Raw genomic sequence first — 57,362 nt, 5'->3', positions numbered from 1 at the left:
ACGGGTCCGGTCATCGCGCGCTTCTCCAACGCAGCGATTGGTTGATGTACGAAACCAGCGTTCTGCACGTAGCCGTTCTCTCCCACATAGACCGCGACCGAGAGCTCGGCACGTCGGGTGTTGCTGCTGTCGGAGGTCGATGAACTGCCGACTTCAGTGAACTTTCTCAACTTGGCGTTCATGGCCCTTCCTCCTCCAGTTCGATTCTCAACCTCTCGCAACATTCGGAGATAGCCAACCGGGTCGTGCCCTGCGGGTCGGTGGTTCCTTCCTCACAGCGACCGTCCTCATGGAAAATCCGGTAGCGCCGATTCGCCAACGGCTTGCCGGTCAACTCCGATTTGAGGATGAAAGCCTCGTCGAATGCCATGGGCGCGGCAGACACGCCTGCCGCCAGCGGGGTTGCCGCAGCGGGAATCGAGAATGTTGCTGCGATGGCCCCTGCATCCAGAAATACATGTGACTGACGTACCGCGAGCACTTTGCAGCCGCACGCCAGCGTACTGCCGTGCAAGGCAACAGGCTGGCCGTCGATGATGGTGGTCGGGTCTCCATCGGCGATCGGAAACGCGCCCTTGTGGGTGGGGCAGGTCGCCTGGTCTCCAATCCTTGCGACTGGGAATCCGTCGATATCCGTAAATGGCGAGCCGCCTACCACGGTGCCGCCGCTGCTGGTGGCGTCGCCTTGCACGATCCAGGTCCGCGCCATCTCCCATCTCCTTTGGGTAAAGCGCTTCGATGCTAGCGCCGCTGTGCGCGTGCCACCATCGCAAAACAACCCAGTTCCGTGTCAGGCTTTGATGAATTAGCGGGATCGCATATCGTTTGGTTGGACTTTGGGCGTCATGACTCCGGCCCACGCGCCGCTTCCGGAACAGGCGGTACGAACGGGCTTTCACGCCACAGCCCCACCCCGGCACGTCGCATGGGTCCGCGAGGGCGAGCAGGGCGAAATCTTCGTGGGTGCCGCCACAGGCGTGGGTCGCGGCGTAGCGGGCGAAGTCGAAACGCGCGCGCGCCGCACCTTTTCGTCGGCGACGCATTGCGCGCCGGCGTAATGCCCGGTCAGCCGGCCCTCGCGATCGGCCAGCGACGAGCACAGCCAGTCGCTACCCTGCGCCGCGCACCACGGCTCCACGGCTCCACGTAGACAGATCGTCCCACCCAACCCTCCCCCGCGTATGCGGGGAGGGCTTCAAGCCTCAACGCGCCGGCTCTGCCCGCGCCGCATCACTCGTCACCCGTCGCGCGCTGAACTCGCTGTCGGCGTCCCACGCTGGCCAACCCTTGCCATTGGCCAGCGCTTCGGCGAGTCGGTAGACGGTGCGGGTGTCGGCGGTCGGGCCGGCCATGTCCCAGCTGTCGTCGAAGGCGTCGCCCGGTTGGTGGTAGCGGTTGGCGAAATAATCGGCGCGTGCGGCCTTGCCGCCGACGATGCCGCCGTCGAGCTGGTCCATGCCGGGGCCGATCGTGATCGCCGGCACGCCGGCCTGCGCAAAGGCGAAATGGTCGGCGCGGTAGAACAGGCCGGCTTCGAGATTCGGATCCGGCGACCAGCCGCGGCCCTCGACCGCGGCGGCCGTGGCGAGATCGCGTTCCAGCGACACGCGGCCCTTGCCCCAGGACGAGATGTCATGCGTTTCGCCGTCCGGACTCCACATTTCCATGTTGAGCACCGCGGCCGTCGTCTCCAGCGGACGCAGCGGATTGGCCGCGTAGTAGGTCGCGCCGAGCAGGCCGTTTTCCTCCGCCGTCAGCGCGATGAACTGCAGCGTTCGCGCCGGACGCGGGCCGGCAGCGAAGACGCGCGCGAGTTCGATCATCGAGGCGATCGCGGTGGCGTTGTCGACCGCGCCGTTGATGATCGCGTCGCCGTTGTCGTCGGGCTCGCCGACGCCGAAGCTGTCCCAGTGGCCGGACAGGATCACCGTCTCGTCGGGTTGCGATGCGCCCGGCAGCACGCCGACCACGTTGTGGCTGGTCACGCGGTCGCGCTTGACCTTGAACGCGAGATCGAGCGTGGCATCGCCGAGCGCGCCGCCGCGAAAGCCGGCCTGCTGCGCGCGACGTTTCTCGGCATCGAAATCGAGTCCGGCGTCCTGGAACAGCTGCTCGGCGACGCTGCGCTGGATCCAGCCGCGCATCGGCAGGTGGTGCGTGTCGGCGTCCGCGCGGACGATGTCGTATTGCGGTCCGGCACGGCCGTTGCGCACCGTCGCCCAGGGATACGAGGCCGGCTCGGTCTCGTGCACGATCAGCACGCCGGCGGCGCCGCGCTTCGCCGCTTCCTCGTACTTGTAGGTCCAGCGGCCATACCAGGTCAGCGCGCGTCCGCCGAAGCGGCCGGGCTCGGCGGCTTCGAAATCCGGGTCGTTGATCAGCACGACGACGACCTTGCCGGCGACATCGAGCCCGGCGTAATCGTCCCAGTCGAGTTCGGGTGCGGTGATGCCATAGCCGGCGAACACCAGCGGCGTGTCCGACAGATCGACGCCCGTACCCGGACGCAGGGTTTCCACCGCGATATCGTCGCCGTTGGCCAGCGCCCGCGTCGCCCCGCCCACATGCAGTTGCGCGGTCACCGGGCCCTCGATGACGCTGCGTTCCAGCGTGACCGCCTGTGTCCAGCCGCCGTCGTCACCGCCGGGCTCGAGGCCCGCTTGCGCAAATTGCGCGCTGATGTAGTCGACCGTCAGGCGCTCGCCTTCGGTGGTCGGCGCGCGACCTTCGAACTCGTCGGACGCCAGCACTGAAAGATGTCGGGCGAGGTTGTCGGCCTGGATGCCACCTCCGGGAATGGCGGCCGTCGCGGGCGCGGTGGCGGAAGCCGCGCCATCAGGCACAACAGGCGTCGACGGTGTGCAGGCGGCGAGCAGCAGCGTGCAGGCGATGGCGGTCAGGCAGCGCGGTCGGGACATCGGCGAATCCGTGAACGGGTTGCCGGCCATGATGCCGCAAGTGGCCCGGGCCGCCGCCGATTGGCTACAGTGGCGACCGGTTCCCCCCTCCAGGAGCATTCGATGATCCGTCGCCTCCGCGTTGCGCCGTGCCTGCTGGCCGCCGCCCTCGTCCCGCTGCTGGCCCTGTCGGCCTGTACGCCCGCGCCTGAAGAAGGCTTCGAAGAAGAACAGCCCGCCGCAACCGGCGCCGATGCCGACACCGGCGCCGGCAGCGCGATCGAAACCGAGACCGCGCAGGCCGAGATCGGCAACGCGCCCGAGGCCGCGGCACCGCCGGCCGATGTACCGGGCGAGACGCCCTGCGATACCGAAGCGGTGCAGAGTCTGATCGGCACCCAGGGCAGTGAGACGGTCTACGCCAAGGCCGTGCAGGATTCCGGCGCCAAGTCGCACCGCGCGTTGGGCCCGACCGACATGGCGACGATGGATTTCCGTCCCGACCGTCTGAATATCGATCTCGACGAGAGCGGCAAGATCACCGGCTTCCGCTGCGGCTGATCCATTCCGTCAGGTCCGACACCAGAACGCCCGGCTTCGTGCCGGGCGTTCTGCGTTGCGGGCCTGTGCACCCTTGGAGGACCGCGATCAGCGATCGTCGCGGGTGCGCTTGAAGTCCACCGGCTGGCCGTCGCGCTCGCTGCTCCAGCGGCCGCTGGCCTCGCGTTCGCAATCGCGCGACACAGGTTCGCCCGGTCGGTCCGGGCGGCTCATGCACAGCGGGTTGGCATCGACCGCGGCGGTGTTGTCGCGGTACTCGTAGGAACCGCAGCCTGCGAGCAATAGTGCCGCTCCGGCAATGAGCGCACTGCGCATGTGTCGTCTCCGCTGTGTGGGAGATTCGACGATCGCAGATCACGCCAGCCGCCGCAAACCCCGGTCAGCGGCGGCTGGCCACCAGGCGGGTGACATCCACGGCAAGCTGCTCGACGGCGTTGCCGAAGTCGCCGTGCCCGCCATTGGCGTAGGCGGTGCGGCCGCTCGACAAGGTGTCGGCGATACCGCCGGCGATATCCCGTGCCTGCGCCAGCTGGCCGCCGAGCGCGCGGTCAAGGGTCGAGGCCGCATCGGCGGCGGTCGAGAAATTCCCACTGGTGACGCCATCGAATACCCCACGCGCAGCCGACTGCACGTCGGTCAGCGAGCGGGCGATCGCGCCGATATCGCCGATGTCCGGCGCACGGCCGTTGGTCAGTGCGCCGCTGGCGAGACCGGCGAGCGCGTCCTGCACCGACACGCTCGCGCCTGGAATGCGGCCGGCGAACTGGTCCAGCGCCAGGTTGGCCAGCGGCTGCATGCCGGCCGGCAGGTTGTCGGCGATGGCGCCGCGCGCCGCTTCGGTCACGCTGCCACCGACCAGACCGTTGACCACCCCCATGACCGCGCCCGGCAGGCCGCCGGTGAGCATGCCCACGACCGCCGCGCCGACGATGCCCTGCAGATCCCGGGCATCAATGCCCAGCGCGTTGGCCAGGCCGTCGAGCGCGTTGTCGAGTCCGAGCGCATCGGTCGCGGTGCCGAGCGCGTTGCTGATCGCTGCGCCCAGCGCATCGACCGCGGTATCGACGGCGCCGCCGAGGGCGTCCGCCGCTGCACCAAGCGCATCACTGGCCGAGGATGCGGCACCTGCGCTGTTGCCGCCGCTATTGCCGACGCCGCCTGCGCCGTCGCTTCCATCGCTCATGGGGTGCTCCGTCGATCGGTTCGAGTCACCCCGACTCTAGGCATCCACGGCCGCTCTGGCATCTGGTGGGAACCCGAGGTTTGGCGGCGAAAACACGGAGCCGGTCACGGTTCGCGCCCTGCGGGCGGCATCGCGCCAACCGCTGGCCCGCATGCGGTCGCGATGGCGCCTTGCGCGTTTCGCTCGGGCCGGCCGCGTCCACGCCCTCCATTCCGTCCGTCGCGGGCATCGGGCTGGCGACGCCCGCGTTCGCGATGTCCGTCAGCGGTTCGCCTTCAACGCATCGAGAATGCGCACGCCGGCGCGGCCGTCGTCGGGCGCCAAACCGATGCGCCGTTGCTCGGCCTGGATCGCGCGACGCGTGGCGGTGCCGATCATGCCGTCGACCTCGCCGATCGCATGGCCGCGCGCGAGCAGCAACGTCTGCAGTTCGCGGCGCTGCGCGCGCGACAGGCCCGGATCGTCGGTCGGCCACGGCGTCTGCAGGCCGCGGCCACCGTGCAGCCGGTCGGCAAGCGTCGCGATCGCCAGCGCGTAGCTCTCGGCAGCGTTGTAGGAAAAGATCGCGTCGTAGTTGCTGAAGACGATGAAGGCCGGACCCTTGACGCCGGTCGGCACGAGGATCGCCGCCTGCGTGTTGCCGGCCGGCAACGTGCCGCCGTCGACGCGTGTGATGCCGCGCGCTGTCCAATCGGCGACAGTCCGGCGGTTGGTGCGGCCGGCCTGCGCGGCGTTGAATCCCGCCGGCAGCCTGATCTCGTAGCCCCAGGGCTGGCCCGTCTTCCAACCGCCGCGCGAACGCTTGAGGTAGTTGGCCGTCGACGCCAGGGCGTCGGGAATGCTGTCGACCAGATCGCGACGCCCGTCGCCGTCGAAATCGACCGCGATGCGCGCGTACGTGCTCGGCATGAACTGCGTATGCCCGAACGCGCCAGCCCACGAACCGGTCGTGTCGCGGTTCTGCAGGTCGCCGTCATGCATCAGCTTGAGCAATGCGACGAACTCGCTGCGGAAGAACGGCTGGCGACGGCCGTGGCAGGCCAGCGTCGCCAGCGACACGCGCAAAGGGCGTTTGCCGGAGACGCGGCCGTAATCGCTCTCCACGCCCCAGATCGCGACCACGGTTTCGGCATCGACGCCGTACTGCGCGGCCACGCGATCGAGCAGCGCGCGGTGTTCGACCAGACGCGCGCGCCCATCGGCGACGCGTTCGTCGTCGACGAGACCGGCGAGATAATCCCACAACGGCGTGGTGAATTCGGGCTGCGAGTCGAGCAGCGGCAGCACGGTCATGTCCGGCGTGACATCGGCGAGCGCGTCGAACGCCGCGGATGGAATTCCCGCCTTGGCCGCGTCGCCGCGGATGCCGGCGATGCAGCGGGCGAACGCGGCAGCGTCGTAGGCGGGTGCGGTGGTCGGCGCGGGGGACGCGGGCGCCTGCGCGGCGGCACCGCCTGCGCACAGCAGCAGGCCCGACAACGCGAGGCGCGCCGGTGTCGAAAAACGATGCATCGGGAGACGGGACATGCGGGCGACCTGCGCGTGCGGGGCGACCACTGTGCACGAGCCGGCAGGGCGGACGCATCCCCAGGCCTCGCCCGGTTTCACCGGGCGCTCAGCCGATGTCACCGTCCACGTAGAACCAGCGACCGGCCTCGCGCACGAAGCGGCTGCGCTCGCGCATCCGCACCACACTGCCGCCGCCGATGCGGTACTTCGCCACGAACGCGACTTCGGCGCGCTCGGCATCGATGACGTCATGCGCCTTGACGTCCAGGCCCAGCCAGACCGGCTGCGGATCGTCGAAGCCGAGATCGTCCGGACGCGTAGAGGCGTGCCAGCTCGCGCGCAGATAGTCCGCGTCGCGGCGCACATAGGCGACGTAGCGCGAGCGCATCAGCGCCTCGGCGTCGGGCGCGGCGTCGCCGTCGTGCAGTGGCTTGCAGCAGTCGGTGTACGCACAAGCGCGGCCGCAGGGGCAGGGCGCGCTGGCGTCGAGGTGTGGTGTCGGCATCGCGCCAGTGTGCGGCGACGACCGAACGTCGCCAAGTTCTGCGCGGTGTGCAATGCCGCGCGCATCACATGCGGACGCGCCGCGGCACCGCGGCATCCGGCACGGACTGTCCGCGCGTGCCGGTCGATGCCTGCAGGCATCGCTCACACCCAGCCACGCGCCGCCAGCGACACCGCGGCGCCATCACCGACGACGAAATGATCGAGCAGCCGCACATCCACCAGCGACAGCGCCTGCTTGAGCTGCGCGGTGACCGCGCGATCAGCGGCACTCGGCTCGCGGCTGCCGCTGGGATGGTTGTGGCCCACGATCACCGCGGCCGCGTTGAGCGCCAGCGCGCGGCGCACGACTTCGCGCGGATGCACCTCGGCGCCGTCGATCGTGCCGCGGAACAGTTCCTCGAACGCGAGCGCGCGATGGCGGGTGTCGAGGAACAGCACCGCGAACACCTCGTGGGCAAATCCGCGCAGACGCTGCGAGAAGTAGCGGCCGGCGGCAGTCGGATCGGCCATCGCCTCGCCACGCGCGAGATCGGCCGCGAGCACGCGGTTGCCGAGTTCGAGCGCGGCCGTCAGCGCGCAGGCGCGTGCGGGACCGAGGCCGGGCAACGCGGCGAGTCCGGCCGCGCCGCGTTCGATCAGCGTGCGCAGTGGGCCGTGCGCGGCCAGCAGTTGCCGCGCGGTCGACACTGCGTCCTGCCCGCGCAGGCCCGAGCCGAGGAAGATCGCCAGCAGTTCCGCATCCGACAACGCTGCCGCGCCCTGGCCCAGCAGTTTCTCGCGCGGCCGTTCGCCAGCCGGCCATTCGTGGATGTGCATGCGCGCTCCAGACAGAACGCCGGTGGGCCGCGTCGCGTCCCAGGGGAAGGATGCGCGCCGCGTCCGCACCGGCGAGGGCTCCATTGCAGCGCGCGCAGCGCCGCACAGGCAGCGGCCGCGTGCATGGCTTCGGGTAAGCTGTCGGCCGGTTTTCCGGTAGGACTTCGCCGACGATGGGCGCCGTATCGACCCCGCTGCACGAGCAGCGCATCCTGCTGTGCGTCTGCGGCGGCATCGCCGCCTACAAGGCCGCGGACCTGGTCCGTCGGCTGCGCGACGCAGGCGCGGAAGTCCGCGTGGCGATGACCGAGAGCGCGCAGCACTTCGTGTCCGCGACGACCTTCCAGGCCGTCTCGCACAATGCCGTGCGCACCACGTTGTGGGACCCGGGCGCGGAAGCGGCGATGGGCCACATCGAACTCGCGCGCTGGGCGACCCGCGTGGTCGTGGCACCCGCGACGGCCAACACCCTGGCCAAGCTCGCGAATGGGTTTGCCGACAACCTCGTGACCACGCTGTGCCTGGCGACGACGGCGCCGCTGACCGTGTGCCCGGCGATGAACCACCGCATGTGGCTGCATCCGGCCACGCAGGCGAACATGGCGCTGTTGCGCGAGCGCGGCGTGCAGGTGATCGGGCCCGACGACGGGCCGCTGGCCGAGGGCGAATCCGGCCCCGGTCGTCTCGCCGAGCCGCAGGCGATCGTCGCCGCGCTGCCGGTATGAGCGCTTCGCTGACCGGGCGCCGCGTGCTGGTCACCGCCGGTCCGACCTTCGAGGATCTCGACCCGGTGCGGTTTCTCGGTAACCGCAGCAGCGGCAAGATGGGCTTCGCGATCGCTGCAGCCGCGCAGCGCGCCGGCGCCGACGTGGTGCTGGTCGCCGGTCCCGTGCATCTGCCGACGCCCGCAGGCGTGCGGCGCGTCGACGTGCGCTCGGCGGCGCAGATGCATGCCGCCGTGTTCGATGCGCTGCCGGCAGATATCTACATCGGCGCCGCCGCGGTCGCGGACTTCACCCCAGCGCAGATCGCGCCGTCGAAGATCAAGAAACGCCCCGGCGAAGACGGTCTGGATCTGCATCTGGTGCGCACCCGCGACATCCTTGCCGACGTCGCCGTCGCCAACCCGCGCCCGCAACTGGTCGTGGGATTCGCGGCCGAGACCGATGATGTCGATGCCAATGCACGCGGCAAGCTCGCCGCCAAGCGCGTCGATCTGGTCGCCGCCAATCGCGTCGGGCTCAAGGGCAGCGGTTTCGAAAGCGACGACAACACGCTGCTGGTGCACGACGCTGCGGGCCATGTGCAGCTCGGCCCCGCCTCCAAGGCCGAGATCGCCGACCGTCTGGTCGCGCTGGTCGCGGCCCGCCTCTCACAGGAATCCCGATGAGCACGACCGCCGCCCACCACGTCCTCGATATCCGGATCCTCGACGCGCGCTTCGGCCAGCAGTGGCCGCTGCCGGCCTATGCCACCGACGGCAGCGCCGGTCTCGACCTGCGCGCCGCGCTCGACGAGCCGCTGACCCTGCTACCGGGCGACGTGTCGCTGGTGCCGTCGGGGCTGTCGATCCATATCGGCGATCCCGGCCTGTGCGCGATGGTCCTGCCGCGCTCGGGCCTGGGCCACAAGCACGGCATCGTGCTCGGCAACGGCACCGGTCTGATCGATGCCGACTACCAGGGCCCGCTGATGATCAGCGTCTGGCACAGGGGCAAGGACGCCTTCACGATCGAGCCGGGCGACCGGATTGCGCAGCTGGTCCTGCTGCCCGTCGTGCGGGCGACACTGAATGTGGTGGATACTTTCGTCGAGACCACGCGCGGGGCCGGGGGGTTCGGCCATTCCGGCGTGTGCTGACGGGGAAAGCAGATGAGCGAGAAGGAACCGCGACAGGCAGGTGCGATGCTGGCGCAACTGCGCCAGGCCGCGCCATTGCTGGCCGTGCTGTTGGGGGTGCTGGCGCTCTGGTTCGCCTGGAGCGGCTGGCAACAGCTGCGCGGTGAACAGCGCACTGCCGCCGCCGAACAGGGACGTGATGCCGCGGTCGCAGCGGCGCAGCAGTCGCTGGGCGCGGAACTGAAGCGCATCGACGCGCGCCTGGCCGACACGGCCGTGCAGCGCGCACTCATCGCAGGAGATCTGGAGACCGCCGCAACCGCGCTCGCGGCCGACTGGCCGCGGCTCGAAGCCGCAGACATCGTGCCTGCCGACCTGCGGGCCGACTACGCGGGCCTGGACGCTGGCGGCTTCGGTCGTCTGGCGGCCCTTGAAGCAGCCCGGGTCGAGGACCGCGCGGTCCTCACCGTGGCGCAGGTCGACGGTACGCCGCGGGTGCTGATCACCGCCCCGGCGCGCGCCGGCGAGCGCCTGGTCGGTATCGCCCTGGCGCAATTGCCGCTGGCACTGGCGACTGCCGGCCTCGAGGCCGCGCCGCTCGATGGCGCGACCTACCTCGCGCTGCGCCAGGGCAACCACACCCTGCTGTCGCGCGGTGACGAAGGCCTGTCCAATGTGGCGGCGCGGATGGCCCAGCCGGTGCCGGGCACGCCGCTGCGCATCGCCGCCGCGGTACCGCGCGTCGATGCACCGCTGCTTGGCCTCGGGCCGATTCCGCTGCTCGCCGGCGCGGGTCTGTTCCTGCTGCTGGCGGTCGTGGCGCTGCGTCTGCCGCGCGGCGCCGCATCGGCCGCGAAGGCCGAGGACACAACGCCGACGTTCGCCGAATCCCTGCGCGCGCCGCCCGAAGGCGTCGAAGGCGAGGACGGTCTCGGGCCGCCGCCGGTGCCGGTGCGCAGCGAGTCGCCGAAGAAGAAGGCGACGCCGTCTTCGGTGGTGCTGGACCCGTCGATCTTCCGCGCCTACGACATCCGCGGCGTGGTCGGTACGACGCTCGATGCCGGCGTCGCCGAGCTGGTCGGCCAGGCGGTCGGTTCGTTGATGCGCGAGCAGGATCTGACCGACATCGTCGTCGGTCGTGATGGCCGTCTGTCGGGTCCGGATCTCGTCGCCGGGCTCATCGCCGGTCTGCGCAAGGCCGGCCGCAACGTCATCGACATCGGCATGGCGCCGACGCCGCTGATCTACTTCGGTGCGTATCACCTGCGCACCGGCTGCTGCATCTCGGTGACCGGCAGCCACAACCCGCCCGACTACAACGGCTTCAAGATCGTCGTCGGCGGCGAGACGCTGTCGGGTGATGCGATCACCGATCTGCACACGCGCGTCGCCGACGACCGCCTGCACACCGCGCCACAACCGGGCGCGGTGTCGGAGCGCGACATCAGCGACGACTACGTGCGGCGCATTGCCGACGACATCCAGATCGCACGGCCGCTGAAGATCGTCATCGATGCCGGCAATGGCGTCGCCGGCGAACTCGGTCCGCGCGTGCTGGAAGCGATCGGCGCCGAGGTCGTGCCGCTGTATTGCGACATCGACGGCACGTTCCCCAACCACCATCCCGACCCGAGCGAGCCGCAGAATCTCGAAGATCTGGTGCGCACGGTGCAGCGCTTCGACGCGGACCTGGGTATTGCCTTCGACGGCGACGGCGACAGGCTTGGCGTGGTCACGAAGGACGGCGAGAACATCTTCGCCGACCGCCTGCTGATGTTGTTCGCGGCCGACGTGCTGGAGCGCAACCCGGGCGCGATGATCGTGTTCGACGTGAAGTGCACCGGTCGCCTGCCGGGCCACGTGCTGCGCCATGGCGGCAGCCCGCTGATGTGGAAGACCGGGCATTCGCTGATCAAGGCCAAAATGCGCGAAACCGGCGCCGAACTGGCCGGCGAGATGAGCGGCCACTTCTTCTTCGCCGAGCGCTGGTACGGCTTCGACGACGGCATCTACGCCGCCGCGCGCCTGCTCGAGATCCTCGCGCTCGACGACGATCCGTCTGCGGTGCTCAAGGCGCTGCCCAACGGCATCTCGACGCCCGAGATCAAGGTGCCCGCGCCCAACGACGATCCGCACAGCTTCGTCGCCCGCGTGCAGGCCGAGTCCGCATTCGACGGTGCGCGCCTGTCCACGATCGACGGCGTGCGCGCCGACTGGTCGGACGGCTGGGGTCTGGTGCGCGCATCGAACACCACGCCGGTGCTGGTGCTGCGCTTCGACGCCGACAGCCGTGACGCGCTGGTGCGCATCCAGCAAACCTTCCGGGCGCAATTGCTGGCGATCGATCCGGAACTGGCGTTGCCCTTCTAAAAGCCGTCTTCCGCCGACGGCGGAAGACACCTTGGCCCCTCTACCTTTAACGGGAGAGGGGGGACCATCGGCGGCGGCCGAGGTGGGGTGAGGGCAGGCCCCTCGCGGACGACTGCTTTCAAGCACGTGCGGGCAACGACGTCTGTCGCTCAAGCGCATTGCCTAGAGCCACACGCACACCCGACGCGCTACGCGCATCGACCCCGGATCAGGTCCGGGGCAGGCTCTCTGCCACGGTGGGTGTGTCAGGTCGTTGCGAATCGGCCAACCCTGTCCTGCGTCCCCGTCCAAGCTTCCGACATTCCATTGGCCGCCCCGCCGACGGTCCATCGCGCGCTTCCGCAATCCTGCTAATTCCTTCTGCATTGCACTCTGGCCGCCCTCCCTCACCGGAGCCCGCCGATGCCGATCCACAACACACCCCGCAGCCCGATCACCGCCCTGCTGCTCCTGCTGCTGTGCGTGGTCTCCGTCCCGTTGCAGGCCGCCACCCCCGCGCCGCCCGCCCTGATGCTCGCCCGCGATCTCGGCACCACGCCGATCGACGTGCCGGCGTACTTCGTCAGCGAGAAACTCGACGGCGTGCGTGCGCGCTGGGACGGCCGCGCGCTGTGGACGCGCGGCGGCCATCGCATCACGACGCCGCCCGACTTCGTGCAGGGCTGGCCATCCACCCCGATGGACGGCGAACTGTGGATCGCGCGCAACCGCTTCGATGTCGTCAGCGGCATTGCGCGCAGTACCCGGCCCGATCCTGCAGCGTGGGATGCGGTGCGCTTCATGGTGTTCGACCTGCCCGCGCATCCCGGCACGTTCGCCGAGCGCGTCGCCGCGATGCGCACGCTCGTGGACCGTGCCGCGCATCCGCAGCTGCGCATGATCGAACAGACGCGCGTCGCGTCGCGCGCGGCACTCGATGCGCGCCTGGCCCAGGTCGTCGCGGCCGGCGCCGAAGGCCTGATGCTGCATCACGCCAAAGCGCGCTATGGCGTCGGCCGCAGCAACTCCCTGCTCAAGCTCAAACCGCATGACGATGCCGAGGCGCGAGTCGTCGCGCATGCGCCCGGCAAGGGCAAGTACACCGGCATGCTCGGCGCGCTGGTCGTCGAGCATCACGACGGCCGCCAGTTCCGTATCGGCACCGGCTTCACCGACGCGCAACGCGCCGATCCGCCGCCGCCCGGCAGCTGGGTCACGTATCGCTACAACGGCCTGACCTCGACCGGCTTGCCGCGCTTCGCCCGCTTCCTACGCATTCGCGACGAGATGCCCCCTTGAGAAAACGTCATCCGCATAGCGGATGACGCCTAGGCCCCTCTCCCTCGTGGGGTGAGGCGTCACGGCTGCGAGCCACTGGCTCGCGTGACGGCGAACGCCCTCGCGGCTCGCGAGGGCAGGGGGCGCGGAGCGCGGGGAGGACCATTTGCAGCGCAAATGGTGGGGTGAGGGCCGGCCCCTCGCGGAAATGTCTGCTTCCGGTATTGCTGGGTTACTGCAACGCGATCAGGAAGTCGCTGTGCGCACCGCGACGGACAAGTTCGATCGGGAGGCATCCGAACTCCGACATCCTTCCCCGGACACACTTCGGCAGAACGCCGGCAACACTGCGGCAGCGAGGTAAGCCGCGAGCGTCAGCCCTCATCCCAACCCCTCTCCCAGAGGGAGAGGGGCTCTAAAGGCGCAATCGGTTGCACTTCGTCGCGCGAAAAGACGCGTGCGCAAACGCGAAGGACAGAGCCACCAGCTACCGACCTCTAGTCACTCAGCAAGCCCGTTCCTTCGCGAACGGATTGAGACGCCGCACCCAGCTGTCGCCGCAGTCGATGTCAACCGGCTCGGGTTCCACCGGCTTGACCGGCGTGCGCGCGGCGACGCGGGCGCGTTCCAGTTCAGCGATCTTCGCGCGGATCTGCGGCATCGCCGCGAGCGCGGCGCGTTCGCCCTGCAGGATCGCCGCATTGCGCTGCTCGAAACTCGCCGGGCCGATGTCGTTGACCTGGGGCCGGATCACGACATCCGCGCGCGCCAGCTCCTGGCGGCCGAGGTTCTGGCCCATGATCGCGATCGACTGGTTGACGATGCCGAGCATGCTGCCGGGCATCGTGCCGCTGGCCTTGCTGGAAATGTCGACCGCGATCACGAGGTCCGCGCCGAGCTGCTTGGCCGCATCCACCGGTACCGGACTCACGACGCCACCATCGACGTAGTGCCGGTCGCCAATCTTCACCGGTTCGAACACCCCCGGCACGCTGCTCGAGGCGCGCACCGCCTGACCGGTATTGCCACGCACGAACACGATGCGATCGCCGGTTTCCAGGCGTGTGGCGACGGCCGCGAACGGAATGCGCATGCGGTCCAGCGTGCGGTTGCCGACTTCCTGGTTGACGTAGTTCTGCAGCGCGACGCCCTGCACCAGGCCGCCCGAGAACAGACGCACGTCGCGGATGCTGGATTCGTCGAGCGCGACCGCGCGCTCCTGCATCTGGAAGGGATCCATGCCGCTGGCATAGAGCGCACCGACCACGCTGCCGGCGCTGGTGCCGGCGACGACATCGGCCTGGATGCCGTTGGCCTCGAGCATCTTGATCACGCCGATGTGGGCGAAGCCCTTGGCAGCACCGCCGCCGAGGGCGAGCCCGATACGTACCGGCTGCGGACGCGGTGCGACCGGCGTGGCCGGCGTCGGCTGCACGGCGACCGGCGGGTTCGGACGCACGTCGTCACGGCCGCAGGCAGCGAGCACGAGCAGGCCGGCGACGAGCAGCGCGGTACGCGCATGGCGGAATGGAGTGCGGAGACGCATGCGATAGACGCCGGTTCTGGACTGGCGCCGAGGATACCCGCGCCTCGCCTGTCGGCGGCTGAAGCATCCGGGTTTACGTCACAGCTGATCTCCCGGTGCTGCCGATCCTCCACAGATCAGCCAGACAGGAACCGCGGGCCGCGCAGACTCAGCGAGTGGAACGACCGCCGAAACGGGAGCCGAAGAAGTCGCCGTCATTCCAGCGCGGCGGCGCCTCGGCGTCGCCGACGATGCGCGTCAGCGCGACCACCACCTGCGCCATGCGCGCGGCATCCCCGTACTGGATCGGCAGATCCACCTGGTCGCAGGGCTGGTGGTAACAGTTGCGCAGGAACCAGGTCGCCGCGATCTTCGGGTCTTGGTTGTCGTTGGCGGGCGCGACGCCGGCATCGAGATACAGCGCAGGAATGCCGGCGCGCACGAAGGCGTACTGGTCGCTGCGCACGAACGCGACTTCTTCCGGGAACGGATCCGGCGACACCTCGACGCCGACTTCGCCCGCTGCCTGCGTGATCGCCGCCGCGAGCGTCGAATGCTCACTGCCGATCGCGACGATATCGCGCGTCGGCGCGGTCAGGATCGGCATGTCGATGTTGAGGTTGGCGACGAACCGGCCGGCCGCGGCCGGCGGATGCCGCGCCAGCCATTCGGCGCCGAGCAGACCCTGTTCCTCGGCGGTGAGGGCCGCAAACAGCGTGCTGCGCGCCGGTGCGGGATCGCCTTCGGCCATCGTGCGCGCGGCCTCGATCAGGATCGCCACGCCCAGCGCATTGTCCAGCGCCCCGTTGTAGATCGCATCGCCGTCCACCGGCGCACCAGTGCCGATGTGATCGAGATGCGCGGTATGCACGATCGACTCGCTGTCGCGCGGCGCGGCGCTGCCCGGCAGCACGCCGAGCACATTGCGCGATTCGAGCGTGTCGATGCGGGTGCGCGTGCGCAGCGTCAACGTGCCCGGCAGCGCGAAGGCTTTGAGCGTGCCGGCGCGCGCGGCGTCGAAGAGCTGCGCAGCCGTCTGCGGGCCATCTGCAAAGACGAGGTCGGCCGCGGTCGCGGCGACGCGTGCGCTCACGCGCAGCTGCGCGGGCGCATCGATCGGTCGGTTGTCGGCGTCGCGCAGGCGCATGGACGGCCGTCCCGCCTGCGCGACGCTGCGCGTCCACGGCATGCCGGCTTCGTCGTCGACGGTGTTGACCAGCACCAGACCGACCGCGCCCCGCGCGACCACGGCTTCGATCTTGGTGCGCAGGCTGGCGTAATGGGCCTGCGGATTGGCCTCGAAGCCGCGCGGCGCGCCGCCGAACACGATCGCGATGCGCCCCTGCAATTCGACACCTGCAAAGTCATCGTGTCCGAGTTCCGGCGCGTGGATCGCTTGGCCGACGAACACAGCCGGCGCGGTGATCTCGGCTTCGGCTGCGTTGAAATCCGGCAGCGGCAGGAACTGGTCGCTGGGCCGCAGCGCGATCGTGCGCCCGTTGCGCGAGACCGACAGCGTCGCCGCGGCCGGATCGGCCACCGCGCGCACCAGCGGCACGCGCTGGAACCAGCCATCGTCGTCGCCGGCCGGCTGCAGTCCGCTCTCGGCGAAGCGGCGCGCGACGTGTTCGGCGGCGAGATCGAAGCCCGGCGTGCCGGTTTCGCGCCCGGCCATCGCATCGTCGGCCAGCACGCGCACGTCGGTTTCGATCCGTTGTCCGGCCGGCGTCCCGTTGACGACCTCGGCCGCGGGCGGCATCGGCGCCCCCGGCGCGGTCTGCGCCTGTACCGCAGCATCACTGTCGCGACCGCTGCAGGCGACCAGCAACAACGCGCAAGCGATGGTCAGAACGGGACGGGACATGGGTGGCTCCGGTGCGGGAGGGCGACGGTAGCACGCAGTTCTCAAGACCTCATGCCGGCATGAAGATCCCGATCACCACCAATGCCCAGACGAGAAGACCCAGCGCGATCCAGCACACGTTGGCCCAGGTGAAACGACGATTGCTGCTGCCGTCGGGATCGCCGCAGGCGTGATTGGCGGCCGCCTGGATCTGCAGCAGTGCCAGGGTGATCGGCGCGATGGCCGCGATCGCGAGGATGCCCGTCGTTGGCGAGCCGATCCCCCGGCCGTCGAGGCGGCTGAGAATGTTGCTGGCGATTTCGAACACCACGTAGGTCGTGGCGAGCAGGCCTGGCGACCATCGCACGTCGGTGCGCCCCGGTCCGAGCACGGCTTCGATACGCGCGACCAAGGCGTGGGCGAAGAAGATCGAGAAGAATGCGCGCGGCACTGGCCAGATCGACTCGTGCTGGCCGTGGCCGCGGCGGTAGCGCTGCCAGTGCATGTAGAACCAGTACAGACCGTAGATGCCGAACGTGGCGACATAAAGCACGCAGAACTTCGGAACGGACACGACGTAGAAGATGCGCGCCTGCAGGGCGTCTGCCCGCACTTCGCGGATCTCGCTGGCGGGCGGCGCGTAGAGATTGGGGTCGGGGCGGCTGTCCTGCATTGTTGCGTCCTTGCAATATGAAGTCCGCATCCTAGTTCCTGTCGAACGCGGCCGACAGTCGTCCGATCGCGACATGTCGCCGTCGCCGGCTGCGCTAATGTCGCCGAATGTTCGACCTCCACCAGGTACATCGCCGCTACGGCGCGACCGTCGGTCTCGACGGCATCGATCTGCGCATCGCGCCGGGCGAGACGACGGCGTTGATCGGGCCGAGCGGGGCCGGCAAGTCGACGCTGCTGCGGTTGCTGATCGGCCTCGAGTGGCCGGATGCCGGCGAGGTGCGGTTCGAAGGCGAGCGGCTCCGCCGCGATGCGCTGCTCGCACACCGTCGGCGCATCGGCTACGTGATCCAGGAAGGCGGGCTGTTTCCGCATCTCGATGCGATTGGCAATGTCGGTCTGCTGCCGCGCACGCTGGGCTGGTCATCGGCACGCATCGAAGCGCGTGCGGCGGAACTGGCAGCGCTCTGTCGTCTGCCGGCCGATGCGTTGCGACGGTATCCGGCCGAGCTGTCAGGTGGCCAGCGCCAGCGTGTGGGCTTGATCCGCGCGCTGATGCTCGACCCGGACGTGCTGTTGCTCGACGAACCGCTGGGCGCGCTGGACCCGATCGTCCGCTTCGACCTGCAGGCCGAGATGCGCGCGCTGTTCGAACGCCTCGGCAAGACCGTCGTGCTGGTGACCCACGATGTCGCCGAGGCCGCGTGGTTCGCCGACACCATCGTGTTGCTGCGCGACGGGCGCATCGTCCAGCAGGGTGCGCCGCGGACCCTGCTCGATGCGCCGGCCGAGCCGTTCGTGCGCGCCTTCATGACCGCCCAGCGCAGCGTCGAGGACGCTGCATGAGTCTGGGCGTGCGCAGCGCCGTCGCGTGGCTGCTGATGCTCGTCTGCGGCAGTGCTGTCGCCGCGCCGGTCGTCGTCGGCTCGAAGAACTTCACGGAAGGCGTGCTGCTCGGCGAGATCGCGACGCAGGCCGGGCGCGAGGCCGGCGCCGACGTGCGCCACCAGCGCCAGCTCGGCGGCACCCGCATCCTATGGCGCGCGCTGCAGGACGGCAGTATCGACGCCTACGCCGAGTACACCGGCACGCTGGCCGACGAACTGCTGCAGATGCCGGGCGCCGACATCGCGGCGATGCAGGCGGCGCTCGCGCGCGACGGCCTGGCGATGACCGCGCCGCTCGGCTTCGACAACAGCTACGCGCTGGGCATGCGCCGCGCGCATGCGTCGGAACTCGGTATCCGCACGCTGTCGGACCTGCGCGCGCATCCGACGCTGCGGCTCGGCCTGAGCAATGAATTCATGTCGCGCGCCGACGGCTGGCCCGGGCTGCGGAACGCGTATGCGCTGCCGCAGTCGCCAGACGGTCTCGACCATGACCTGGCATACCGCGCACTCGCAAATGGTGCGATCGACGCGACCGATCTCTATGGCACCGATGCCGAGATCCCGTATCACGACCTCGTCGTGCTGCGCGACGACCGCGCGTACTTCCCGTCCTACGCGGCGGTCTATCTCTACCGCCGCGATCTGGCGCAGCGCGCGACGGCGCTGCGCGACGCCTTGCATGGCCTGGAAGGCCGTATCGACGCGGCAACCATGCAGCGGCTCAACGCACGCGTGAAGCTGTACCGCGAAACGGAATCCGCAGTGGCCGCCGACTGGCTGGGGCTGGAAGCGCCCGACAGCGACGGCCGCGCCGCACGCATCTGGCAACGCACACGCGAACATCTCGCGCTGGTCGGCATCTCGCTCGGCGCAGCGCTGCTGGTCGCGCTGCCGCTGGGCATCCTCGCCGCGCGCCGGCCGCGGCTCGGCCAGGGCGTGCTCGCGCTGACCGGCGTGCTGCAGACCCTGCCGTCGCTGGCGGTGTTCGTCTTCATGATTCCGCTGTTCGGCATCGGCGCCGGCCCGGCGATCGCCGCGCTGTTCCTCTACAGCCTGTTGCCGATCGTGCGCAATACGCATGCGGGCCTCACCGGCATTCCGCGCGAGTTGCGCGAGACCGCCGCGGCGATCGGCTTGCCGGCCGGCACGCGCCTGCTGCGCGTCGAACTGCCGCTGGCGCTGCGCACGATTCTGGCCGGCATCAAGACCGCGGCGGTGATCAATGTCGGCACTGCGACGCTCGGCGCGCTGATCGGCGCTGGCGGTTACGGCCAGCCGATCCTGACCGGCATCCGTCTCGACGACATCGGCCTGATCCTCGAAGGCGCGGTGCCGGCGGCGCTGCTCGCGCTAGCGGTGCAGGGCGTGTTCGAGATCGCCGAGCGCGCGCTCACGCCCCGAGGCTTGCGGCTCGCGGCGCGTCATTGAGCCCGATCAGAGCGTACCGGTACGCAAGCCGTACCAGATCGTCCAGGCAGTCGCGCTGACACCCACCAGGATCCAGGCCAGGTTGTAAATCGTGAAGCGGCGATTGCTGCGCCCATCGGGATCGCCGCACGCGGCGTTCGCCGCCAGCTGTATGCGCAGCAGGCACACGCAGTTGACCGGAATCACGATCACCCCGAGCCACTCCAGCCACAGCCATGCATTCGACAGGTGGAACACCAGCCATGGCCACGCGATTGCGCTGCCGTAGTTGAGCAACTCCATCACGACGAACACGGTGGCCAGCGTCATCGGCCACCAGCGCCGTGCGACCTTGCGTTCGCCCAGCGTGCGTTCGATGCGGCGCGCCAGTGCGTGCGTATAGAACAGGGCGAACAGCGCGCGCGGCACCGGCCAGATCGTCTCGCCGCGCCCCGTGCGCCAGCGCGACCAGTGGGTGTAGAACCAGAACAGCTGATAGAAACCCAGCGTCGCGATGTACAGCACGATGAACTTGGCCGATGCGACCACGTAGAACGGCGCCGCGCGCGCGTCATCCGGCAGCGTGTCGCGCACTTCGGTGGCCGGGGGCGTGTAGGGGTTGTGGTCGGTGCGCATGGTGGATCCGGAGGCGAGCGTCCGTGGCATACACCACGGGCGATCAGCGAGCGAAGCGCGCCATGCTACCTGCCTGCAACCGCGCCTTCAGTCGACGATGCCGTCGAGCGATTGCCGCAGCGCTGCGAAATCGCCCCAGGGATGCGCCTTGAGGCGCTTGAGCCGGGCCGGCGCATTGCGCAGCGTCCAGGCGTCGCCGGACTTCACCTTGCCCAGATCCTCCCAGCGCAGCGGCATCGACACCGGTGCGCCGGCGCGCGCGCGCAGCGAGAACGACGCGACCGCGGTCGCGCCGCGGCCGTTGCGCAGATAGTCGACGAAGATCTTCTGCTTGCGGAATTTCTTGGTCGCAGTCGCCACGTACTTGAGCGGATCGAGTTCGGTCATGCCCTGCGCGAAGGCGTGCGCGAACGGCTTGACCACGTCCCAGCCGGTGCCCGGATTCAACGGCACCACGACATGCAGGCCCTTGCCGCCGGTGGTGCGCACGAACGACTCCAAACCCAGTTGCCGCAGCAGACCACGCACCTGGCGCGCGGCGGCGACGATCTCCTGCCAGCTGACGCCTTCGCCCGGATCGAGATCGAACACGATGCAGTCGGCCGTGTCGGGCGCCTCGGCATGCGCGCCCCAGGGATGGAATTCCAGTGCGTTGAACTGCACCAGCTCCATGACCGCCGGCGCATCGTTGGCGACCAGATAGTCGCTGGCGCCCGCTTCGTCTTTCAGTCGAACGGTTTCGACCAGCAACATGCCGGCGGTGTGGTGTTTCTGGAAGAAGCAGGGGCCGTCGATGCCGCCCGGGCAGCGGATCACCGACAGCGGTCGCCCGGCGATTTCGGGCAGTAGCCATGGCATCGCGGCGGCGTAGTAGTCGGCGACATCGCGCTTGGTCAGCGCGTCGCCGGGGAACAGCACCTTGTCCGGGCTCGACAAGATGGGCGATACGCGTTCGCTGTCGGGATCGCGCTTCGCACGCTTCTTCGCAGGTGTTTTCGCGGCGGCTTTGGAGACCGCCTGCGTAGACCGTTTTGCCGCCTTCTTCGGCGCCGCGGCGCTTGCGGAGGGTTTGCTTCGCGTGACCATGTCGTTCGCTCCATCGCGATCGCTGTCGTGCAGATCGTCCACCGTCTTGTCGGGCCGCACCGCCTTCAATGACGGCTGACGCAGCAGCCCATGTCCGCCGGTGCCACGCGAGAACACCTCGACGACGAAGCGCGGCGCGAACCATTTCGCGGCGCGCAGATCGGTGTCGTTGGGCGGCACGTACACGCTGGGGTCGCTGCGGCCGGCACGGCCGATGTGCGATGTGAGTTCATCGAGCAGTGCATCGCTGAAACCCGACCCCACGCGCCCGGCATAGCGCCAGCCATGCTCGGCATCGGGGCGGGCGAGCAGCAGCGCACCGAAGCCGCTGCGGCTGCCCTTGGGCGGTGTGTAGCCGACGACCGCGTATTCGTCGCTGGCCAGTTCCTTGGTCTTGCGCCAGTCGTCGCCGCGCCCGGGCCGGTAGCCGCGATCGCCGCGCTTGGAAATGATGCCTTCGAAACCCGACTCCGATGCGAGCTCGATCGCAGTATCCGCAGCGCCTTCGATGTGCGTGCTGAAAGCCAGATGCGCCGGCGGCGCGTCGCCGAGGATGCGCTGCAACAGCGCCTTGCGCGCGAACAGCGGCGCCTCGCTGATGTCGACGCCGTCCACGTGCAGCAGATCGAACAGCGCCAGCGCCAGCGCGCCCTGGCGCTCGCCCGACAGCGTGCCCTGCAGCAGGTTGAAATCCTCACGGCTGCCGCGGCCGGCAATCAGTTCGCCGTCGAGCGCAGCCGACTTCAGCCCGAGCCGCGAGACCGCTTCGGTGATCTCCGGCACCTTGCCGCTCCACTCGAGTGCATTGCGCGACCACAGCTGCACCTTGCCGCGCGCCACCGTCGCCAGCAGCCGATAGCCATCCCATTTGAGTTCGTGCAGCCAGGCCTCGCCGCCGGGCGCGGTGTCGCCGAGCTTCGCAAGCTGTGGCAGGAACGCGCCGGTCGGCGCGGGGCCGCGTTGTGCGCCGGGCAGCTTGCGCGCTTCGGCTGCCCAGTTGCGGGCGGGCTTGGTCGGAAGGTCGACTTCGGTCTTCTTGCGTTTGCGCGCCTTGCCGGTGCCGGCGCGCTTGGCGTCCTCGGCCGGCGGCGCGGATACGTCGGCGAGCAGGTCGTCGGCTTCCAGGCTGCCGGCGTAGTCGTCGCGGTCCTTGAACAGCAGCCACTGCGGCTGGCGCGCCGGCTTGCCGGAGCGCACCAGATGCCAGCGGCCCTTGAGCTTGCGGCCGAACAGCTCGAAGCGCAGGTGGCCCTTGGCCAGACCGGTTTCGGGGTCCCCATCGGCGGCCCACACACCGGTATCGAACTGCGCGACGTGACCGCCGCCGTACTGGCCTTTCGGAATCTCGCCTTCGAAGCTGGCGTAATCGAGCGGATGGTCCTCGACCTCGACCGCCATGCGCTTCACGTCCGGGTCGTAGCTCGGGCCCTTGGGCACCGCCCAGCTCTTGAGCGCATCACCGACCTGCAGGCGGAAGTCGTAATGCCGCCTGCTGGCGTGGTGCAGTTGCACGACGAAGATCGCGCGGCGTCCACGCGGCGCGGGCTTGCCGGGTTCCGGCTCGCGGGTCGCATCGAACTTCCGCTTGCGTCGGTACTCGGTCAGCGACACATCACGAGGCCTTGCGCGCGGTCTTCTTGGCGGTCTTGGTCGTGCGCGACTTGGCCGTTTTCTTCGTCGTCTTCTTCGCCGCCTTCTTGGTGGTGCTCTTCTTCACCGGCACCTTGTCGCTGCTGCCGGCGGGGGTGCGCTTGTTGTCCTTGAGGCTCTTCTGCAGCAGGGCGACGAAATCGACGACATTGGTCGACGCGTCCTCGCGATGTGGCGTGTCGTCGACGACCTTGGTCTTCGCGCCCTTGGCCTTGATGCGCTTCTTGATGATGTCCGACAGGCGTTCGCGGAATTCATCGTGGTAGGCATCCGGCGCCCAGTCGGCCGACATCGAATCGATCAGCTGTGTCGCCATCTGGAATTCCTTGTCGGCGATGCGGTAACTGGACGCCTTGCCGGTCGGCAGCTTGTAATCGGCCGGATCGACCAATTCCTGCGGATAGCGCAATAGCATCAGCACCAGCGCGTCGTCCTCGGGCATCACCGCGCACAGATATTCGCGGGTGCGGATCACGACGCGGGCAATGCCGATCTTGCCGGTCTTCTTCAGCGTCTCGCGCAGCAGCACATAGCCCTTCTCGGCCTTCTTGCCCGGCACCAGGATGTAGGGCTTTTCATAGAAGCGCGTGCCGATGCTGCCTGCATCGATGAAGGCCTCCACGTCGACGGACTCGTGCGATTCCGGCGCGGCCGAGGCGATGTCTTCCTTCTCGATGACGACGTAGCTGCCCTTGTCGTATTCGAAGGCCTTGACGATGTCCTTCCACGGCACTTCCTCGCCGGTGTCGGCGTTGACGCGTTCGAAGCGGATCGGCTTCTTGTCGCGCGAGTCGAGCATGCGAAAGCTCAGATCGGTCCGGCGCTCGCCCGACATCAGCGAGACCGGAATGTTGAGCAGGCCGAAGGACAGCGAGCCGGACCAGATGGGACGTGCCATGGACGATCTCCGATGCGCTGGCGCGGGGCGGCCGGCCGCATGAGCTTCGGAGGCTTGCACCGGTGCCGTGCAACGCGCGTCAAACGCACACTGCGACTGATGCACTGCAAGTCGGTTCTCGGGATTCACGCGCACGCGCGCGCCGCTGGGCGAGGGTGGAGGCATGCACACGACCTCTCCGACGCCCGCCGCCCGCGCCCCAAGTGGACGAGCTCGGCTGAGCAGGCGGCGGCTGTTCCTGCGCGCCGCACGCGGCGATACTGGACCCGCCTCCCGGCGTGCGCCCTATAATCGCCGGCTGTAATCGTTTACACGGGACCACTTGATGCGCCTGGATGACCGGCTCGAAGCGCTGCTCGCACGGATGACCCTCGAGGAGAAGATCGGCCAGCTCGGCATTTTCGCCGACATGCTGCGGCCGTTCGCGGCCGACGTGAATCCCGAGATGAACGAGTTGAACGCCGGCGAGTTGCGCGAGCAGATTCGCGCCGGACGCGTGGGCGCGGTGTTCAACGGCGTGGGCGCGGTGCAGGGCCGCGAATCGCAGCGCATCGCGGTGGAGGAGAGCCGTCTCGGCATTCCACTGCTGATGGGCGCCGACGTGATCCACGGCATGCGCACGGTGTTTCCGATCCCGCTGGGCGAAGCCGCGAGCTTCGAACCCGAACTCGCGCAGCGCACCGCGCGCGCCGCGGCGATCGAAGCAACCGCCTGCGGCCTGCACTGGACGTTCGCGCCGACACTCGACATCGCCCGCGACCAACGCTGGGGCCGCGTGGCCGAAGCCGCAGGCGAAGACGTGGTGCTCGGCAATGCATTCTCGGCCGCGCGCGTGCGCGGCTTCCAGGGCGACGACCTGACGGCGAACGATTCGATGCTCGCCACCCCCAAGCACTTCGTCGGCTACGGCGCGGTCATGGGCGGCCTGGACTACAACAGCGTCGAGATGTCCGAAGGCACCCTACGCGACGTGCATCTGCCGCCGTTCAAGGCCGCGCTGGATGCCGGCGCGCTGACGGTCATGAGCGCCTTCAATGACATCAATGGCGTGCCGGCCTCGGCGCACGACGGACTGCTGACCGACCTGCTGCGCGGCGAATGGGGCTTCAAGGGCTTCGTGGTCTCCGACTACACCGCGGACTTCGAACTCGTCGCGCATGGCTTTGCCGGCGACGACCGCGAGGCGACGAAGCTCTCGTTCACCGCCGGCGTCGACATGAGCATGCAGAGCGGTCTCTACGCCGCGCATCTGCCCGATCTCGTCGCCAGCGGCGAGGTGCCGATGGACGCGATCGACCAGGGCGTGCGCCGCGTGTTGGCGGTCAAGCAGGCGATCGGCCTGTTCGACAATCCGTACCGCTCGCTCGATCCCGAGGTCGAAGCCGCGCTCGATCCGGAGGCGCTGCACGGCGCGCTCGCGCTCGACGCCGCGCGCCGCTCGATCGTGCTGCTGAAGAACGACGACGACCTGCTGCCACTGCGCAAATCCGGGCAGAAGCTCGCACTGATCGGGCCATATGCCCGCGACCGCGACAACATCGAAGGCTGCTGGACGTTGTTCGGCGACAAGCACCTGCACGTCAACCTCGAAGACGGCCTGCGCGCCGCGCTCGAGGACGCCGCTGCGCTCGACGTCGTCGACGGCTGTGGCATGGAGGATGCGATTGACGGCGGCATCGAGGCCGCGGTCGAGGCCGCGCGCGCTGCGGATGTCGTGCTGCTCGCGATCGGCGAGCCGCAGGGCTACAGCGGCGAAGCGCAGTCGCGCACACAGATCGTCGTGCCGCCCGCGCAGCAGGCGCTGGCCGAGGCTGTGGCCGCGACCGGTACGCCGGTGGTCGTATTGCTGCGTCACGGTCGCGCGCTCGCGCTGCACGGCGCGGTGCGCGACGCGCAGGCGATCCTCGCGACCTGGTTCCTCGGCACCGCGACCGGCCCGGCTGTGGCCGAGGTGCTGTTCGGCGACTACAACCCGTCCGCGCGCCTGCCGGTGAGCTTCCCGCGCGACTCGGGCCAGCAGCCGCTGTATTACAACCGCCAGCGCACCGGCCGCCCCGAACTGCCGACGATGTCGGAGTTCAAGAGCCGCTGGCGCGAGATGCCGCACAGCGCGCTGTATCCCTTCGGCCACGGCCTGTCGTACACGCGTTTCGTCTACGGCGACGTCGAACTGTCGTCCGACACACTGGACTGGGACGGCACGCTGACCGTGTCGGTGACGCTGCGCAACGACGGCACGCGCTTTGGCGAGGAAGTCGTGCAGCTCTATGTCCACGACCGCGTCGCTAGCCGTGTGCGTCCGATTCGCGAACTCAAGGATTTCCGCAAGGTGGCACTGGCGCCGGGTGAACACACCACGGTGGCGTTCACCCTGCAGCGTGAGCAGCTCGCCTTCACGACGCGCAGCGGCGCGTTTGCGGCCGAGCCGGGCCTGTTCGACGTGTGGATCGCGCCGGATTCGGAAGGCGGCACGGCGGCGCAGTTCACGCTGTTGAAGGCTTGAGCCGATTCCACTGACGCCGTGACCGGCAAGACGCCGCTGCTGTTGCTGCCGGGCCTGCTATGCACCGCCCGGTTGTGGCAGGCGCAGATGGACCCGCTCGGCGATGTCGCCGACCCACACGTCGCAGATCTCAGCCAGGACGACAGCGTTGGCGCGATGGCCGAGCGCGCACTCGCCGATGCACCCCCGCACTTCGCCCTCGCCGCGTTGTCGATGGGCGGCTACGTCGCCTTCGAAATCCTGCGCCGCGCGCCTGAGCGCGTCAGCCGTCTCGCGTTGATCGCAACCAGCGCGCGTCCCGATTCCCCGGAACGCGCCGCGCAACGCCGGCGCGGCATCGATGCGATCGGTCGCGGCCGCTTCGTCGGCGTGACCCGGCAGTTGCTGCCGAGTCTCGTGCATCCGTCGCATGTCGACGGACCGGTCGGCGACATCGTGCAATCGATGGCGCGCGAGATCGGCGCCGACGGCTATCTGCGGCAACAGGCGGCGATTCTCGGCCGTCCGGATTCGGAACCCGTGCTCGCGCGCATCGATGTGCCGACGTTGATCGTCGTTGGTGCGCAGGACCGGCTGACTCCGCCGGTAGAGGCGGAGGTGATGCATGCGGGAATCGATCGGTCGACGCTGCGTCGACTTGACGTGTGCGGGCATCTGCCCCCGCTTGAACGGGCGGATGACACATCAGGCTTGATGCGGGCGTGGCTGGAGGCCGTCTGAGTTCGCGCGCGGCACACGTTGGCTCGCAGACACGGGCCACCGACTCAGCCATGGGCACAGCGATGACACCCGCCGCCGCTGATCGTGACGGCGAGACGTCTTTGAAACACGCCATACGACCACCGTGCGGGCCGCACGCGTGCATGGCGCGCCGGAGCGCCGTGCACCGCCGATTCACGTAGCGCAATGCACGGGCAGGCGCACCCTCAGTTCGCCGTCGGCGCGAACCCGATCGTGCGCCGCGTCGTCACTGGCGCCGGCACCGGCTCGAAGCGCCAACGGCGCACCGCTGCCAGGGCTTCGCGGTCGAAGGTGCGCGGTGGATCCGCGCGGACCACACGTGCGTTGCTGACCGAACCGTCGACGCCGACGGTGAACTCGACCATGACTTCGCCACTCGTGCCGGCGCGCAGGGCGTCGGCGGGGTAACGCGGTGCGGGTGTGCTCAGCGGACGCAGCTGCGCGGGCGCGGCGGCAGGTGCGGGCGTTGCAGGTGTGGGCGCAGGAGTGTCCTGGGGCGCGGGGTCCGGCCGGGTCGGCTGCTGACGCGCCGCTTCCTCGCGGGCAGCGGCCTGGCGGGCGGCTTCCTCGCTCGCGGCCTGTTCGCTGGCGGTCTGCTGCTGCGCCAGCTGCTGCGCGGCGGCGGCCTGTTGCTGCTGCTGTTGCGCCGCGCGTTCGCGCTCCAAGGTCTGCGCGCGCTGGGCTTCCTGTTCCGCGGTCAGCGCCTGTTGTTCGACGCGGGCGGCGGCCTGCTCTTCGGCGGTGGCGATGCTCACGCGCAGGCGCTCGAGCGCGGGATGGCTGCCATCGGCGCGTTCGATCAGGCCGAGCAGACGCCGGGCTTCGGCATAGTCGCCGCGGTCGCGGCTCTGTTCGGTGGCGATCACGCTCATCGGCAGCAGATCGATCAGTGCACTCGACGCAGCGGCGTCACCGGGCTGCTTCTCGCGCAGCGCCAGGTAATACTCCATCGCGTTCTCGCCGGCCGGCGCATACAGCCGGCTTTCCTGGTACGCAGCCGCAGCTGCGCTGCGCAGCTCGTCGACCGAAAGCCCGGCGATCGCATCGTCGGCCGCCTGCTGACGCGCGGCGGCCTGCTGGCTGGCCTGCGCGGTGACCGCGCCCGGCTCGGCGGCGGCCGGCGCCGGCGCGTCGTCGCTACGCCCGCAGGCGGCGAGTACACAGGCGAGACCCACGGCGGCGGCCAGCCGCGCGCTGGACGCGCGACGGGTCGTCGGAATCTTCGAGACCATCATCTTTCCCCAAGGATGCATGTCCGCAAGAGTGCGTAGAACGCGTTAATGGAGACGATTTGTCAATCCTTGTGGAGACATCTGCACTGGCCGGCCGGTGCATCGATCATGCATCTTGGCAACCGGTTCGCCGTCAATGGCGCATGTTCGGCGCTGCAGCTGCCGGCTATTTGCCGATGCAGAAGCTCGAGAAAATGTGCCCGAGCAGGTCGTCGGGCAGAACCTGCCCTGTGATCGCGCCGACTGCGTCATGCGCGACGCGCAGCGATTCGGCGGCAAGTTCGAGATGCTGCGCGGCCAGCGTACCGCGCGCGTCGTCCACGGCGTCGGCGGCTTCGCGCAGCGCATCGACATGGCGCTGGCGTGCGGTGAACGCGCCTTCGCCGGCCAGCGTGTCGCCACCGAGCCGTAGCTGCAATGCGTCGCGCAGCGTGTCGAGGCCGGCGCCGGTGCGCGCGGACACGCGCAGCGCGTCGTGCTTACCCGATGCGTCGGCTGCGTGCAGGTCCGTCTTGTTGTGGACGACGATGCGATCGGCGACATCGGCGATCGCGTCTTCCACCGATACCCAACCCGCATCCGGATCGCGTGCGTCGAGCACCACCAGCGCCAGATCCGCGCGCTGCAGTTCGGCGCGTGCGCGGCGCATGCCTTCACGTTCGATCGCGTCGCCCTCGCTGCGCAGGCCCGCGGTATCGACCAGGGTCAGTTCGAGGCCGCCGATGCGCAGCGTCTCGTGTAGCAGGTCGCGCGTGGTACCGGCGATGTCGGTGACGATGGCGCGGTCCACGCCGGCCAGTGCATTAAGCAGCGAACTCTTGCCGGCGTTCGGCGGGCCGACGATCACCGCATGCAGACCGTCGCGCAGGCGCCGGCCCTGTTCGGCCTCGGCCAGCAGCTGCGACAGCGACGCGGCCAGTGCATCGATGCGACGCGCCACCTCGTCGCCGCCGAGCGTGTCGATCGGCTCGTCGGAGAAATCGATCATCGCCTCGACGTAAACGCGCAAATGCAGCAGCTCGGCGGCGAGTGTCTCGCAGCGATCGGAGAACACGCCGTCGAGTGCGCGACGGGCAGCGCGTGCGGCGCGCTCGTCGCCTGCGGCGATCAGGTCGGCGACCGCTTCGGCCTGGGCCAGGTCGAGACGACCGTTGAGAAACGCGCGTTCGCTGAACTCACCGGGCCGCGCGAGGCGCGCGCCGAGCATGCGACAGCGCGACAGCAGCTGCTGCAGCACGACCGGGCTGCCATGCGCCTGCAGCTCGACGACATCTTCGCCGGTGTAGCTGGCCGGCCCGGGGAACGCGAGCGCGAGACCGTCGTCGAGCACGGCGCCATCAGCGTCGCGGAAGCGCACGTGATGCGCATGGCGCGCGCGCAGGGCGCGTCCGCAGAGCGTACGTGCGATCGACAACGACGCCGGTCCGGACAGGCGCACGATGCCGACGCCGCCAGCGCCCGATGCGGTGGCGATCGCGGCGATGGTTTCGGTCGATGTCGTCATCTCGCTCCTCCTCAACGCACGAGCCCGCCATGCGGCGGGCTCGTGGAGACTGCATCAGCGCGGCCGTCAGGCCTTCGCCGGTGCCTCGCTGTAGCGGCGGATCATCCACCACTGCTGCAACAGGCCGAGGCCGCCGTTGGTGACCCAGTACAGCACCAGACCGGACGGGAAGAAGATCATGATCGCGCCGAACACCAGCGGCATGAACTGCATGATCTTCTGCTGCATCGGATCCATGCCGACCATCGGCGTGAGCTTCTGCGTCGCCCACATGATCGCGATGTTGAGCACCGGCAGGATGAAGTACGGATCGCGCGCGGTCAGATCCTGGATCCACAGCATCCACGGCGTGTGGCGCAGTTCCACCGACTCGAGCAGCACCCAGTACAGGGCGAAGAACACCGGCATCTGCAGCAGCACCGGCAGACAACCGCCGATCGGGTTGATCTTCTCTTTCTTGTAGAGCTCCATCATCGCCTGCTGGAACTTCTGCTTGTCGTCGCCGTAGCGCTCCTTGAGCTGGGCGATGCGCGGCTGGAACTTGCGCATCTTCGCCATCGACTTGTACTGCGCGACCGACAACGGATACAGCGCCAGCTTCACCAGCAGCACCAGTCCGATGATCGACCAGCCCCAGTTGCCGATCAGACCGTGCAGTTTGGCGAGCACCCAGAACAGGCCTTCGCCGAGCATCGCGAAGATCGAGAAGCGGCTGTAGTCGACGACGCGGTCGAGACCGCGCACGCCCTGCGCCTGGATCAGGTCGACCTGCTTGGGGCCGACCCACAGGCGCGCGGTGGTCGAAGCCTGCTGGCCAGCGGCCACGGCGATCGGCGCACCGAACTCGCGGATCAGATAGCGCGGCGCGCCGGTGCTGCGGTCGATCTGCATCGAGATCGTGCCGGTATCGTCGGGACGCGGGATCCACGCACTGAAGAAGTGGTGCTGGACCATCGCGATCCAGATCTGGCTGTCCTTCGCGTTGAGCGGACCGTCGCTCTCGAAGTCGCTGAGCTGACGACGGCTGTAGCCGATGTCGCTGCCGAACCAGGTCGCGCCGGTCAGGCTGTAAGACTCGGGATTGGTCATGCCGCGCTTGACCGCAGGCGCGGTGCGGATCAACTGGCGGTACGGGAAGCCCTGCCACGTCGCGTTACCGGCATTCACGATCTCGTCGCGCACTTCGATCGCGTAGTCGCCGCGGGTCAGCACGAAGCTGCGGCGGATCGTCACGCCGTCTGCGCCGGTCCAGAGGAACGGCACGATGACCGTGTTCTCGCCCTGTGCGAGCGTCGCGGAAGTGGTGGTTCCTTCCGGCACGAACTGGCCTTCGTGGCTCGGCGCGGCATTGCTGCTGCTGACCCAACCGGTCTGCGCGGCGTAGTAATGCAGGGGATCGGTATCGAACATCCGCACCGGCGGCGCGCCGTCGTCGCGGGTCTGCGGATACGCCAGCAGATCCGCTTCGATCACGTTGCCGGCGTCGAGCACCACGCGAAGCACATCCGTCTGGGCCACAACTTGGCGCGCGGCAGGCGCCGCGCTGGTGGCGACCGGTGCGGCCCCCGGCGCGGGCGGCACGGGCGCGGCATCGGTGGGCGCAGTCGGTACAGCGGCACTGCCGGTGGCGGCGCCCGGCACCGTCACCGAAGGCGACGCCTGGGCGGCGCTGCTCTGTGGCTGAGTGGCGGCAGCACTCTTTTCCTTGCCCCACTCCATCCACAACAACACGGCCACCATCAGCCAGGCGAGAATGAGGAAAGTACGGATCTGGTTCATCAGGCAGGCAAGCTCATGCGCCGGGCGTCACCGGCGTGGATGGAATCGGGGAGGCGGGCATTGTGCCGGCCGCAGATGACGGCGGCAACGCGCGGGCACGCCGCAACACGGTCAGGAAGGCGGCACGCAGTGCCGGATTGTCGGCCTGCGCCGCAGCCGGACGGGCCACGACGACGTAGCTGCCGGGCGCCAGCTGCGGCTGCATCAGGCGGAAGGCATCGCGCAGTACGCGCTTGATCCGATTGCGACCGACGGCGCGCTTGTCGACCTTGCGCGACACCGCGAGGCCCAGACGCGCCGGGCCTTCTTCGGACAACAGGTGGACGGCCAGCATCGGCGACGCTGTCCGCGTCGCACTGGCGAAGATTCGATCGAAATCCGCACGCGCGCGCACACGCACGTGCCGCGGATAGCGGACACCGGCGGTCATGGTAGCTGCGCTGCAGAACGGGTCGGGAGTGCGGAGAAGCGACTCACCGACCCGGAGGGCTTCAGGCCGAGAGGACCTTGCGGCCCTTCGCGCGGCGACGCGCGAGGATCTTGCGGCCGTCGGCCGTCGCCATGCGGGCACGGAAACCGTGATCGCGCTTGCGCTTGAGGTTGCTGGGCTGATAGGTGCGCTTGGTAGCCATGGTCGAGCCCTTCGGGCAACGTGACGAATAGAACCGGAAATTCTAGCGGCCTACCGCACGGCCGGTCAAGCCGGGCCATACAACGGGTCCGCGGAGGCCGCCCGGGGCCGGGGCGCGGGTGGCGACATGATAGTCTGCGTGCCCTTCCCCGGCGACCTTGCCGCGCACCTGCGTGGCGGCGCCCGCTTTGTCGAATTCCGCCGCATGATGGATGCCTGGCCCCGCTGCCTTCAACGCCTCGAAGCCGAGTTTCCGGCCGAGGATGTCCACACCTGGCTCAAGCCTCTGCAGGCCCAGGCCGACGACCGCTCGACCGTGCTCTACGCGCCCAATGCCTTCGTCCGCGACGAAGTGCAGGCGCGTTACATGCCGCGCATCCGCGAACTGTTGGCGCATTTCGCCGGCGTCGAAGAGGTGAGCCTGCAGGTCGGGTCGATGCCGCGCGCCGCGCCGCCACCGGCTACGACCGGGTTTTCGGGTGGCGATGCGCGGGCTGTGCCTGCCGCGCCGATCGAAGCCTTCGGCGGCAACATGGACAGCCACTACACCTTCGACAATTTCGTCGAGGGCCGCAGTAACCAGATGGGCCGCGCGGCCGCCTGGCAGGCCGCGCTCAAGCCCGGCGACCGCGCCCACAACCCGTTGCTGCTCTACGGTGGCACGGGCCTGGGCAAGACCCATCTGATGTTCGCCGCCGGCAACGCGATGCGCCAGGCCAATCCCCGTGCGCGCGTGCTGTACCTGCGGTCGGAGGAGTTCTACAGCGCGTTCTTCCGCTCGATCCAGGAAAAGACCTCGGACCAGTTCAAGCGCCAGTTCCGCCAGATCGACGCGCTGCTGATCGACGACATCCAGTTCTTCGCCGGCAAGGACCGAACCCAGGAAGAGTTCTTCCACACCTTCAACACGCTGTTCGACAGCAAGCAGCAGATCATCATGACCTGCGACCGCTATCCGCGTGAGGTGGAAGGCCTGGAGCCGCGGCTGAAGTCGCGCCTGGCCTGGGGCCTGTCGGTGGCGATCGACCCGCCCGATTTCGAGACCCGCGCGGCGATCGTGCTGGCCAAGGCGGCCGAGCGCGGCACCCAGGTGCCCGACGACGTGGCGTTCCTGCTGGCCAAGAAGATGCACTCGAACGTGCGCGACCTCGAAGGCGCGCTCAATACGCTGGCCGCACGCGCGAACTTCATGGGCCGCGCGATCACCGTCGAATTCGCCCAGGAAACGCTGCGCGACCTGCTGCGCGCCCAGCAGCAGGCGATCAGCATGTCCAACATCCAGAAGGTCGTGGCCGACTACTACGGCCTGCAGATCAAGGACCTGCTCTCCAAGCGCCGTACGCGCTCGCTGGCGCGTCCGCGTCAGGTGGCGATGGCGCTGTCCAAGGAGCTCACCGAGCACAGCCTGCCGGAGATCGGCGAGGCCTTCGCGGGCCGCGACCACACCACCGTGCTGCATGCCTGCCGGCAGATCCGCACCTTGATCGAAAGCGACGGCAAACTGCGCGAGGACTGGGACAAGCTGATCCGTAAACTCAGCGAGTAAGCTGTGCATCGCCGGACCCTGCACAACACGGGGACCGGAGGTGGAGAGCCTGTGGACAACTTGAGGGGTCGAAAGTTGTCCACAGCTTGATCCACCCCTCCACACCGCACTGTCCACCGGGTTTGGAGGTCCGAAAAACGTAATCGATTCAGCGGCTTGCAGTAGATACCAACCGATTTTGGCCTTACCCAGCACCACCATTTTTAGATTTATATCCTTTTTATAAAAGCACGGGACAAGGGGATAACACCGACATGCGTTTCAGTCTCCAACGCGAAACACTGCTCAAGCCGCTGGCCCAGGTCGTCAACGTCGTCGAGCGCCGCCAGACCCTGCCCGTGCTGGCCAACCTGCTGGTCCAGGTCCAGGACGGTCAGCTGTCGTTGACCGGTACCGATCTCGAAGTCGAGATGGTCTCGCGCCGGGCGGTCGAAGATGCCCAGGACGGCGAGACCACGATTCCGGCGCGCAAGCTGTTCGACATCGTTCGGGCGCTGCCCGACGGCAGCAAGGTCGTGATCTCCCAGGCTGGCGAGAAGATCACCGTGCAGGCCGGCCGCAGCCGCTTCACGCTGTCGAGCCTGCCGGCCGGGGATTTCCCGTCCGTGGACGAGGTCGAGGCCACCGACCGGATCGCGGTGCCGGAGGCCGCGCTCAAGGAACTCATCGAACGCACTGCATTCGCGATGGCGCAGCAGGACGTGCGGTATTACCTCAACGGCCTGTTGTTCGATCTCGGCGACACGCGCCTGCGCTGCGTGGCCACTGACGGCCACCGCCTCGCGCTGTGCGAGACGACGCTGGAAACGGCCGTGCAGACCAAGCGCCAGATCATCCTGCCGCGCAAGGGCGTGACCGAGTTGCAGCGCCTGCTTGAAGGCGGCGACAAGATTCTTGAGCTGGAACTCGGCCGCAACCACCTGCGGGTCAAACGCGACGATGTCACCTTCACCAGCAAGCTGATCGACGGCCGCTTCCCGGATTACGAGGCGGTGATCCCGATCGGCGCGGACCGTGAGGTCACGATCGACCGCGAGCTGCTACGCGCCGCGCTGCAGCGAGTCGCGATCCTGTCGAACGAGAAGTACCGCGGCGTGCGGCTGGAAGTCTCGCCGGGCACGGTGCGCATCAATGCGCACAACCCGGAGCAGGAAGAGGCGCACGAGGAAGTCGAAGCCGATACCAAGGTCGACGACCTGGCGGTTGGCTTCAACGTCAACTACCTGCTGGATGCGCTGACCGCCCTGCGCGGCGAGCAGGTGATCCTGAAACTGCGTGATGCCAACTCGTCGGCGCTGGTACGGGAGGCAACTGACGAGCGCAGCCGTCACGTCGTGATGCCGCTGCGTCTCTGACGCGCTCGGTAGACTGGGCGCCCGTCGCCCACACATGTTTCACGTGGAACACGACGCCCGGCTTGCCGGGCGTCTTCCGTTCCGGCCTGTCAGGATTTCCGTGCAGATCACCCGCTTCGACCTCCATAACGTGCGTAATCTGCAGCCCACTTCGCTGCGGCCCGGTTCCGGCTTGAATCTGCTGCTGGGTGACAACGGCGCCGGCAAGACCAGCGTGCTGGAAGGACTGCACCTGATGGCCTACGGCCGAAGCTTCCGCGGCCGGGTCCGAGATGGACTGGTGCAGCGTGGCCGCGAAGCGGTCGAGCTGTACGCGGAGTGGCGCGAGGATCCGACCCATCCGGAGCGCATCCGTCGCGCTGGCTTGAGGCACACAGGCCAGGACTGGAGCGGACGCCTGGATGGCGAAGACGTCGCCCAGCTCGGAGATCTGTGCGCGGCGTTGATGGTCGTCACCTTCGAACCCGGCAGCCATGCGCTGATCTCCGGCAGCAGCGAGGTCCGCCGCCGCTTCCTCGATTGGGGACTGTTCCACGTGGAACAGGACTTTTTGCAGCAATGGCGCCGTTATGCCCGCGCCTTGCGGCAGCGCAATGCCTTACTCAAGTCAGGCGCGGGCGGCTCACAGCTCGATGCCTGGGATCATGAGCTTGCCGATGCGGCCGTTCCGCTGGATACGAGACGTGAGGCCTATCTGCAGCGTTTGCAGATTGCCGTACAGGCGGTGGCCGAACAGGTGGCGCCGGCACTCGGCGCCCCGGAGCTGGTCTTTCTACCAGGTTGGCGTCGCCACGAGCTTTCACTGTCGGATGCGCTGATGGTGGCCCGGGATCGCGACCGCGCCGCCGGGCATACCAGCGTGGGTCCTCACCGCGCCGACTGGCGGATCCGCTTCGATGACCGGCCGGAGCAGTCGCTGCTGTCACGCGGTCAGGCCAAGCAGTCGGCACTGTGCTGCCTGCTTGCACAGGCGCGGGATTGCGCCAGACGGTTCGAAGGTCGATGGCCGGTGATTGCACTCGATGATCTGGCGTCAGAGCTCGATCGCCATCACCAGCGACAGGTCCTGACGTATCTGCGGGATGCTGGCGCTCAGGTGCTGATCACAGGCACCGAGCGCCCGGACCACTGGCCGGACAATGTGCTCGATAATGCGACGACGTTCCACGTGGAACATGGCGTGGTCCGGGACGCATGAAACGTCGAGATCCGGTTTCGCCACCTAGGCCTCGGGTAACTCGTGTTCCACGTGAAACATCGTCGGTGGCCGGTTTGAAAGTTCTTCTCGCGCATGGGCGTTCCACGTGGAACACCGGTCGGGGTGCTGGGCCCGAACTGCTATAATTCCGCCCTTGCGGCCCATTCCTGCCGTGTGCGCCCGGCCCGTCCGGACGCCGCGCCGGGACGCCGCGCTCCCGGCCAGACAGCGAACCGAATGAGCGACGAGACGATCTCCAGCGGCGCCCCCGCCAACTCCGATTACGATTCCAGCCGAATCACCGTCCTGCGTGGCCTTGAGGCCGTGCGCAAGCGTCCCGGTATGTACATCGGTGACGTGCACGACGGTACCGGCCTGCACCACATGGTGTTCGAGGTCGTCGACAACTCCATCGACGAGGCGCTGGCAGGCCACGCCGACGACATCGTGGTGACCATCCACGAGGACGGCTCGGTGTCGGTGTCGGACAACGGCCGCGGTATCCCGGTCGACATCCACAAGGAAGAAGGCATCTCGGCGGCCGAGGTCATCATGACCCAGCTGCACGCGGGCGGTAAGTTCGACGACAACAGCTACAAGGTGTCCGGCGGCCTGCACGGTGTGGGTGTGTCCGTGGTCAACGCGCTGAGCGAGAAGCTCACCCTCGACATCTGGCGTGACGGCTTCCACCACCATCAGGAATATGCGATGGGCGTGGCGGTGTCGCCGGTCGAGCGCGGCGAGCCCTCGACCAAGCGCGGCACGCTGCTGCGCTTCTGGCCGGCGGTGTCGACGTTCTCGGACGTCACATTCCACTACGACATCCTCGCGCGCCGCCTGCGGGAGCTGTCGTTCCTCAACTCCGGCGTGAAGATCAATCTCGTCGACCTGCGCGGCGACGGGCGTCGCGACCTGTTCGAGTACGAGGGCGGTATCCGCTCGTTCGTCGAGCATCTGGCCCAGCTCAAGACGCCGCTGCACCCGAACGTGATCTCGGTGACCGGCGAGCAGAACGGCATCACGGTCGACGTTGCCCTGCAGTGGACCGACGCCTACCAGGAAACGATGTTCTGCTTCACCAACAACATCCCGCAGAAGGATGGCGGTACCCATCTGATCGGCTTCCGCGCTGCGCTGACGCGTACGCTGACCAACTACATCGAACGTAACGGCATCGCCAAGCAGGCCAAGGTGGCGCTGTCGGGCGACGACATGCGCGAAGGCATGATTGCCGTGCTGTCGGTCAAGGTGCCGGATCCGAGCTTTTCCTCGCAGACCAAGGAAAAGCTGGTCTCCTCCGAGGTCCGCCCGGTGGTCGAGAGCGCCTTCGGCCAGCGGCTGCAGGAATTCCTCGACGAGAACCCGGCCGAAGCCCGCGCCATCGCCGGCAAGATTGTCGACGCCGCTCGTGCCCGCGAGGCTGCGCGCAAGGCGCGCGATCTGACGCGCCGCAAGGGTGCACTCGACATCGCCGGCCTCCCGGGCAAGCTGGCCGACTGCCAGGAGAAGGATCCGGCGCTGTCGGAACTCTTCATCGTCGAGGGTGACTCGGCGGGTGGTTCCGCCAAGCAGGGCCGCAACCGCAAGAACCAGGCGGTGCTGCCGCTGCGCGGCAAGATCCTCAATGTCGAGCGTGCGCGCTTCGACCGCATGCTCGCCAGCGCCGAGGTCGGCACGCTGATCACCGCGCTGGGCACCGGCATCGGCAAGGACGAGTACAACCCCGACAAGCTGCGCTACCACCGCATCATCATCATGACCGACGCCGACGTGGACGGATCGCACATCCGCACGCTGCTGCTGACGTTCTTCTACCGGCAGATGCCGGAACTGATTGAGCGCGGCTACGTCTACATCGGCCTGCCGCCGCTGTACAAGATCAAGCAGGGCAAGAACGAGATCTATCTCAAGGACGACGCCGCGCTCGATGCCTACCTCGCCGGCAATGCGGTCGAGGGCGCCGGGCTGACGCCTGCCGCTGGCGAGCCCGCGATCGAGGGCTCCGCGCTGGAGAAGCTGCTGCTGGTGTTCGCGGCGGCGAGAGAAACCATCAATCGCAATGCGCACCGCTACGATCCGGCGGTGATGGAACTGCTGCTCGACGTGGCGCCGATCGCCGTCGGTAGTGATGACGAGGTCGCCACGACGCTGCGCGGCCTGGAGGCGCGTCTGAACCAGAAGGGGCTCGGGCGTCCGCGTTACCGGTTCGGCATCCAGCCCGCCACTGAAGCACGCGGCGCGGTGCTGACGATCGATCGTCAGCATATGGGTCTGGACGTCGTGCAGCTGGTGCCGCTGGCCACGCTGGAGACCGGCGAACTCCGCGCAATCGGCGAGGCAGCCCGGCAGTTGCACGGTCTGGTCCGCGAGGGCGCGCAGATCGTGCGGGGCAACCGCGCGCAGCCGATCAAATCCTTCGCCGAGGCGCAGGCTTGGTTGCTTGATGAAGCCAAGCGCGGCCGCCAGATCCAGCGCTTCAAGGGTCTGGGTGAAATGAATCCCGAGCAGCTCTGGGACACTACGGTCAATCCGGAGACCCGCCGCCTGTTGCAGGTGCGGATCGAGGACGCGGTCGCCGCGGACGAGATCTTCAGCACGCTGATGGGGGATGTCGTCGAGCCGCGTCGTGCATTCATCGACGACAACGCGCTCAAGGTCGCCAATCTCGACGTCTGACCCGTCGGATTGCCGCATACCGTGCGCCTCCGTATGGAGGCGCGGTTGACGGCGCGTTAATCCCCGCCGTTCTAAAAGGTGGGTTCTTGAACAGGGGAGTCCCACCATGAAAACGCCTATTACGGCGCTCGCTGCGGCTGTGTTGCTTGCGGGCTGCGCGACGACCACCTCCCCGACCGGACGTACCCAGTACGTTGGCGCCGTGACCGCGGCGCAGCTCAACCAGATGGGCGAGCAGGCATTCGCCGAAACCAAGACCCAGATGCGCGCCTCGCCGGACGCCAAGCAGCAGGCCTATGTGCGCTGCATCGTCACCGATATCGTGCGCGAGCTGCCGGCCAACTGGCAGCAGCTCAACTGGGAATCGGTGGTCTTCGTCGACGACAACCCCAACGCATTCGCCCTGCCGGGTGGCAAGGTCGGCGTGCACACCGGAATTCTCAAGGTCGCACAGAACCAGGATCAGCTGGCGGCGGTGATCGCGCACGAGATCGGCCACGTCTACGCCAACCACCACGACGAACGCATCACCCGCCAGATGGGCGCGCAAGGCCTGCTGGGCGTTGCTGGCGCTGCGCTGGGCTCCCGCTACGGCGAAGGCGCGCAGCAGTCGGCGAACCAGCTCGGCGGCGCGGCGCTGCAGACGACCTTCCTGCTGCCCGGCACCCGCGTGCAGGAAACCGAGGCCGATGTCGTTGGTCAGGATCTGATGGCCAAGGCCGGCTTCGATCCACGCGCCGCGGTCGGCCTCTGGCAGAACATGATCGCGGCCAGCGGCGGAAGCCGTCCGCCGCAGTGGCTGTCGACGCATCCCAACCCTGAAAACCGTATCAGCGAACTGCAGACGCGCGCGGCGAGCCTGGTGCCGACCTACGAGCAGGCCCAGGCCGCAGGCAAGCGTCCGCGCTGCGGTTGATGCCATTCCGCAGCCGACTGCACGCGCGGCTGCAACCATTTGGCGATAATCGCCTTATCCAGACTCCGGCCCCCGGCGCACCGCGGGCCACCTGCCAACGAGGTGCTCCATGTCGAAGTCCCGCATGTCCCAGCAGGCGCTTGCCGCCGCCCTGACCACCGCCCTGCTCGCGTTCGCCGCGCCGTCCATCGCGCTTGCGCAGGATGAAGGCAGCGACCGCAGCAGTCGCGCCGACCGCTCCTCGCGTAGCGCCGATCGCAGCGAGCGTCGCAACTCGCGACAGGCGTCGCAGAAGGCCGAGGCGCTGTATCCCAACAGCAGCCGCCAGGAGCCGGGTGTGTCCGCCAGCCAGCGGCTGGTCAAGCAGCTCAACACCCTGTCGGAAGCGGCCAATGCATCGGATACGGCCAAGGGTCTGCCGGTCGCGGACGAGATTCTCGCCAACAGCGCCGCGAACACCTACGACAAGTCGATGGCCGGCCTGCTTGCAGGCCAGTTGCTCCTCAACGAGGACAACGATCGTGCGATTACCTATCTCAACCAGGCCATCGAAACCGGCGGCCTCGACAACAACAATCATTTCCAGGCGATGCTGATCGTCGCGCAGCTGCAGGCGCAGGAAGACAAGTACGACCAGGCGCTGGCATCGCTCGACCGCTACATCACCGAGTCGGGTTCGACCGATCCCAAGGACCAGGCGCTCAAGGGCAATCTGCTCTATCGCCTGGAGCGCTACCCCGAGGCGATCGCCACGCTCAAGCCGCTGGTCGATGCGGGCGGTGAAGTCGATCCGCAGTGGTCGCAGATCCTGATGGCGTCGTACGCCGAGTCGGGCAATAGCGTGGAAGCCACGCGTCTGGCCGAACAGGTCGCGCAGGCGACGCCTGACGACAAGCGCTCGCAGGTCAACCTCGCCGTGTCCTATCTGCAGACCGACCAGAACGACAAGGCGATCGAAGTCTTCGAACGTCTGCGCGCATCGGGCCAGCTCACCGAAGAAAGCGAGTACCGCAACCTCTACGCGCTGTATCTCAACAGTGAGAACAAGGAGCGCGAAGCGATCGCTGTGATCAACGAGGGCCTGCAGAAGAACATCCTCCAAGAGGATTACCGCACGATGGCGGCGCTCGGTCAGGCCAACTATTTCAGTGAGCAGATCGAGCCTGCGATCGCCGCATGGCGCAAGGCCGCCCCGCTCGCCGAGAACGGCGACACGTATCTCAACCTCGCGCGCGTGCTCCATCAGGAAGGCCGCGCCGACGAAGCCAAGGAAGCGGCACGTCAGGCCATTGCGAAGGGCCTGAAATCCAATACCGATGCGGAGCGCATCATCTCGGGTCGTTAAGAAAAAATTGCACCACATCATGGATGGTGCTGGTCACTTGGATTGGTATAAGCTTTCGGGTTCCTGCTGCCCGAACAGGTCAGTAGTTCAACTTTCCACCGGGGTCTCGACCCCGGCCTCACCAGAGTTCTCCGCATGACGCAACGCTCGACGACGACCGACAGGAACGACGAAGACGAGGGCCTGAACTGGGGCCGCATCGCCGGCTTCACGATGGTGGTCGCGTTCCACGCTGCTGCGATCATGCTGCTGCTGGCGCCTGTCAATCCGCCGAATGCGGCAGCGCAGGAAGAAGCGGCCACGCGTGTCGTGATCATCGAACCGCCCCCGCCGCCCCCGCCGCCGCCGCCGCCGCCGCCGGAACCGCCGAAGCCGACGCCGATCAAGGAACTCACCCCGCCGCGTCCGACGCCGGTGCCGCCGCCGCCGGAAGCGCCGCCGGTCGTGTTCGACGAACCGTCGCCGATGGATACGCCTGCACCGCCGCCCGCACCGCCTTCGCCGCCCGCGCCTTCTGCCGACATCGGCGCCAGCGTGGACATCTCGTCGAAGAACATGAATCCGCCGCGCTACCCGCCTGCCGCTGCACGCGCGCAGATCGAGGGCACGGTGATCCTGGTGATCGATGTCGATGCCAATGGCAACGTCACCAACGTGTCGGTCGAGAAGTCGAGCCGCAACCGTGACCTCGACCGCGCTGCGATCGAAGCCGCACGCAAGTGGTCGTTCACGCCTGCGACGAAGGACGGTCAGCCGGCGGCTGGTCGCGTCCGCGTCCCGGTCGACTTCAACCTCGGCTGATCGACCCGCTCCATCCGAATGCACCGACGTCTTTCGGGACGTCGACAATTACGCGTCAACGTTCCACTCTTCAAACCACTACATCTAGAAGGTAAGCGTCATGCTGCAGGAAACCACCAACGCCGCTGTGTCCAACGCTGCCGGTCTGGAGTCGATGGGCTTCGCTGACATGATCGAGCACATGGACGCGGTCAACTGGACCGTGCTCATCGTTCTGATCGTGATGTCGGCCATGTCGATCTTCTGGATCATTTTCAATGCGATCAAGGCCGCGCGCCTGAAGGGCAGCACCGATCGCGTGATCAACACGTTCTGGGAAACCTCGAACGCGCAGGATGCGATCCGCTTCATGGAAGAGCAGCCCAAGAGCGAGCCCTTCTCGAAGGTCGCCCTCGACGCCGCACAGGCCGCCGCGCATCACCAGCGTCATGAAGGTTCGCGTCTGGTCGAGTCGCTGAACCGTTCGGAATTCGTCGATCGCGCCCTGCGTCAGGCCGTGACCCGCGAATCGCTGAAGCTCGAAGACGGTCTGACCGTGCTCGCGACCGTCGGCGCAACCGCCCCGTTCGTGGGTCTGCTCGGTACGGTGTGGGGCATCTATCGCGCCCTGATCCGCATCGGTGCCAGCGGCCAGGCCGACATCGGCGCGGTGGCGGGTCCGGTTGGCGAGGCGCTGATCATGACCGCAATCGGTCTGGGCGTCGCGATTCCGGCCGTGCTTGGCTACAACTTCTTCGTCCGTCTGAACCGCGGTACGAACAACAAGCTCGACACCTTCGCGCACGACCTGCACGACTTCTTCGCCACCGGTTCGCGCGTCGGCGAGACGCCGGCTCCGGCCAAGGTCTAAGAAGCGCGCACGTCTTAGCGACAACGGAGTTCAGATATGGCTTTCAGCTCAGGTGGTGGCAACGACAAGGTCAACGCCACGATCAACATCGTCCCGCTTGTCGACGTCATGCTGGTGCTGCTGATCATCTTCATGGTCACGGCACCGCTGATGGCGCACAAGGTGCAGGTCGAACTGCCGGAAGCTAACCTCGACGAGCGGCCAGAGAATGTCCCCGGCGCCACGCCGTTGACGGTAGCGGTCACCGAAACCGGTGACATCTACCTCAACGACGAGCCGGTGACGCTCCAGCTGCTGGAGAGCGCCTTCTCGGTCGAGGCCCAGAAGACGCCGCAGCCGCCGGTCAACATCCGTGGCGACTCGACGACGAAGTACCGGACGATCAACGAGGTGGTCAACACTGCGCAGGCCCAGGGCATGCGTAAGGTCGGCTTCATCGCCACGGTCGAAAACAGGTAAACCGGAGCAACACGCATGGCATTTTCATCCGGTGGCGAAGGCCCAATGGCCGACATCAACATCATTCCGCTCTGCGACGTGATGTTGGTGCTGCTGATCATCTTCATGGTGACGGCGCCGAAGGCTTCCTATCCAATCGACATCGATCTTCCGCAGCGTTCAACGACGCCGCCGGAGAATCCGGTGGAACCACCGGAGCCGATCCGGCTGCGCATCGACGGTTCGGGCCAGATCTTCTGGAACGACAGCCCGACGCCAGTCTCGGCACTGCGCAACATGATGGAGTCGGAAGTCCAGCGTGACCCGACCAATCAGCCGACGCTCGAGATCGACACCAATGGCGACGCCGATTACGGCGTGCTGGCCAAGGTGTTGGCGGAAGCGAAGAACGCGCAGATGCAGAAGATCGGTTTCGTGCGCCAGTAAATCGCAGTACACACCGGTGCGGGCCTGCAGCACGCACCGGTGAACGATGCAGTGATTTGAACGCCGCCTACGGGCGGCGTTTTTTTTGTGCGCGGCGGGAAACGCGAACGATCAACGCAGGATCGAGTCGGCCGGATCTGACCATGGTGGTCGCGCGATCTCCCGCTGCAGCCTGGAATAAGGCCGCAGTGTCGATACGTGCGGATGCGCGCCAGCTAGGCGTCAACGATCGAGCAGTAAGGCCCAGACCCAATGCGCGGATCAGAAGTGGGCGGCGGCCTCTTCGAGGATCGCGAGATAGCGACGCACAGTGGGTTCCAGACCGTCGTACAACGCCTCGCCGATCAACGCGTGGCCGATCGAGACTTCATCGACATCGCCGAGCGCGACGAGAAATGCAGCGAGATTGGCCTGGCTGAGATCGTGGCCGGCATTGACGCCAAGTCCGGCGGCGCGTGCGCCGCGTGCCGTGGACACGAATGCGGGCAGCGCCGCATCCGGCGTGCCGGCTTCAAAGGCTTCGGCCCACGGCCCGGTATAGAGCTCGATGCGATCGGCGCCGGCGGCGCGCGCCGACTCGATGTCTGCGCCGGCATTCGCGAACAGGCTGACGCGACAGCCGAGACCTCGGAACGCGGCGACCAGCGGAATCAATGCGTCACGCTCGCGCGCGAAATCGAAGCCATGGTCCGACGTCAGTTGCGCATCGCCGTCAGGGACCAGCGTGACCTGCGCCGGGCGCGTCTGCTCGCACAGCGCCAGCAGGCCCGGATAGCCATCGCGCGGTGGCGCGAACGGGTTGCCTTCGATGTTGAACTCGACCCCGCGCTCGGCCGTCAGCTGCGCCAAGGCCTGCACGTCACTGGCCCGGATGTGCCGGGCATCGGGCCGCGGGTGGACGGTGATCCCGTGGGCACCTGCATCAAGGCAGGCCTGCGCTGCGCGCACGACATCGGGATCGCCGCCGCCGCGCGAGTTACGCAGCACCGCAATCTTGTTGACGTTGACGCTGAGCCGGGTCACGGGCCTGCAGGAGGCGTGCGGGCCGGATCGTCGATAGGCGCCGCCGCAGCGGCGCGACGGGCATCGGCCTGCTCGCGCAGCCGGCGCAGTTCCACCGGATCGACCATCATTGCCTCGCTGCGACTCTGGTTGCCGACGCGCTGTGCCAAGAGGCCCAGCACGCCGATCACCACGAACACGAGCGACAGCACCAGCGCGATCGCCGCAAGTGGGACCGACGTGGTGGTGAACGCGATGACGACCGCGCCGAGCGCGAGCAACAGGAACAACCAGGGCATGGGGCGGGCTCCGCCTGACGTGTGAGCGAGTCTAAACCAGTCGTCGGCTGGAACCCGCTCCGGCGCGCTGCTGTCTGGACGAACGTGCGACCCGGGCGATGAGCGGCAGCGCGCATCGTTGCGAGGTCTCGCGGCGCGGCGCCGGGGTCGCCGCCTGGCCAGCGTCGAGCCTCGGGATGGACACACGCGGTGGAACCCGTCGCGTCGAGCGCTTGCGTATTCGTCCATCGGCGCATGTACGGGCACTGTCCGGCGCGGCCCGAAGCGCAAGGCTGATGCCGGTCCATGGATTCGAACGCACGCGTTCGAACCCCGGTGGACGGCCTCCTCGACAGGTGTGCAGCGCGGCCCCGTCCTGTCGCTGCCGGCGACACACCGGGCCGAGAGAACCCGCGCCTACAGCAGCGGCGAGCACAGCCGTGCGAGCGCTTCGGGCAGCCGGGCCGTCAGCAGCGGGCGACGACGGCCACGCTGCACGCGCGGGGCGTTCGCGAATTCGCGTTCGATGTACTGCGCAAGCGCGGCGGCCATGCCGGCGTCGTCGAACAGCACGGAGACTTCGAAGTTGAGCCGGAAGCTGCGATGGTCGAAGTTCGCGCTGCCGATCAGTGCCAGATGATCGTCGACCAGCAGCGTCTTGCTGTGCAGCAGGCGCGAGCGGTATTCGTAGATCTTCACCCCGGCGACCAGCAACTGGCCGAAGTACGAGCGCGCGGCCAGTGTCACCAGTTTCGAGTCGCTGGTCTTTGGTACCAAGAGACGCACGTCGAGTCCGGCGAGCGCAGCGGATGTCAGCGCCATCATCGCCGCCTCGCCGGGTACGAAATAAGGCGTCGTCATCCACACGCGCTGCTTCGCGGCATGGATCGCGCCCACATGCGCGCGATGGATCGCTTCCCAGTTGGAATCCGGCCCGGAGGTCAGCACCTGGGTGCGAATCGGTCCCGCGTCTGCTGCAGGGGTCTGGCGTTCGACTTCGGCGAGGAAGTCGCGGCGGCCGGTGGCGTAGGCCCAGTCCTCGGCGAACACCAGTTGCAGCACGCGCACCGATTTTCCGACCAGGCGCATGTGCAGATCGCGGTAGGCGTCGCTGCGCAGGCGCTCGTCCTGCTCGTCGGTGATGTTCATGCCGCCGGTGTAGCCGATGCGGCCGTCGATCACGACGATCTTGCGATGCGTGCGCAGGTTGGTCCACGGCCGGCGCCAGATGCGCCCGAAACGCATCGGGTGGAACCAGGCGAGTTCGCCACCAGCCTCGATCAGCGGCGCGAAGAACTTGCGTGACGCCTTTGAGCCGACAAAGTCGAGCAGCACGCGCACGCGCACACCGGCACGTGCGCGTTCGACCAGCGCATCGCGCAACGCAGCGCCGGTCGTGTCGGGCTCGTAGATGTAGTACTCGAGATGCACGTGATGCTCGGCGCGCGCGATGTCGGCGAGCAGCGCGGTGTATTTCGCCGCGCCATCGACCAGCAGCTCCACCTGCGCCGACGATGTCGCCGGCAAGCCAGTCGTCGCCTGCCCCAGACGCACGAGTTCGGCGGCTTCACCCTGCTCGGATTCGATCTGCGCGCTGCGCATCGACGCGCGGCTGTGGCTGCGGCGCAGGCGGTTGCGGCGGATCTTCTGCGGTCCGAACACGTGATAGATCAGAAACCCCACATAGGGCAGCAGGGCGAGGCCCAGCAGCCAGCTCAGGGTCGCCACCGGCTCGCGCTTCTGCAGCACGATCCACATGCCCAGCACCAGCAGATACAGCGCCCAGCCCACCGCCAGCAGCGTCAGGAAATGCGGCATGGTCGCGAACGACTCCCAGGCGCGCTGCAGGGATGTGGACATGGGGGACTCGACAACAGCGCCGATCGCGCCGCGCACAGGGTAGAGGCGACCTGCGAAAAAGCGCAGTGCCGATGCACTGTGACCTGTGACAGACGGGTGTTGCATCCACGCAACACAGGTCCAACCGCGCCACCGCGCGCTTGCAGGCGATCCACGGCGAATGCGCGTGTAACAGGACGCGACGGTGTGCGTGGCAGCACTCACTCGAATAACTTCCAAACAATTGATATGTAAGGATAAAAGAACTTGGCACGCGCCCTGCGTTGACTCCCTCGCTGAAGAACCGGGGAGCCGACAATGCGCCAACCAATCCAGACGGGCCTGATCCTGCTGCTGCCGTGCCTGACCCTGGCCGCAGGTGCCGTGCAGGCTGCCGGTGCGCGCGCCGGTGTGCATCCGACCCCCGGCGAGATGGTGCTGCTGCGCGACGTCAGTGCCCGTCATGCGGTACGCCAGGCGCCCCCGGGCATCGGCCTAATTGTCGATCCGACACCGAACCGGCAACTGATGCCGTCGCTGCCCGGCGGCGAACTCAGCGACGCGGACTTCCTTGCGCTCGACACCGGCCACCAAGTGCAGGGCGCGATGCGCGGCAACGGTGGTATCGCTGCGCCGGTCACGCAGGTGCTGACCGGCGCCCTGGGCGGTAGCGCAAATGCACGCGACGCCAGCGGCGTGCAGGGCGCCGGCACGCTCGGCGCGGCCACCGGCGGCGTCTCGGGCATGGTCACCGGCGCAACCCGCGGCATCGGCGGCCACATCACCGGGGCGCTGTCTCAGATGCCCTTCGCCCAGCCGGCGAACGGAGGCGGGCCGTGATCCGCGTGGCCGCCTGCCTCGCGCTAGGCCTGCTCGCCGCCGTGCCTGTGTTCGCCGCCGACGACTACCCGGCAATGCTCGGCTACCTCACGCAATCGCGCGTGGACGGCAATGCATTCGTCGGCGCATCCGGCGCGATCGCGATCAATCTCGCCGCCGGTGATCTCAACCAGCAGGCGAACCTGCGCGCGATCGCGGTCGGCACGCGTGCGATCGCCGATGTCGACGCGCGCCAGTCGCGCCGTCGCGAGTCCGCCACGACACCCGACACGGCCACGGCCGTCATCGCCGGCAATGCGCTCGCGGGTGCATCCGGCATCGCATCGATCAATCAGGCCAGTGGGGCCGGCAACGCGTCGTTCAACGCGGTGTCGCTCGCACTGGCGCAACAGGGCATACGCGAAGCCGACGACGACAGTGCCTTGTCGGCGGCGTTCGCGTCGGCGGGGCAACAGCACGGTTTCGAACACGGGGGCGCGACATCCGATCGTCGCGTGGCGTCCGTCGAGCCCACTGCACTGCAGGGCTTCGAAGGTGTGTTGCAGCTCAACCAGGTCGCGGGATCCGGGAACGACACCGGCAACACGCTGGCGATGTCGTTCCAGGCGGGGCCGTGACCGGGCACTTCAACAGGAACTCCACGAGCAGACGAGAGAGAGAGATCACAGACATGAAGACCATCAAGACCACCCTGCTGGCGATTGCCGTCAGCGCCGCCGGCGTCGGAGCCGCACACGCCCAGAGCGTCGACTGGCAGATCGTCGATTACGACATCACCATCGACGACACGCGCAACTATGAAACCAATGTCACCAACACCAATACCGACGTCAACCTCGAGTTGAACGCCTCGGCCAACCTCCTGCTGACGGCCGAAGCGGATCTGTACCTGCGCCAGAGCCTCGACCAGAGCGTGACCGAAACCACGGAGCGCAGCCTGACCGAAACCCACACGGTGGATTCCAGCGACTCCTTCGACCGCGCGGTCACCGTCGACCAGAGCCTCGACGAGGCCCATCGCATCCGCACCAACCAGGTGTACGAGAACATCGACCGCACCGAGAACGTGAGTTCCGACATCCGTCGCGAGCGCAACGAGCATGGCGTGTCGGTGAACCTCGAGAAGGATCTGTCGCTGAGCTCGGACATCGCCTTCAGCGGCGACCCGACCATCACCGGCAGCATCGATCTGGACTCGGCCGCGATCGCCGTGATCGACAACCGCCAGTCGGTGAGCGGCAATACCGGCCTGAACAAGGTGCTCGAGAACACCGCCAGCATCGCCGACGACGTGGGCTCGGAAGCCTCGGGCAATCTGCTGTTCAACGTCGCTGCGGGCGACAACAACGTGCAGGACAACGCCGCGGCACTGTCGGCCGCCGATGCGGGCTTCGCGTTCGGTCTCGCCGATGCCGAAGTGTTCGTGAACCAGATCGGTTCGCAGAACATGACGATGAACCACGGCGTGACCAACGACGCGGCCATCGGCGGCAATGCGTTCTCGGCGGCGACCGGCAACATCGGCGTCAACGTCGCCTCGGGCAACAACAACGCGCAGAAGAACGCGATGGCCGCCTCGGTCGCCACCGCCGCCTACGCGCAGGCCAGCGTCAGCTCCAACCAGGCGTCCAGCGGCAACGTGACGTCCAACGCCGGCAGCTACGAGCGCTTCACCGACACCGTCAACGTGTCGCTCAGCGGCACGATGCGCGGTAACTCGATCGCGGTGGGTTATGGCGGTTACGAGGGCAGCACCAGCGGCACGTCAGAGTCGCGGGGTAACGCCTACCAGCAGTCGAACTTCTACGCCGACATGTGGCAGGGCGAGCAGCACCCGGCCGGTCCGGTGATCGGACACGCGGACTTCGATGGCGCTTCGCAGGGCGCGGTGAACAACCCGTACCGCGGCTCCGACGAGCACGGCCCGATCGGTGGTCTCGCGTTCGATACCGACTCGCAAGGCACCTACGAGGGTTCGGAATCGGGCGAGCTGGCCTTCATCGAGCTGGGCTACACCGAGCTCGACGCGGCGCTCAGCGGCACGGTCACCACCTCGCGCTGGGTCGCGGTCGCGGCCACCAACGATGCCAGCCTGTCGGGCAGCGCCTTCAGCGCGGCCTCGGGCAATATCGGCGTGAACGTGGCGGCAGGTACCGGCAATCTGCAGGCCAATAGCCTGTCGATGGCGGTCGCGCAGCCGGGCGCAGCAGCGCCGCCTGCGGGCGGTGGCGGCGAGTAGCGGCGACGAGGTGCGATGTCCGGTCTGCCCCCAGGCCGGCGTCTCCCGGGAGCCCCGCGCCACATGCCCCGTGGCGCGGGGTCTTCCTTTCGAAGGTCGTGGCTTCCATTGCCGGAGGCGGGTCGCAGGTCCGGTAGTGGAAGACACGCGACGTGCGCAATGCGTCTGGAGTCGAATGCAATGATCCGTAGCTTGGCTGGCATCGCACTGGCGGTGCTCGTTCTGGCCGGGCCCGTCCGGGCGGCCGACGTGGCCTTCCACGGCATCCTGCCCAACGGGGCGGTGATGCCGGTCAACGTGGAAAGCATGCGCGAAGCACGCTTCCGCAACATCGTCCGCCAGCACACCGACTACAGCTGCGGCGCGGCGTCACTGGCGACGGTGCTCAAGTACGCCTACCGGCTCGATGTCGACGAGGCGACCGTCATCGAAGGGATGATGGGCCTGGCCGATCCGGACATCGTGCAGGCACGTGGTTTCTCGCTGCTGGACATCAAGCGCTACGTGGAATCGCTGGGCATGCGCGGCCGCGGGTATCGCATCGAGGAGGACCGCCTGCGCGCGTTGCGCGTACCCGGTCTGGTGCTGATGGATGTGCGTGGTTTCCGACACTTCGTTGTGCTCAAGCAGGTCAGCGGCGATTACGCGGAAGTCGCTGATCCGATCCTCGGCAACCGCAGCGTGCCGATGGCCGAGTTTCTCGAATCGTGGCCGTCGCGGGCCATTTTCATCGTCATAGGAAGCGACTTCGACCGTTCGAGCGTGCTGTTGCAGCCGGTCGAGCGCCCGAGCGCGAAGCGGCTGTTCGCGCGCCAGGGACCGGTGACCGATGCCGAGCTTCTGGACTTCGGCTTCAGTCATGCGGATCTGTTCTGACAGGGAGACATGAGATGCGCAATTACACGACATGGCTGGTGGCCATCGCCCTGGGCGCGAGCGTCGCGCCGGTGTGGTCCAGCGATGAGATGACACCCTCTCGCGCCAGCGGCCTGCACGAGATTCCCGACAGCGAGCTCGGCGCGATGCGCGGCCGCTACATCGTCGGCGACAACCGCATCGCCTGGTTCGGCGTGACCATGGTGTCGAACTGGGTCACCAGTGCCGGGCAATCGATACAGGGTGCGGTGAAGCTGGGCTTCGATCTGCGCGGTGCGAAGCCGGAGGTCAGCTTCCAGCCCAGCGTCACGATCACCGAACAGACACCGGCGCTGGCCGTCGCTGCGGGCACCGGCGACGTCGACGCGTCCGGACTCGCCAACGTCGGCGGACTGGTGCAGAGCGTGCAGGTCGCCGGCGACGGCAACATCGCGCGCAACGGCATGTCGCTGCAGGTGCGCGATGGTGACGTTCCCGTCGCGGCCGCGCACACCGGCAGCACGACGGTCGCCGACATGACGCTGGGCGGCGCACACGCGCGAGCGTCGCTCGAGGACGACGGCGCGCGGATCCTGCTGCAGGTCGCCGGTCAGGGCGCCGCGGAGCAATGGATCGATGCACGTTCGATCGGCCAGAGCATCCAGCTCGCCGGCAACGGCCAGGCGGTCGGCAACCAGTTGCAACTGGAGCTCGTGCGCCAGTCGGTGCCGTCCAGCCAGACCATCCACCAGAACCTGATCCAGGCCATCGGCATGACACGCGCCGGCGGCATCTGAGGCAGGCAGACACACGCGTCGATGCGGGAGGGGCAACTTGAAATCGACACCGATACGCGTGCGAAGGCCATTGGCCATCGCGCTGGGACTCGCGCTGCTGTGGCCGACGGTCGGCATGGCGCAGGACAGCGGGCAGATCACCGCAGAAGATCGTGCGCGCATGCAGCAGCTGCTGCAGGAGCTGCAGTCGCTGAAGCAGGCCTACGCGCAGGAAGTGCGCCGGCTGCGCGAACTGGATATGCAGATCCAGGCGCTGCAGGCACGCGTGGCGGGCGTGGCACCGGCCATCGCGCCACGTGACGCGCCGCAGGTGGCCGCACAAACGGAGGCGCCAGGATCGATGCCTCCAGCGCCACCGGCCGGTCCGTCACCGCCGCCGATCGCTTCGCCGGCATCGCGTGGCGACGAGGGGTACGCCAGCACCGCCGAGGATGCGCAGCGCGCCCAGGACACCGACTCGCGCAGCGTCGCCGACGTCAAACAGCAGAGCACCGCGTTGTTCAACCGCCGGCTCACGCTGGAAAACGGCATCAGCTACAACCGCTACGACCGCAAGCAGGTCACGCTCAACGGCTTCCTTGCGCTGGATGCGATCTTCCTCGGCAACATCGCCATCGAAAACGTCGAATCCGACACGGTGAACTACAACTTCGCCGCGCGCTGGGGCTTGAGCCCGCGCCTGAGCCTCAATCTCGACGTGCCCTACATCGCGCGCAAGACCGTCTACCAGAAGGGCGGCGCCGGCGGCGCGGCGGCTGCGATCGCGCAGGAGGAAACCGACGGCCACGGGCTGGGTGACATCAGTGCGAGCGCGAACTGGAAACTCTTCGGCGAACGAGGTCCCTGGCCGGAAACGGTGCTCAATGTCGGCGTCACCGCGCCGACCGGTCGTGAGCCCTACGGCATTCCGTGGCGTGTGCTCGAACGCGACTCCGACAATTTCATCCGCTTCGCCGTGCCCGAGGCGCAGCCCACCGGCAACGGCCTGTGGCAGGCGACCGTCGGACTGTCGGCGGTCAAGACCACCGACCCGGCGATCCTGTTCGGCAACGTCGGTTACGTGCGGTCGTTCGCAAAGGACTTCGGTGATCTGGACAACAACCCGGACACGACGAACCCCGGCCGGGTCGAGCTGGGTCATGCGTTCTACTTCGGCGCCGGCGTCGCCTTTGCGTTCAATGAGCGCACCAGCCTGAGCATCTCCTTCAGCGACCGGCTCAACGCCCGGGCACGGACGCGCTACGAAGGCGGCGACTGGGTGAAGCTGATCGGCAGTGATGCGAACGCGGCGACGATGAGCCTCGGCGTCACCCATGCGATGACATCGAATGCGACCTTCGTCGGCGTGCTCGGCATCGGCCTGACTCCGGATGCACCGGACTTCAACCTGACGGTGAAGGTGCCGTACTCGCTGTAGCTGAGCGCGTATCGTCGCGACGGCGCGCAGGCCGCGCTGCAGTCTGTATGAGCGCGCTTGCGCGCGATGGCGCTTTCCCGGCACAGCGCGTCGCGCGCAAGCGCGCTCATACAGGAAGACGCAGTTCGGCCTCAGCGGAACGCGTCCAGCGACACGCCGTGCTTGCGGCACAGCCGGTAGATCGTCACGCGCGACACGCTGAGCCGGCGCGCGCTGGCGCTGACGTTGCAGCCTGTCGCGCGCAGGGCATCGAGCAATGCATCGCGTTCGGTTCGATTGCGGTGATGGTCCAGCGCGACGATCTGTGCGTTCGAGTGTCCGAGCTGCAGATCCGTGGGTTCGATCAACGCATGCTCGGCGACCACCGCCGCGCGACGCACGCGGTTGAGCAGTTCGCGCACGTTGCCCGGCCATGCATGTTGCCGCAGGCACTGCCGCGCGGCCGCGCTGAAGCCGCGCGCCTGCACCGCGTGACCTGCGCGGAATTCATCGAGGAACTGGCGGGCGAGCAGTTCGACATCGGCGCCACGTGCGCGCAACGGTGGCAGCTGCAGGCGCAGCACGTCGAGGCGGTAATACAGATCCTGACGGAACCGGCCTGCGGCGATCGCCGCGTCCAGATCCACATGGGTCGCGGCGAGCACGCGCACATCGACCCGGATTGCATGATTGCTGCCGACGCGTTCGATCGTGCCCTCCTGCAGCACGCGCAGCAGATTGGTCTGCGCATCGAGCGGCAGGTCGCCGATCTCGTCGAGGAAGACGGTGCCGCCATCGGCCGATTCGAACAGGCCCATGCGCCGCGTGGCCGCACCGGTGAACGCGCCGCGCTCGTGGCCGAACAATTCCGACTGCACCAGCGTCGGCGAGATCGCGCCGCAGTTCATCGCCACGAATGGACGCGTGCGCCGGCTGGACAGATCATGCAGCGCATGCGCTGCAAGCTCCTTGCCGGTGCCGGATTCGCCGGTGATCAGCACCGGCAGTTCGACATCGGCGTAGCGATGCAGCAGTGCACGTACGCCGAGCATCGCCGCGCTCTCGCCGCCGACGCTGGCGATGTCGCGCCGCGGACTGCCGAGCAGGGTGGCGAGCGCGGCATCGAGCCGCTGCGAATCGAGAGGCTGCGGCAGGCGACCACCGCAGCGGGCCAGCACGCGCTGGCAGGGGGGATCGCCCGGGTCGAGCGTATCGTCGACCAGCGCCAGGCTCGGCAGGTCGGCGTGTTCGGCGAGGATGCGTTCGAACGCAGCCAGCCGTACGGCGTCCGCGCCGCGCAGATCCATCACCGCGATCACCAGATCGCCGCCACGCATGCCGACCTGGATGCCGGCTTCCGGACAGGCGATGCGCAGATGCCAGCCACTGGCCGCGAACACCGCTTCGTCGCGTGCGCCGGGCGTACCGAACCACACCGCGCAGCGTTGCACGCGAGGCGCCGTCATCGAGGCCACGGCGCGACCCCTCGCGGACGTGCGGACGGGCCGGCCAACGCCGGCATGTAACGGTCAAACATGCCCCCCTCCATTGGATGCCCCCGAGTGTTGATCCTGAACAACGCCGGGAGCGTCCACAGCCGGACAGACAGGGCATGCGGATTCCCCGGGCGGGTCGCAGGGGCTGAGACCGGCAGGGGTCAGACTGCCGGGATGAGTTCGCGCGCACCGCCCCCTGTTCCGGTCGCCCTGAAGGGACGCGGCAGCGCCTCGTGGGTCGCCGGCCGCTTCGAGAAGCGCGCCGCCGTGGCCGAGGACGACGGGTGGGACGCCCTGCAGCTGCAGCAGGACGACGCGATCTCGCCAGCCACGGTGGTCACCGAGGAGCGTGCGCGCAGCATCGTCAGCCGCAATACCTCGCCCGACATCAGTTTCTCGCAGTCGGTGAACCCGTACCGCGGCTGCGAGCATGGCTGCGTCTACTGCTTCGCCCGCCCTTCGCACGCCTATCTGGACCTGTCGCCGGGCCTGGACTTCGAAACCCGTCTGTTCGCCAAGACCAATGCCGCCGGGCGCCTGCGCGCCGAGTTCGCCCGCCCCGGCTATGTCTGCTCGCCCATCGCGCTCGGCATCAACACCGACGGCTATCAACCGATCGAACGGCGCTACGGCCTGACCCGGGCGCTGATCGAGGTCATGGCCGAGGCCCGCCATCCTTTCAGCATCGTCACCAAGAGCGCCAACGTCGTCCGCGATCTCGACCTGCTGGCGCCGATGGCGGCCGCCGGCCTCGTCACGGTGCATTTCTCGGTGACCTCGCTCGACAACCGCCTCTCGGCCCGCATGGAACCGCGCGCGGCGGCCCCGCACGCACGGCTGCGGGCGATGCGCACGCTGCACGAGGCCGGTGTGCCGGTCGGTGTACTGGTGGCGCCGGTCGTGCCGGCGATCACCGACCACGAGCTGGAAGCGATCCTCAGCGCCGCGCGCGAGGCTGGCGCTGGCAGTGCCGGCTACGTGCTGCTGCGGCTGCCCAACGAGCTCAAAGCGGTCTGGCGGGAATGGCTGGAGCTGCATTACCCCGAGCGCGCCGCGCACGTCATGAGCCTGTTGCAGCAACTGCACGGCGGCCGCGATTACGACAGCAGCTTCGGTCATCGCATGCGCGGGCAAGGCCCGTTCGCGGACCTGATCGCCGCGCGTTTTGCCCGGGCCAAGCGCGCGAACGGCTTCGCGCGTCTGCCACCGCTACGCACCGACCGGTTCGTGCCGCTGCGCCGTGCCTCGCCACAGGGCGAGCTGTTCTAGCGTCGCGTTCACGACGCCTGCACCTGGCGTCAACGCGCGCGTCTTCTACACTGCGCGGTCCCGCGTGAGACCTGCCGTTGCAATGTCCGATATCGCCCCACTGCGGACGACCGCCGATGCCGGCGCGTCCGTGGACCTGATCGACCAGCTGCCGACCAGCCTCGCTGTGCTCGCGCCTGACGGCCGCTGGCTGCGTGCGAACCCTGCGATGGGCGCGTTGTGGGGGATCGATCCGATTGCACTGACGGGCCGCGTCGCCCACCAGACGCACCTGCCGGCGCTCGCCGATCGCATCGACGCCGCCCTGGCCCAGCTCCCGGCCGCAGACGACAGCCTGCGCGATGTCGCTGTCACCGACGATGCGGCTGGCCGCCATCTGCGCCTGACCCTGCAGCCGCTGGCCGATGGCACCGCGCTGCTGCAACTGCATGACGACAGCGCGCTGAAGCGCCTTGAGGCCCAGCAGGAAACTCTGGCCTTCGGCATTTCGCATGAACTTCGCGCGCCGGTGCGCGCTATCGAGCAGTTCGCGCGCCGGCTGCTCGCCCACGACGCCGCCGCCGATCCGCAGACCGCCCGCGACCATCTGCAGCGGATCCAGCACGCGGCCGGCCATGCCGGGGGTCTGATCGACGCCCTGCTCGAAACCATGCGCGCCTCGCGGCCGCCGCGTGCGGCCGCCGCGGTCGACATCAGCCTGCTTGGCGACTGGATCTGCGCCGAACTGCAGGACGCCGACCCGGGCCGCGCCGCCGAGATCCACATCGCCCCGGACCTGTGGGCCTGGGGCGACGAACACACGCTCAAGCAACTACTCGGCAAGCTGCTGCACAACGCCTGGAAGTTCTCCGCGCATCGCGACACGGTGCGCATCGAACTCGAGGGCGAACGCGTCGGCGACCGCCTGCAGCTGCGCCTGCGCGACGCCGGCCGCGGGTTCGACATGCGCTATGCTGAACGACTGTTCGTGCCGTTCAGGCGCCTGCACAGCGCCGACGACGGGGCCGGACATGGTCTCGGCCTGGCCATCGCCCAACAACTGGCGCGTGCGCAGGGCGGACACATCCGCGTGGAATCGGAACCGGACGCCGGCACCACTTTCTTCATCGAACTGCCGGCGGTGCCGGACGAGGACGCAGCCGCGCCATGAGCGACCATACGATCCTGTTGATCGAAGACAACCCCGACGACGCAGAGCTGACACGCATCGCCTTCGCCGAAGCCGCCATCGACGGCCAGCTGGTCGTGGTCGGCGACGGCGCCGAGGCGCTCGACTACCTGTTCGCCCAGGGCACGTACGCGCAGCGCGACGCGGCGGACCTGCCGTCCATCGTGCTGCTCGATCTCAACCTGCCCAAGCTCGACGGCCGTGAAGTCCTGCAGGCCCTGCGCGCGAACCCCGCGACCCGCGGTCTGCCGGTCGTCGTGCTGACCACCAGCACCGAACCCTTCGATGTCGAAGCCAGCTACGCGCTGGGCGTCAACAGCTATATCCGCAAGCCGGTGGACTTCAAGCAGTTCGTCGAGGTGGTGAAGCAGATCGGGCTGTACTGGCTGGTGTTGAACCACCCGCGGGGGTGATGGTGTTGTTTCCGGGTTCGACTGCTGAGGTGGTCGGACTCGTCTGAGGCGAGCAACGATTAGGTCGCGGTGCCTGTGCTGAGCGCCGTGTTGGGCATGCATCCAGAAAAAGACGCCGCGACCGCTTTCGCTTGGTTTTTGCTTTTTGCTTTTGCTCTTGATCTGAAAATCGAGCCGTAAAGCGAGCCGAGCATCGCAGGGCGGCGGGGTCGAAGAGCAGCCCATGTCTGAGCGTAGCGAGTTTGGGCTGCGTGCCCCGTCG

At 68.0% G+C, this 57,362-nt stretch carries 50 protein-coding genes and 1 pseudogene (1 of these 51 running past the window's edge); 28 read left to right on the top strand and 23 right to left on the bottom strand.

The window, feature by feature from the left end; all coding sequences use genetic code 11:
* From J2W68_RS16195 to J2W68_RS16185, 3 genes are all read right to left on the bottom strand, one after another.
* Positions 1-182, bottom strand: partial view of a peptidoglycan recognition protein family protein gene (locus J2W68_RS16195; protein ID WP_310237927.1) — the 5' end (the start) only. The gene continues 526 nt to the left of window position 1, outside the view; the window shows 182 of its 708 coding nt (coding positions 1-182); the start codon lies at positions 180-182; the stop codon falls past the left edge of the window.
* Complete coding sequence (locus tag J2W68_RS16190) at positions 179-709, bottom strand: PAAR domain-containing protein (RefSeq protein ID WP_310237925.1); 531 nt, start codon at positions 707-709, stop codon at positions 179-181. Before J2W68_RS16190 ends, J2W68_RS16195 begins: the two co-directional genes overlap by 4 nt.
* Before the next feature lie 493 nt (positions 710-1,202).
* Entirely contained in the window at positions 1,203-2,918 is a 1,716-nt protein-coding gene (locus J2W68_RS16185) for a M28 family metallopeptidase (protein ID WP_310237921.1), read from the bottom strand.
* A gap of 102 nt (positions 2,919-3,020) precedes the next feature.
* On the opposite strand from J2W68_RS16185, the gene J2W68_RS16180 reads away from it, so the two are divergent.
* The gene (locus J2W68_RS16180; protein ID WP_310237919.1) at positions 3,021-3,458 is read left to right on the top strand and encodes an I78 family peptidase inhibitor; all 438 of its coding nucleotides are present in this window, start codon (positions 3,021-3,023) and stop codon (positions 3,456-3,458) included.
* Positions 3,459-3,545: 87 nt separating this feature from the next.
* Here the strand turns inward: J2W68_RS16180 and J2W68_RS16175 are convergent, their stop codons facing one another.
* From J2W68_RS16175 to radC, 5 genes are all read right to left on the bottom strand, one after another.
* Positions 3,546-3,773: a hypothetical protein gene (locus tag J2W68_RS16175; protein WP_310237917.1), complete on the bottom strand. Its 228-nt coding sequence runs from the start codon at positions 3,771-3,773 to the stop codon at positions 3,546-3,548.
* A gap of 64 nt (positions 3,774-3,837) precedes the next feature.
* Positions 3,838-4,641 (bottom strand): hypothetical protein, encoded by an 804-nt coding sequence (locus tag J2W68_RS16170; RefSeq protein ID WP_310237915.1) that lies wholly within the window; start codon positions 4,639-4,641, stop codon positions 3,838-3,840.
* A gap of 261 nt (positions 4,642-4,902) precedes the next feature.
* On the bottom strand, positions 4,903-6,168 hold the full coding sequence (locus tag J2W68_RS16165; protein ID WP_430539758.1) for a lytic murein transglycosylase: 1,266 nt from the start codon (positions 6,166-6,168) through the stop codon (positions 4,903-4,905).
* A gap of 88 nt (positions 6,169-6,256) precedes the next feature.
* Positions 6,257-6,655 (bottom strand): YchJ family protein, encoded by a 399-nt coding sequence (locus tag J2W68_RS16160; RefSeq protein ID WP_310237912.1) that lies wholly within the window; start codon positions 6,653-6,655, stop codon positions 6,257-6,259.
* 143 nt (positions 6,656-6,798) lie between these two features.
* Complete coding sequence (gene radC, locus J2W68_RS16155) at positions 6,799-7,473, bottom strand: RadC family protein (RefSeq protein WP_310237908.1); 675 nt, start codon at positions 7,471-7,473, stop codon at positions 6,799-6,801.
* A gap of 173 nt (positions 7,474-7,646) precedes the next feature.
* Here radC and coaBC point away from each other — a divergent pair.
* The 4 genes and pseudogenes from coaBC to J2W68_RS16135 all read left to right on the top strand — a co-directional run bounded on the left by coaBC (position 7,647) and on the right by J2W68_RS16135 (position 12,960).
* A pseudogene (gene coaBC, locus J2W68_RS16150) lies at positions 7,647-8,863 on the top strand (bifunctional phosphopantothenoylcysteine decarboxylase/phosphopantothenate--cysteine ligase CoaBC).
* Positions 8,860-9,333: a dUTP diphosphatase gene (gene dut, locus J2W68_RS16145; protein ID WP_310237905.1), complete on the top strand. Its 474-nt coding sequence runs from the start codon at positions 8,860-8,862 to the stop codon at positions 9,331-9,333. The pseudogene coaBC and the gene dut overlap by 4 nt, the downstream one beginning before the upstream one ends.
* A 12-nt stretch (positions 9,334-9,345) precedes the next feature.
* Positions 9,346-11,682: a phosphomannomutase/phosphoglucomutase gene (locus tag J2W68_RS16140; protein WP_310237902.1), complete on the top strand. Its 2,337-nt coding sequence runs from the start codon at positions 9,346-9,348 to the stop codon at positions 11,680-11,682.
* A gap of 402 nt (positions 11,683-12,084) precedes the next feature.
* Positions 12,085-12,960 (top strand): DNA ligase, encoded by an 876-nt coding sequence (locus J2W68_RS16135; protein ID WP_310237900.1) that lies wholly within the window; start codon positions 12,085-12,087, stop codon positions 12,958-12,960.
* 484 nt (positions 12,961-13,444) lie between these two features.
* Here J2W68_RS16135 and J2W68_RS16130 read toward each other — a convergent pair whose 3' ends face one another.
* From J2W68_RS16130 to J2W68_RS16120, 3 genes are all read right to left on the bottom strand, one after another.
* A complete protein-coding gene (locus J2W68_RS16130; protein ID WP_310237898.1) occupies positions 13,445-14,485 on the bottom strand; it encodes a patatin-like phospholipase family protein in 1,041 nt (346 codons plus the stop codon).
* 148 nt (positions 14,486-14,633) lie between these two features.
* The gene (locus J2W68_RS16125; RefSeq protein WP_310237896.1) at positions 14,634-16,328 is read right to left on the bottom strand and encodes a M28 family peptidase; all 1,695 of its coding nucleotides are present in this window, start codon (positions 16,326-16,328) and stop codon (positions 14,634-14,636) included.
* A gap of 49 nt (positions 16,329-16,377) precedes the next feature.
* Positions 16,378-16,980: a hypothetical protein gene (locus J2W68_RS16120; RefSeq protein ID WP_310147472.1), complete on the bottom strand. Its 603-nt coding sequence runs from the start codon at positions 16,978-16,980 to the stop codon at positions 16,378-16,380.
* A gap of 107 nt (positions 16,981-17,087) precedes the next feature.
* Between J2W68_RS16120 and J2W68_RS16115 the strand changes: the two genes are divergently transcribed.
* Both J2W68_RS16115 and J2W68_RS16110 read left to right on the top strand, forming a co-directional pair.
* On the top strand, positions 17,088-17,825 hold the full coding sequence (locus tag J2W68_RS16115; RefSeq protein WP_310147474.1) for an ATP-binding cassette domain-containing protein: 738 nt from the start codon (positions 17,088-17,090) through the stop codon (positions 17,823-17,825).
* Positions 17,826-17,860: 35 nt separating this feature from the next.
* Positions 17,861-19,297: a glycine betaine ABC transporter substrate-binding protein gene (locus tag J2W68_RS16110; RefSeq protein ID WP_430539763.1), complete on the top strand. Its 1,437-nt coding sequence runs from the start codon at positions 17,861-17,863 to the stop codon at positions 19,295-19,297.
* Positions 19,298-19,303: 6 nt separating this feature from the next.
* Here the strand turns inward: J2W68_RS16110 and J2W68_RS16105 are convergent, their stop codons facing one another.
* From J2W68_RS16105 to J2W68_RS16095, 3 genes are all read right to left on the bottom strand, one after another.
* Positions 19,304-19,912: a hypothetical protein gene (locus J2W68_RS16105; protein WP_310237891.1), complete on the bottom strand. Its 609-nt coding sequence runs from the start codon at positions 19,910-19,912 to the stop codon at positions 19,304-19,306.
* A gap of 87 nt (positions 19,913-19,999) precedes the next feature.
* Complete coding sequence (ligD, locus tag J2W68_RS16100; protein ID WP_310237888.1) at positions 20,000-22,609, bottom strand: DNA ligase D; 2,610 nt, start codon at positions 22,607-22,609, stop codon at positions 20,000-20,002.
* 1 nt (position 22,610) lies between these two features.
* Positions 22,611-23,546, bottom strand: coding sequence for a Ku protein (locus tag J2W68_RS16095; protein ID WP_310237886.1), 936 nt, complete (start codon positions 23,544-23,546; stop codon positions 22,611-22,613).
* 325 nt (positions 23,547-23,871) lie between these two features.
* On the opposite strand from J2W68_RS16095, the gene J2W68_RS16090 reads away from it, so the two are divergent.
* Together J2W68_RS16090 and J2W68_RS16085 are read left to right on the top strand one after the other, a co-directional pair.
* Positions 23,872-26,049 carry a glycoside hydrolase family 3 N-terminal domain-containing protein gene (locus J2W68_RS16090; protein ID WP_310237884.1) on the top strand — a complete coding sequence of 726 codons (2,178 nt, stop codon included), beginning with the start codon at positions 23,872-23,874 and terminating at the stop codon, positions 26,047-26,049.
* Between the two features lie 18 nt (positions 26,050-26,067).
* A complete protein-coding gene (locus J2W68_RS16085) occupies positions 26,068-26,769 on the top strand; it encodes an alpha/beta fold hydrolase (RefSeq protein ID WP_310237881.1) in 702 nt (233 codons plus the stop codon).
* Positions 26,770-26,975: 206 nt separating this feature from the next.
* Here the strand turns inward: J2W68_RS16085 and J2W68_RS16080 are convergent, their stop codons facing one another.
* The 5 genes from J2W68_RS16080 to rpmH all read right to left on the bottom strand — a co-directional run bounded on the left by J2W68_RS16080 (position 26,976) and on the right by rpmH (position 31,937).
* Positions 26,976-28,043 carry an energy transducer TonB gene (locus J2W68_RS16080; protein ID WP_310237878.1) on the bottom strand — a complete coding sequence of 356 codons (1,068 nt, stop codon included), beginning with the start codon at positions 28,041-28,043 and terminating at the stop codon, positions 26,976-26,978.
* Positions 28,044-28,188: 145 nt separating this feature from the next.
* On the bottom strand, positions 28,189-29,526 hold the full coding sequence (gene mnmE, locus J2W68_RS16075) for a tRNA uridine-5-carboxymethylaminomethyl(34) synthesis GTPase MnmE (protein WP_310237876.1): 1,338 nt from the start codon (positions 29,524-29,526) through the stop codon (positions 28,189-28,191).
* 66 nt (positions 29,527-29,592) lie between these two features.
* A complete protein-coding gene (yidC, locus tag J2W68_RS16070) occupies positions 29,593-31,305 on the bottom strand; it encodes a membrane protein insertase YidC (RefSeq protein WP_310237874.1) in 1,713 nt (570 codons plus the stop codon).
* A gap of 13 nt (positions 31,306-31,318) precedes the next feature.
* Positions 31,319-31,735 carry a ribonuclease P protein component gene (gene rnpA / locus J2W68_RS16065; RefSeq protein ID WP_310237871.1) on the bottom strand — a complete coding sequence of 139 codons (417 nt, stop codon included), beginning with the start codon at positions 31,733-31,735 and terminating at the stop codon, positions 31,319-31,321.
* Positions 31,736-31,796: 61 nt separating this feature from the next.
* Positions 31,797-31,937, bottom strand: coding sequence for a 50S ribosomal protein L34 (gene rpmH, locus J2W68_RS16060; RefSeq protein WP_047138036.1), 141 nt, complete (start codon positions 31,935-31,937; stop codon positions 31,797-31,799).
* Positions 31,938-32,144: 207 nt separating this feature from the next.
* Between rpmH and dnaA the strand changes: the two genes are divergently transcribed.
* The 10 genes from dnaA (at position 32,145) to J2W68_RS16010 (ending at position 43,508) form a co-directional block, all read left to right on the top strand.
* Positions 32,145-33,482, top strand: coding sequence for a chromosomal replication initiator protein DnaA (gene dnaA / locus J2W68_RS16055; protein ID WP_310238068.1), 1,338 nt, complete (start codon positions 32,145-32,147; stop codon positions 33,480-33,482).
* A gap of 254 nt (positions 33,483-33,736) precedes the next feature.
* The gene (gene dnaN, locus J2W68_RS16050; RefSeq protein ID WP_310237866.1) at positions 33,737-34,837 is read left to right on the top strand and encodes a DNA polymerase III subunit beta; all 1,101 of its coding nucleotides are present in this window, start codon (positions 33,737-33,739) and stop codon (positions 34,835-34,837) included.
* A gap of 100 nt (positions 34,838-34,937) precedes the next feature.
* Positions 34,938-36,035 carry a DNA replication/repair protein RecF gene (recF, locus tag J2W68_RS16045; RefSeq protein WP_310237862.1) on the top strand — a complete coding sequence of 366 codons (1,098 nt, stop codon included), beginning with the start codon at positions 34,938-34,940 and terminating at the stop codon, positions 36,033-36,035.
* A 237-nt stretch (positions 36,036-36,272) separates the two neighbouring features.
* Entirely contained in the window at positions 36,273-38,711 is a 2,439-nt protein-coding gene (gyrB, locus tag J2W68_RS16040; protein ID WP_310237859.1) for a DNA topoisomerase (ATP-hydrolyzing) subunit B, read from the top strand.
* A 106-nt stretch (positions 38,712-38,817) separates the two neighbouring features.
* Positions 38,818-39,627, top strand: a complete 810-nt coding sequence (locus J2W68_RS16035; protein WP_310237856.1) for a M48 family metallopeptidase — start codon at positions 38,818-38,820, stop codon at positions 39,625-39,627.
* Between the two features lie 109 nt (positions 39,628-39,736).
* Entirely contained in the window at positions 39,737-40,972 is a 1,236-nt protein-coding gene (locus J2W68_RS16030; protein WP_310237853.1) for a tetratricopeptide repeat protein, read from the top strand.
* 135 nt (positions 40,973-41,107) lie between these two features.
* Positions 41,108-41,773, top strand: coding sequence for an energy transducer TonB (locus J2W68_RS16025; RefSeq protein WP_310237852.1), 666 nt, complete (start codon positions 41,108-41,110; stop codon positions 41,771-41,773).
* A 100-nt stretch (positions 41,774-41,873) separates the two neighbouring features.
* Positions 41,874-42,623, top strand: a complete 750-nt coding sequence (locus J2W68_RS16020; protein ID WP_159681206.1) for a MotA/TolQ/ExbB proton channel family protein — start codon at positions 41,874-41,876, stop codon at positions 42,621-42,623.
* 36 nt (positions 42,624-42,659) lie between these two features.
* The gene (locus tag J2W68_RS16015; protein WP_310147515.1) at positions 42,660-43,082 is read left to right on the top strand and encodes an ExbD/TolR family protein; all 423 of its coding nucleotides are present in this window, start codon (positions 42,660-42,662) and stop codon (positions 43,080-43,082) included.
* Between the two features lie 15 nt (positions 43,083-43,097).
* A complete protein-coding gene (locus tag J2W68_RS16010; RefSeq protein WP_310237849.1) occupies positions 43,098-43,508 on the top strand; it encodes an ExbD/TolR family protein in 411 nt (136 codons plus the stop codon).
* A gap of 261 nt (positions 43,509-43,769) precedes the next feature.
* On the opposite strand, the gene J2W68_RS16005 is transcribed toward J2W68_RS16010, so the two are convergent.
* From J2W68_RS16005 to cls, 3 genes are all read right to left on the bottom strand, one after another.
* Positions 43,770-44,531, bottom strand: coding sequence for a pyridoxine 5'-phosphate synthase (locus J2W68_RS16005; protein ID WP_310237845.1), 762 nt, complete (start codon positions 44,529-44,531; stop codon positions 43,770-43,772).
* Positions 44,528-44,809, bottom strand: coding sequence for a hypothetical protein (locus J2W68_RS16000; protein ID WP_310147521.1), 282 nt, complete (start codon positions 44,807-44,809; stop codon positions 44,528-44,530). Before J2W68_RS16000 ends, J2W68_RS16005 begins: the two co-directional genes overlap by 4 nt.
* A 396-nt stretch (positions 44,810-45,205) precedes the next feature.
* Positions 45,206-46,648 (bottom strand): cardiolipin synthase, encoded by a 1,443-nt coding sequence (gene cls / locus J2W68_RS15995; protein ID WP_310237842.1) that lies wholly within the window; start codon positions 46,646-46,648, stop codon positions 45,206-45,208.
* A 297-nt stretch (positions 46,649-46,945) separates the two neighbouring features.
* On the opposite strand from cls, the gene J2W68_RS15990 reads away from it, so the two are divergent.
* The 6 genes from J2W68_RS15990 (at position 46,946) to J2W68_RS15965 (ending at position 52,775) form a co-directional block, all read left to right on the top strand.
* Positions 46,946-47,467, top strand: coding sequence for a hypothetical protein (locus J2W68_RS15990; protein WP_310237839.1), 522 nt, complete (start codon positions 46,946-46,948; stop codon positions 47,465-47,467).
* Entirely contained in the window at positions 47,467-48,084 is a 618-nt protein-coding gene (locus J2W68_RS15985; RefSeq protein ID WP_310238065.1) for a hypothetical protein, read from the top strand. The genes J2W68_RS15990 and J2W68_RS15985 overlap by 1 nt, the downstream gene beginning before the upstream one ends.
* A 53-nt stretch (positions 48,085-48,137) precedes the next feature.
* On the top strand, positions 48,138-49,706 hold the full coding sequence (locus J2W68_RS15980) for an adhesin (protein ID WP_310237836.1): 1,569 nt from the start codon (positions 48,138-48,140) through the stop codon (positions 49,704-49,706).
* Positions 49,707-49,886: 180 nt separating this feature from the next.
* Positions 49,887-50,582, top strand: coding sequence for a C39 family peptidase (locus J2W68_RS15975; RefSeq protein WP_310237833.1), 696 nt, complete (start codon positions 49,887-49,889; stop codon positions 50,580-50,582).
* 14 nt (positions 50,583-50,596) lie between these two features.
* On the top strand, positions 50,597-51,358 hold the full coding sequence (locus J2W68_RS15970; RefSeq protein WP_310237829.1) for a hypothetical protein: 762 nt from the start codon (positions 50,597-50,599) through the stop codon (positions 51,356-51,358).
* 37 nt (positions 51,359-51,395) lie between these two features.
* Positions 51,396-52,775 carry a hypothetical protein gene (locus J2W68_RS15965; RefSeq protein WP_430539757.1) on the top strand — a complete coding sequence of 460 codons (1,380 nt, stop codon included), beginning with the start codon at positions 51,396-51,398 and terminating at the stop codon, positions 52,773-52,775.
* Between the two features lie 131 nt (positions 52,776-52,906).
* Here the strand turns inward: J2W68_RS15965 and J2W68_RS15960 are convergent, their stop codons facing one another.
* Positions 52,907-54,220 carry a sigma-54 interaction domain-containing protein gene (locus tag J2W68_RS15960; RefSeq protein ID WP_310237826.1) on the bottom strand — a complete coding sequence of 438 codons (1,314 nt, stop codon included), beginning with the start codon at positions 54,218-54,220 and terminating at the stop codon, positions 52,907-52,909.
* Positions 54,221-54,424: 204 nt separating this feature from the next.
* On the opposite strand from J2W68_RS15960, the gene J2W68_RS15955 reads away from it, so the two are divergent.
* The 3 genes from J2W68_RS15955 (at position 54,425) to J2W68_RS15945 (ending at position 57,100) form a co-directional block, all read left to right on the top strand.
* Positions 54,425-55,519, top strand: coding sequence for a PA0069 family radical SAM protein (locus tag J2W68_RS15955; protein WP_310237824.1), 1,095 nt, complete (start codon positions 54,425-54,427; stop codon positions 55,517-55,519).
* Between the two features lie 82 nt (positions 55,520-55,601).
* Positions 55,602-56,669, top strand: a complete 1,068-nt coding sequence (locus tag J2W68_RS15950; RefSeq protein WP_310237821.1) for a PAS domain-containing sensor histidine kinase — start codon at positions 55,602-55,604, stop codon at positions 56,667-56,669.
* Complete coding sequence (locus J2W68_RS15945) at positions 56,666-57,100, top strand: response regulator (protein ID WP_310237816.1); 435 nt, start codon at positions 56,666-56,668, stop codon at positions 57,098-57,100. The genes J2W68_RS15950 and J2W68_RS15945 overlap by 4 nt, the downstream gene beginning before the upstream one ends.
* Positions 57,101-57,362 lie beyond the last annotated feature (262 nt).

This window comes from Luteimonas terrae, assembly GCF_031457535.1.
GTDB lineage: Bacteria > Pseudomonadota > Gammaproteobacteria > Xanthomonadales > Xanthomonadaceae > Luteimonas > Luteimonas terrae_A.
This window is presented reverse-complemented; position numbering and strand designations above follow the sequence as displayed.

Excerpts from the sequence above, each read along its gene's own strand:
- J2W68_RS16190 (WP_310237925.1), bottom strand. The coding sequence starts at position 709 with ATGGCGCGGACCTGGATCGTGCAAGGCGACGCCACCAGCAGCGGCGGC.
- J2W68_RS16185 (WP_310237921.1), bottom strand. The coding sequence starts at position 2,918 with ATGTCCCGACCGCGCTGCCTGACCGCCATCGCCTGCACGCTGCTGCTC.
- J2W68_RS16180 (WP_310237919.1), top strand. The coding sequence starts at position 3,021 with ATGATCCGTCGCCTCCGCGTTGCGCCGTGCCTGCTGGCCGCCGCCCTC.
- J2W68_RS16175 (WP_310237917.1), bottom strand. The coding sequence starts at position 3,773 with ATGCGCAGTGCGCTCATTGCCGGAGCGGCACTATTGCTCGCAGGCTGC.
- J2W68_RS16170 (WP_310237915.1), bottom strand. The coding sequence starts at position 4,641 with ATGAGCGATGGAAGCGACGGCGCAGGCGGCGTCGGCAATAGCGGCGGC.
- J2W68_RS16165 (WP_430539758.1), bottom strand. The coding sequence starts at position 6,168 with ATGTCCCGTCTCCCGATGCATCGTTTTTCGACACCGGCGCGCCTCGCG.
- J2W68_RS16160 (WP_310237912.1), bottom strand. The coding sequence starts at position 6,655 with ATGCCGACACCACACCTCGACGCCAGCGCGCCCTGCCCCTGCGGCCGC.
- radC (WP_310237908.1), bottom strand. The coding sequence starts at position 7,473 with ATGCACATCCACGAATGGCCGGCTGGCGAACGGCCGCGCGAGAAACTG.
- dut (WP_310237905.1), top strand. The coding sequence starts at position 8,860 with ATGAGCACGACCGCCGCCCACCACGTCCTCGATATCCGGATCCTCGAC.
- J2W68_RS16140 (WP_310237902.1), top strand. The coding sequence starts at position 9,346 with ATGAGCGAGAAGGAACCGCGACAGGCAGGTGCGATGCTGGCGCAACTG.
- J2W68_RS16135 (WP_310237900.1), top strand. The coding sequence starts at position 12,085 with ATGCCGATCCACAACACACCCCGCAGCCCGATCACCGCCCTGCTGCTC.
- J2W68_RS16130 (WP_310237898.1), bottom strand. The coding sequence starts at position 14,485 with ATGCGTCTCCGCACTCCATTCCGCCATGCGCGTACCGCGCTGCTCGTC.
- J2W68_RS16125 (WP_310237896.1), bottom strand. The coding sequence starts at position 16,328 with ATGTCCCGTCCCGTTCTGACCATCGCTTGCGCGTTGTTGCTGGTCGCC.
- J2W68_RS16120 (WP_310147472.1), bottom strand. The coding sequence starts at position 16,980 with ATGCAGGACAGCCGCCCCGACCCCAATCTCTACGCGCCGCCCGCCAGC.
- J2W68_RS16115 (WP_310147474.1), top strand. The coding sequence starts at position 17,088 with ATGTTCGACCTCCACCAGGTACATCGCCGCTACGGCGCGACCGTCGGT.
- J2W68_RS16110 (WP_430539763.1), top strand. The coding sequence starts at position 17,861 with ATGCTCGTCTGCGGCAGTGCTGTCGCCGCGCCGGTCGTCGTCGGCTCG.
- J2W68_RS16105 (WP_310237891.1), bottom strand. The coding sequence starts at position 19,912 with ATGCGCACCGACCACAACCCCTACACGCCCCCGGCCACCGAAGTGCGC.
- J2W68_RS16095 (WP_310237886.1), bottom strand. The coding sequence starts at position 23,546 with ATGGCACGTCCCATCTGGTCCGGCTCGCTGTCCTTCGGCCTGCTCAAC.
- J2W68_RS16090 (WP_310237884.1), top strand. The coding sequence starts at position 23,872 with ATGCGCCTGGATGACCGGCTCGAAGCGCTGCTCGCACGGATGACCCTC.
- J2W68_RS16080 (WP_310237878.1), bottom strand. The coding sequence starts at position 28,043 with ATGCATCCTTGGGGAAAGATGATGGTCTCGAAGATTCCGACGACCCGT.
- mnmE (WP_310237876.1), bottom strand. The coding sequence starts at position 29,526 with ATGACGACATCGACCGAAACCATCGCCGCGATCGCCACCGCATCGGGC.
- yidC (WP_310237874.1), bottom strand. The coding sequence starts at position 31,305 with ATGAACCAGATCCGTACTTTCCTCATTCTCGCCTGGCTGATGGTGGCC.
- rnpA (WP_310237871.1), bottom strand. The coding sequence starts at position 31,735 with ATGACCGCCGGTGTCCGCTATCCGCGGCACGTGCGTGTGCGCGCGCGT.
- rpmH (WP_047138036.1), bottom strand. The coding sequence starts at position 31,937 with ATGGCTACCAAGCGCACCTATCAGCCCAGCAACCTCAAGCGCAAGCGC.
- dnaA (WP_310238068.1), top strand. The coding sequence starts at position 32,145 with ATGGATGCCTGGCCCCGCTGCCTTCAACGCCTCGAAGCCGAGTTTCCG.
- dnaN (WP_310237866.1), top strand. The coding sequence starts at position 33,737 with ATGCGTTTCAGTCTCCAACGCGAAACACTGCTCAAGCCGCTGGCCCAG.
- gyrB (WP_310237859.1), top strand. The coding sequence starts at position 36,273 with ATGAGCGACGAGACGATCTCCAGCGGCGCCCCCGCCAACTCCGATTAC.
- J2W68_RS16035 (WP_310237856.1), top strand. The coding sequence starts at position 38,818 with ATGAAAACGCCTATTACGGCGCTCGCTGCGGCTGTGTTGCTTGCGGGC.
- J2W68_RS16030 (WP_310237853.1), top strand. The coding sequence starts at position 39,737 with ATGTCGAAGTCCCGCATGTCCCAGCAGGCGCTTGCCGCCGCCCTGACC.
- J2W68_RS16025 (WP_310237852.1), top strand. The coding sequence starts at position 41,108 with ATGACGCAACGCTCGACGACGACCGACAGGAACGACGAAGACGAGGGC.
- J2W68_RS16020 (WP_159681206.1), top strand. The coding sequence starts at position 41,874 with ATGCTGCAGGAAACCACCAACGCCGCTGTGTCCAACGCTGCCGGTCTG.
- J2W68_RS16015 (WP_310147515.1), top strand. The coding sequence starts at position 42,660 with ATGGCTTTCAGCTCAGGTGGTGGCAACGACAAGGTCAACGCCACGATC.
- J2W68_RS16010 (WP_310237849.1), top strand. The coding sequence starts at position 43,098 with ATGGCATTTTCATCCGGTGGCGAAGGCCCAATGGCCGACATCAACATC.
- J2W68_RS16000 (WP_310147521.1), bottom strand. The coding sequence starts at position 44,809 with ATGCCCTGGTTGTTCCTGTTGCTCGCGCTCGGCGCGGTCGTCATCGCG.
- cls (WP_310237842.1), bottom strand. The coding sequence starts at position 46,648 with ATGTCCACATCCCTGCAGCGCGCCTGGGAGTCGTTCGCGACCATGCCG.
- J2W68_RS15990 (WP_310237839.1), top strand. The coding sequence starts at position 46,946 with ATGCGCCAACCAATCCAGACGGGCCTGATCCTGCTGCTGCCGTGCCTG.
- J2W68_RS15980 (WP_310237836.1), top strand. The coding sequence starts at position 48,138 with ATGAAGACCATCAAGACCACCCTGCTGGCGATTGCCGTCAGCGCCGCC.
- J2W68_RS15975 (WP_310237833.1), top strand. The coding sequence starts at position 49,887 with ATGATCCGTAGCTTGGCTGGCATCGCACTGGCGGTGCTCGTTCTGGCC.
- J2W68_RS15970 (WP_310237829.1), top strand. The coding sequence starts at position 50,597 with ATGCGCAATTACACGACATGGCTGGTGGCCATCGCCCTGGGCGCGAGC.
- J2W68_RS15960 (WP_310237826.1), bottom strand. The coding sequence starts at position 54,220 with ATGACGGCGCCTCGCGTGCAACGCTGCGCGGTGTGGTTCGGTACGCCC.
- J2W68_RS15955 (WP_310237824.1), top strand. The coding sequence starts at position 54,425 with ATGAGTTCGCGCGCACCGCCCCCTGTTCCGGTCGCCCTGAAGGGACGC.
- J2W68_RS15950 (WP_310237821.1), top strand. The coding sequence starts at position 55,602 with ATGTCCGATATCGCCCCACTGCGGACGACCGCCGATGCCGGCGCGTCC.
- J2W68_RS15945 (WP_310237816.1), top strand. The coding sequence starts at position 56,666 with ATGAGCGACCATACGATCCTGTTGATCGAAGACAACCCCGACGACGCA.